The sequence below is a fragment of the Achromobacter sp. ES-001 genome, assembly GCF_019448355.1.
GTDB classification, from domain to species: domain Bacteria; phylum Pseudomonadota; class Gammaproteobacteria; order Burkholderiales; family Burkholderiaceae_B; genus Achromobacter; species Achromobacter spanius_B.
Map to the genome: position 1 here is coordinate 1,662,050 of NZ_CP079940.1, position 56,395 is coordinate 1,718,444.

Below are 56,395 nucleotides of genomic sequence, written 5' to 3' on the forward strand. Positions count from 1 at the left end.
CGGTATTGCGCCGTGCCGCGCGCTTCCTCGACCAGGTCCACCACCCCCAGCGGTTGGGTGCCCCAGCCATTGCTGCTGGCGCCCGGCTGCAAGCGCGCGCCGGCTGCCGACAGGGTGCCCCAGGTTTGTTTGGGTTCAAGACCGCCGTCGACCAAAGCGGTGGGGTCCGCCGGCAACACCACCGGTGCAAACACGGGCAAGCCGCGCTGCCAGCCGTGCTGCGCCAGGAAGCTGCCCACGGACATGATCGCGTCCTGCGTGTTATTGGTCAGGTCGATATGGCCGTTGTCGTCGCCGTCCACCGCGTAATGCATGATGCTGGTGGGCATGAACTGCGGCATGCCGATTGCGCCCGCGTACGAGCCCTGCGTTTCAAGATCCAGCTTGTCTTTCATGACCAGCGTCAGGAAGTCGGCCAGTTGGCCCCGGAACATCGCGGCGCGCTCGGGCTTGTTGGCATCGGGATAGTCAAAGGCCAGCGTCGCCAGCGCGTCCAGCACCCGGAAGTTGCCCATGTTGCGGCCGTACAGGGTTTCGACGCCGATGATGGACGCGATGATGGGGGCCGGCACGCCAAAGCGCTGGGCGGCCTGATTGAGCAGGTCGCGGTTTTCGTTATAGAACTCGACACCCCAGCCGATGCGCTTGGGTTCCACGAAGCGCGAGCGATACGTCAGCCAGCTGCGCCAGATTTTCTTGCCCGGCGGCGCCGGCGCGATCAGCCTGGATACCGTGGCGTTGTAGCGCGAGCTTTCCAACGCCTTGACCATCGGGTCCAGCGGCAATTGGCGTTCGGCCGCCAGATCCTGCACGAAGCTGCGCACTTCCGGACGCAGCGCGCCGGTGGCGGTCAGCGTGGCAGGGGCGTCATCCGGCAACTCGGAGCCGGGTGTCGGCGTGGCGGGTCCGATGCGGATAGCGGCGTTTGCGGAAGCGGCCGCGGGCTGGGCCGAAAGGGTATTTGGAGCAGAGGGGGCGGTGGTGGAGCAGCCCGCCAGCAGGGCGGAAAGCGTTCCGAGTTGCAGTAATCGCCGACAGATGAACATAATCTTCCTTATGGAGACCATGTATCTTACCCACCCGGCTTGCCGCTTGCATGAAATGGGCAGTTGGCACCCCGAAAGCCCGCAGAGGCTGGATGCCATTTCCGACCAGCTATTGGCCAGCGGCCTGATGCCCTATCTGGACGACCGGCAAGCGCCGCAGGCGTCGCGCCACGACATTTTGCGCGTGCACACCGTCCAGTATCTGGACAGTTTGCGCGAACATACGCCGGACCAAGGGTATTACCCAATCGATCCCGATACGCTGATGAATCCCCACACCTACGAAGCGGCCCTGTACGCGGCGGGCGCGGGGGTCGCGGCGGTGGATGCCGTCATGGGTGGCGAAGCCCGCACGGCGTTCTGCGCGGTGCGTCCGCCCGGGCATCACGCCTGCCGTTCGCAGGCCATGGGTTTCTGCTTTTTGAACAACGTCGCGATCGCAGCGCGCCATGCGTTGGACTTTCATGGCCTGTCGCGCGTGGCCATCGTTGATTTCGACGTGCACCACGGCAACGGCACCGAGGACGTCTTCGCGGGCGACGAGCGCGTGCTGATGTGCAGCTTTTTTCAGCATCCGCTCTTTCCCAACAGCGGCGCCGACCAGCCCGCGGACAACATGCTGAACGTGCCCGTGCCGGCGTATACCGTGGGGCCGGCGGTCAGGACGATCGTCACCGACCAGTGGCTGCCCCGGCTTGAAGCTTTCCGCCCGGAACTGATTCTGGTGTCGGCCGGATTCGATGCGCATCGGGAAGACGACATGGGCCAGATGGGCCTGGTCGAGGCCGACTACGCCTGGATCACCGAGCAGCTGGTCGAGGTGGCTGAACGGCACAGTCAGGGCCGGATCGTCAGCACGCTTGAAGGTGGTTACAACTTATCTGCACTGGGACGCAGTGTCGTTGCGCATATACGAGCGCTGGCGAAGCTGTAGAATCAGGAAAAAATTGTGCAATGCGATCCCGGCGCATGCCGGGTATTTATTTCCATTTGGAGGCAGCGGGATGAAGGTGTTGGTACCTGTCAAGCGCGTCGTTGACTACAACGTCAAGGTGCGCGTCAAGTCGGATCAGACTGGCGTGGATATCGCCAATGTGAAGATGTCCATGAACCCCTTTGACGAAATCGCCGTCGAAGAAGCGACCCGGCTCAAAGAGAAGGGTGCCGTCGCTGAAGTCGTGGCGGTTTCTTGCGGCGTTGCGCAATGCCAGGAGACGCTGCGCACCGCCATGGCCATTGGCGCCGATCGTGGCGTGCTGGTTCAGACCGATGCCGAACTCCAGCCGCTGGCCGTCGCCAAGCTGTTGAAGGCCTTGGTCGATAAAGAGCAGCCGCAACTGGTGATCCTTGGCAAGCAAGCCATCGATGATGACGCCAACCAAACCGGCCAGATGCTGGCCGCGCTGCTGGACTGGCCGCAAGCTACGTTCGCCAGCAAGGTTGAACTGGCCGACGGCAAGGTCACGGTCACGCGTGAAGTGGACGGCGGGCTGGAAACGCTGACGCTGACGCTGCCGGCCATCGTCACCACCGACCTGCGCCTGAACGAGCCGCGTTACGTCACGCTGCCCAACATCATGAAGGCCAAGAAGAAGCAGTTGGACACCGTCACGCCCGAAGAACTGGGTGTTGATCCCGCGCCGCGCCTGAAGACGCTGAAGGTCAGCGAGCCGCCCGCCCGCAAGGCCGGCATCAAGGTGGCCGACGTTGCGGCCCTGGTGGACAAACTCAAGAACGAAGCGAAGGTGGTCTGAACATGACGACGCTGGTTATTGCCGAACACGATAACGCCCAGCTCAAGGGCGCAACCCTGAACGCCGTCGCCGCCGCCGCCAAGATCGGAGGCGACGTGCACGTGCTGGTCGCCGGCGCCAATGCGCGTGCGGTGGCCGACCAAGCCGCTGCCGCCGCAGGCGTCGCCAAGGTCCTGTTGGCCGACGCGCCGCAACTGGCTGACGGCCTGGCGGAAAACGTCGCGGCGCAAGTGCTGGCCGTGGCCTCCAACTACAGCCACATCTTGTTCCCGGCCACCGCGTCGGGCAAGAACGTGGCGCCGCGCGTGGCTGCCAAGCTCGACGTCGCGCAGATTTCCGACATCATCGGCGTGGAATCGGCCGACACGTTCCAGCGCCCCATCTACGCGGGTAACGCCATTGCCACCGTGCAATCGGCCGACGCCGTCAAGGTCATCACCGTGCGCACGACGGGCTTTGACGCCGTTGCCGCGCAGGGCGGTTCGGCCGCTGTGGAAGACGTGGCTGCCGTGGCGGATTCGGGCAAGTCCACCTTCGTGGGCCGTGAAGTCGCCAAGAGCGATCGCCCCGAACTGGCCGGCGCTCGCGTCGTGGTTTCGGGCGGCCGTGGTTTGGGCAGCGCCGAGAACTTCAAGATCCTGGACCCGTTGGCGGACAAGCTGGGCGCCGCCCTGGGTGCCTCGCGCGCCGCCGTCGACGCCGGCTATGCGCCGAACGACTGGCAAGTGGGCCAGACCGGCAAGATCGTTGCGCCGCAGCTGTACGTGGCCGTTGGTATTTCCGGCGCCATCCAGCATTTGGCCGGCATGAAGGATTCGAAGGTCATCGTGGCCATCAACAAGGATCCCGAAGCCCCGATTTTCGGCGTGGCCGATTATGGCTTGGTGGGCGACCTGTTCCAGGTCGTACCTGAACTGACCGGCGCCCTGTAAAACTCAGCGCCGTCGTCAGTATGAAAACCCCGCGGACGCATCGTCCGCGGGGTTTTTTTTGGTCTGCGATGATCCGCGATAGTTTGATATCTATGTAGTATTTCTTTTGAATTTCTGAAAGATTCTGATAATGTGTTCCGCGCGCAGCAGGATTTTTCGCGTACGTGCTCGACCTGTACAGAACGAAGGAGATTCGGGATGGAATGGTTCTTTGACACATTGCGGAAGTACCCAGAGTTGGCGGTCTTTCTAACCCTTGGTTTGGGCTACTGGATCGGAGCTAAAAAACTTTTTGGCTTTAATCTGGGCGCGGTAACAGGCACGTTGCTGGTAGGTGTGTTGGTCGGCCAACTTGATATCACCATTGCCCCGATTCTCAAGCAGGTGTTCTTCCTGCTTTTTCTTTTTGGTCTTGGCTACGGCGTCGGGCCACAATTCTTCCGCGGCATGAAAAGCGATGGCCTTCCCCAGGTCATCTTCGCGGTCATCATCTGCGTCATCTGCTTGCTGGTCACCTGGGCCACCGCCGTCGGATTTGGCTTTGACGCCGGTACCGGCGCCGGGCTGCTGGCCGGCGCACAAACCATTTCGGCGGTAATGGGCGTGGCCACGGACACGATCAACGGGCTGGGCGTGGACGCCGCGACGAAGAAGAAGTGGATCGACAGCATCCCGGTGGCCTACGCCGTCTGCTACATCTTCGGCACGGTCGGCAGCGCCTGGTTGCTGGCCTCGCTGGGCCCCAAGCTGATGCGCGTGGACATCGTCAAAGAGTGCAAGGAATACGAAGCCAAGATGTCCGGTGGCGCCGATTCCATGGAACTGTCCGGCTACCGCAAGTTCACGGCCCGCGCCTACAAGCTGGGTCACACCGATCTGGTGGGCAAGACGGTGGGCGATCTGGAAGCGCGCTTTGTCGACGCGCGCGTGTTCGTGGAACGCATCCGCCGCGGCGACCAGATCATCGATAACGATTCCAGCACCGTGCTGCAGGCGGGCGATGTGCTGGGCGTGACGGGGCGCCACGACGCGCTGGTGTTGCAGGCCGGCGGCATCATCGGCAACGAAGTCGAGGACAGGGACGTCATCAACCTGCCCGCCGAGATTGTCGAGGTCGTGCTGACCAACAAGAATGTGGCCGGCAAGACGCTTAAGGAATTGGCCGAAAACGAAACCGTGCGTCAGCTGGGCCGGGGCGTGTTCCTGCGCAAGGTTGTGCGCGGCGGTCACGACATGCCGGTCAATTGGGGGCTGAAACTGGACCGCGGCGATCGCCTGTTTGTGCTGGGCGCCAAGCGTGACGTCGAGCGCGTCGTGGCCAAGCTGGGCTATGTGGACCGGGCCACCGAGCAGACCGACATGGTGTTCGTCGGCTTCGGCATCTTGCTGGGCGGGTTGTTCGGCTCGCTGGTGCTGACGGTCAGCGGCATTCCCATTACCTTGTCGACGTCCGGCGGTGCGCTGATATCGGGCCTGGTCTTCGGTTACCTGCGATCCGTGCATCCCACCTTCGGCCGCGTGCCGGAACCGGTGCATTGGTTCTTGACGTCTGTCGGGTTGACGGCGTTTGTGGCGGTGGTCGGCATCACCTCCGGGCCGGGCTTCGTGCAGGGCTTCCAACAATTGGGCGCCAAGCTTTTCGTGGCCGGCATCATCGCCACCAGCGTGCCGATGATCCTGGGCGTGTTCATCGCCCGATATGTCTTCAAATTCCATCCCGCCATCGTGCTGGGCGTCTGCGCTGGCGCCCGCACCACGACGGCGGCGATCGGCCAAATCACCGAGACGGCGAAAAGCCAGGTGCCCGCCCTGGGCTACACGGTGCCCTATGCAATCGGCAATACCCTGCTCATTATCTGGGGCATTGTCATTGTCATGCTGATGACTTAGTGGGACGCCCCGCAAGCCTGTTCAGGGCTTGCGGGCAGCACATCGTGGCGGCGGGCGTACCCGCCCGCGCCGCTCCGCCAGCGCTTGTCAAAACGCAAACCAGGAGTACCTAAAAATGGCTTCCACCGCGCCTCTCACTGTCAGTCTGGCTTCCGCCTTGAACACAACCCGCTCGCGTCAACGCGACCTTGAACAGCTGTCGCCCTTCGAATTGAAGGATTATCTGATTACCTTGGCCAAGGAGAATCAGCACACGGCCGCCTTGACCATGTTGAACGCCGGTCGCGGCAACCCGAATTGGATCGCCACCGAGCCGCGCGACGCCTTCTTCCTGATGGGCCAGTTCGCCATGAAAGAGGCGCGTCGGGTGCGTGACGACGCCATCTTGGCGGGCATGCCCGCCAAGAAGGGCTGCGCCGACCGCCTGCGAAAGTTCTTGTCCAAGCACAAGGGCGAGGACGGCTACGACTTCCTGGTTGGCGTGCTCGAATACGGCGTCAAGGTCAAGAGTTTTGACCCCGACGAATGGATCCATGAACTGACCGACAGCATCATCGGGGACAACTACCCCGTGCCGCCGCGCGCGCTGGTGCACACCGAACAGATCGTGCACGACTACCTGATCAAGGAAATGTGCGACGGCCGGCCGCCCAAGGGCAAGTTCGACCTGTTCCCGGTTGAAGGTGGCACGGCCGCCATGTGCTACATCTTCGACTCGATGATGCAGAACGGCCTGTTGAAGCAGGGCGACACTATCGCGCTGTTCCTGCCGACTTTCACGCCCTATATCGAAATCGCGCACCTTGAGCGTTTCCAATTCAAGATCGTTGCCATCAACGCCAGCAGCCTGCGGGCCGACGGCACGCACGATTGGCACTATCCCGCCTCTGAAATCGCCAAGCTGGAAAATCCCAAGATCAAGCTGGCCGTGACGGTGAACCCCAGCAATCCGCCGTCGGTGGCGTTCAGCCCGGTCGAAATGAAGCAGATCGTGCGCCTGATCCGCAAGAATCCTGATCTGGTGCTGGTCACGGACGATGTGTACGGCACGTTCGTGCCGAACTTCCGTTCGCTGATGGCCGAAGTGCCGCACAACACCATCTGCGTCTATTCCTTTTCCAAGAACTTCGGTTGCACGGGTTGGCGCCTGGGCGTGATTGCCACGCACGAGAAAAACACCATGGATCGGCGCATCGCCGAACTGCCCGCGGCGTGGAAGCAGCGTCTGAACAAGCGCTACGGCGCCATGACGATGGAGCCGGAAAAGCTCAAGTTCATCGACCGCATGGTGGCCGACAGCCGCAACGTGGCGCTGAACCACACGGCGGGCCTGTCCCTGCCGCAGCAGGTGCAGATGTGCTTTTTTGCGCTGTCCCACTTGCTGGACCTGAAGGACGCCTACAAGCACCTGACGATGGAGATCGTGCGTGCGCGCCGCGACTCGCTGTGGAGCGGGCTGGGTATCCCGGTGCCCCCGGAAGATCCCATGCGCGCCTGGTATTACGTGGAACTGGACTTCATGGTCTGGGCCAAGGTCATGTATGGCGATGCCTTCTGCAAGTACATGACGTCGAACTACGAGCCCGTGGACTTCCTGTTCCGGCTGGCCGAGAAGACGGGCGTTGTGCTGATGGATGGCGGCGGCTTCGGCGGGCCGCCCTGGTCGATCCGTATCTCGCTGGCCAACCTGGATGATGCCGATTACGCCAAGATCGGCAAGTACATGGTCGAGTGCGCGACCGAGTACGTCGAGGCATGGAAGGCGTCCGAACTGGTGCGTTCGGGTCCGACTGCCGGCAAGGGCCAGACGGTGAAAGCCGGCGCGGCCAAGCGCGCGGCAAAGACGGCCACGAAGAAGGTCGCCAAGAAGGCGGTGAAGAAAGCCGTCAAGCAAGCGGACACGGCGGCCAAATCCGCCAAGAAGGCGACCGCCCGTAAGTAGGCAACCACAGGCGACATGAGCTATGACGTGCTCGATCGGGTTTTTCAATAGCGTCCCCATCGCGGTGTTGTTCGTCACGGTGGGTTTGGGATACCTGATCGGCAAGCTCAAGGTCGGGCCGATTCAGCTGGGCGGCGTGTGCGGCACGCTGATCGTCGCCCTGCTGATCGGCCAGACGGGCTGCCAGATGCGCGGGGACCTGAAAGAGGTGGCCTTCGCGCTGTTCATCTTCGCCATGGGCTATTCGGGCGGCCCGCAGTTCTTTGCCAACCTGAATCGTTCCAGCCTGCGCTATATCGCGCTGCCCATCATTGAAGCGTTGCTGGTGCTGACCATCGTGTTGTCGGCCGTGCCGCTGTTTGGCCTGGATGCCGGTACGGCGGCGGGGCTGGCGGCAGGCGCCGCAACCGAATCGGCGGTGGTCGGCACCGCTGCCGAAGCGCTCAAGCACCTGGGCTTGCCGGATGCAGAGGTGCAGCGCATGGAGGCCAACATCGCCACGGCCTACACGCTGACCTACCTGGTGGGCTTGATCAGCATTGTGTTTTTTACCAGCCAGCTGGCCCCGGCGTTGTTGCGCATCAACTTGCGCCAGGCGTCCAAGGCGCTGGAGGCCAAGCTGGGCGTCGCGTCCGGTGAAGACGAAGACATCAACCTGCCCACCTTGCCGCGCCTGGTGGGGCGCGCCCACGTGGTCAAGGACGCCGACGGCATGAAGGTGGGTGACGTCGAGGCTCAGTTGGGTGGCCGTACCGTGATCAGCCGCATCCTGCGCAACGGCGCGGCGCTGGACGTTACTCCCGAGGACACGCTTGCCACGGGCGACATCGTGGTAGTGCTGGGCTTGCGCCGTTTTGCGCTGCGGGCGGGCGCGGTGGTCGGGCCAGAAATTCAGTTGCCGGAAGCGCACGCCGATGATCTGCAAATGCGCGAGCTTGCGGTCATCGTCAACAAAAAGAACGTCAATGGAATCACCATGGGCGAGCTGGGCAAGCGCCCGGGCGCCAAGCGGGCGCGCGGCGTCTTCGTGCAGTCGATCATGCGGTCTGGGCACGCCTTGCCGCTGACGCCGGCGACCATCGTGCAATACGGTGACCTGGTCACGCTGGTGGGCGCCGAACCCGAACTGGCGCAGGCGGGCGCAGCCCTGGGCAGCGAGCTGCGCCGCAGCGGTGTCACCGATCTGGTGTTCCTGGCCTTCGGCATTCTGGCGGGCTTGATGATCGGCAGCCTCAGTGCGCGCATGTGGGGCATCCCGGTGTCGCTGGGTAGCGGCGGCGGGGCGCTCGTCAGCGGGTTGGTGTGTGGCTGGATCAATGCCAAGCGGCCGTCGCTGGGCCACATTCCGGACCACGCCGTGCAGCTGTTGAAGGACCTGGGGCTGGCGGTGTTTGTGGCCTGCGTGGGCTTGTCGGCCGGACCAGAAGCCGTATCGCTGATCCGCGAACACGGCGCCGTGCTGCCATTGATCGGCTTGCTGGTTTCGCTGGGGCCGGCCTGCCTGTCATTGTGGGTGGGCCACAAGATACTGAAGATTGAAGGCCCGCTGCTGGTGGGCGCCATTGCCGGGCAGCACGTCAGCACGCCCGCCATCAGCGCCATCTTGAACTCCAGCGGAAGTTCCGTGCCGCTGCTGGGTTACACCGTGACCTATGCCATCGCCAACGTGCTGCTGCCGGTGCTGGGACCCATCATTGTGTCGTTGGCGTACCATCTGAGTTAAGACGCGTATCTGAAAGACGCAGCAGAGGCGAGGCGCTTGGCGCCTCGCTGTCGTTTTGCACACGGAGACATCATGCCCTACGTAACCCCGCTACAGGAGTTCCGCTTTACGCTGAACGAACTGGCCGGCCTGGACGACATCCTTGCATTGCCCGGCTTCGGTGACGTCACGCCCGATCTGGTTGACGCCATTCTGCAAGAGAACGGCCGGTTTGTGGAGCAGGCCGTCGCGCCCTTGAATGTGCCCGGTGACACGCAGCCGCCTGTGTGGAAAGACGGCCATGTCACGACCACGCCCGGTTATGCGCAGGGCTTCAAGGACTACGCCGCCGGCGGCTGGCAGGGCTTGCAGCATCCGCAAGAGTGGGGCGGGCAAGGCCTGCCCAAGCTGGTCGCCGCCGCGCCGGGCGAAAACATCCAGGCCGCCAGCCTGGCATTTTCCTTGTGCCCCATGCTGACGGACGGGGTGATCGAAGCGCTGCTGACCGTGGGCTCGGACGCGCAACGCCGCGAGTACGTGCCGAACCTGATCGCGGGCAAATGGACGGGCACCATGAACCTGACCGAGCCGCAAGCGGGTTCGGATCTGGCGCAGGTCGCCACACGCGCCGTGCGCCAGGACGACGGCACGTTCCGCCTGTTCGGCCAGAAGATCTTCATTACCTTCGGCGAACATGATCTGGCTGAAAACATCATCCACCTGGTGCTGGCCCGCACGCCGGACGCGCCCGCCGGCGTAAAGGGTATTTCGCTGTTCATCGTGCCCAAGTTCCTGGTCGACGCCAACGGCGCCGTTGGCAAGCGCAACGATGTCTGGTGCGCATCGCTGGAGCACAAGCTGGGCATCCATGGCAGCCCCACCGCCGTGTTGTTGTATGGCTCGGGCCAGGGCGATGTCGGCGAGGGCGCCGTCGGTTATCAGGTCGGCGAATTGAATCGCGGCCTGGAATACATGTTCATCATGATGAACGCGGCGCGCTATTCGGTGGGGCAGCAGGGTATCGGCGTATCCGAACGTGCCTACCAGCATGCGCTGGCCTATGCGCGTGAACGCGTGCAGGGCCGCGCGGTGGAAGGCTCGGCCGGGCCTGTGGCCATCGTGCGCCATCCAGACGTGCAGCGCATGCTGCTGACCATGAAGGCCCTGACCGAGGCGGCGCGTGCCGTGTCCTATGTGACGGCCGCCGCCCACGACAAGGGCACGCATCACCCCGACCCCGAACAGCGCTCGCGCAACCGCGCGTTCTATGAATACATGGTGCCCGTGGTGAAGGGCTACTCGACCGAAATCGCCGTTGAGGTCGCGTCGCTGGGCATCCAGGTGCATGGCGGCATGGGCTTCATCGAGGAAACGGGGGCGGCGCAGTTTTACCGGGATGCCCGCATTCTGCCGATCTACGAAGGCACCACCGCCATCCAGGCCAACGACCTGGTGGGTCGAAAGACGCAGCGCGACGGCGGCGCCACCGCCTACGCGGCCATCGCCGCCATGCGCGAGACCTTGCGCGCCGTCGAGGCCGAGTCCACGCGCGCGGCAGCGCCGGAACGCGATGCGCTGCGCCTGTTGCGCGACAACCTGGATGGCGCCATCCAGGCCTATGAGGCCGGCGTGGGTTTCATTCTTGAGCAATCCGCCGCCAACGTGCGCGCGGTGTTTTCCAGCAGCGTGCCATACCTGATGCTGGCCGGCGTGGTGCATGGCGGCTGGCAGATGGCACGCGCCGTATTGGCGTGCCGTCGGCATATCGCTGCCGGTTCGTCAGACCCGTTTTACAAAACCAAGATCGCGACCGGGCTGTTCTATGCCGCCCACATCCTTCCGCGCGCCCTGGCGCTGTCGGCGGCGGTGCGCGCGGGCGTGGTCGCGGACGCCTGCGGGGCGGCCGCGGATATTGCATAAGGTTATATGGCTTGCGTATTTCCTCGACCGAAGGTTTGATGGAAGAATCGTTTCGCAAGCAGTAAGCTCGGCTTTGAAACGCCATCCTGCGCTGCCCCCTGCAAGGCGGGCGGCCAGTTCCTCCCCACTGAATCCTCAAATAGGAGACACCATGAGTCATCTACGTCTGGGCGATACCGCCCCCGATTTCGAACAGGATTCCTCGGCCGGTCCCATTCGCTTCCACGAATACCTGGGCAATAGCTGGGGGGTGCTTTTTTCGCATCCGGCCGACTTCACGCCGGTGTGCACGACCGAGCTGGGTTACACGGCCAAGCTCGCTGACGAATTCGCCAAGCGCAATGTGAAGGTGCTGGCCCTGTCGGTGGACGGCGCCGATTCGCATTCGAAGTGGATCGAAGACATCAACGACACGCAGTCCACCAAGGTCAACTTTCCGATCCTGGCCGACAAGGATCGCAAGGTCTCCGAGCTTTACGACATGATCCACCCGAACGCCAACGCCACCTTGACGGTGCGTTCGGTGTTCATCATCGACCCGAACAAGAAGGTGCGGCTGATCATCACGTATCCGGCCAGCACGGGCCGTAACTTCAATGAAATCCTGCGCGTCATTGACTCGCTGCAATTGACCGACAGCCACAGCGTGGCCACGCCGGTCAACTGGGAAGATGGCGACGACGTGATCATTGTTCCGTCCCTGCAGGACGAGGCCGTCATCAAAGAGAAGTTCCCCAAAGGCTACAAGGCCGTGCGTCCTTACCTGCGCATCACGCCCCAACCGAATAAGTAAATTCGAATTCCGGGGGGTAGCCTCCCGGTAAAAAACGCGGCGTTGAGCCGCCCGAACCGCCGCCTTCTCCATAGGAGAACGCGGCGGTTTTTTCATGGCTGGGACGGCGGTCCTATATGCCTGCGAGCGATGAGCAATCAAATAATGATTCGTTCCGTTCAGAATGCGCAGCCAGCACACTTGCTTCCATATTGAAAATACAGGGAGCAAGGGATGTCTTTCGGAAAAGCGGGTTGGTTGGCCGCGCTGGCAGCGGTGGCGGTATCTCTGACGGCCGTGGCGCCGGCGCAAGCGCAGCAAAAGCAAACGCTGTTGAACGTGTCCTATGACCCCACGCGCGAGCTGTATCGCGCCATCGACGATGCCTTCATCAAGCAGTACAAGGACAAGGCCGGCGTCGACCTGACCATACGCCAGTCGCACGGCGGATCGGGTCGCCAGGCGCGCTCGGTCATCGATGGGCTGGAAGCCGACGTGGTGACGCTGGCGCTGGCCTATGACATCGACGCCATTGCCGACCGGGGGCTCATTCCCGAAAACTGGCAGTCTCGCCTGCCGCAGAACAGTTCGCCCTATACGTCCACCATTGTGTTCCTGGTGCGCAAGGGTAACCCCAAGGGCATCAAGGACTGGGACGACCTGATCAAGGACGGCGTGCAGGTCATCACGCCCAACCCGAAGACTTCCGGTGGCGCGCGCTGGAACTATCTGGCTGCCTGGGCCTACGCGTTGGAAAAGAACGGCGGCAGCGAAGAGAAGGCTCGCGCCTATGTCGGCGACCTGCTCAAGCACGTGCCAGTGCTGGACACCGGTGCACGCGGCGCCACGACCACGTTCGTGGAACGCGGCGTGGGCGACGTGCTGCTGGCCTGGGAAAACGAAGCCTTCCTGGCGCTTGAAGAACTGGGTCCCGACAAGTTCGACATCGTGGTGCCGTCCCTGTCCATCCTGGCCGAACCACCGGTGGCCGTCGTGGACAAGATCGTGGACAAGAAGGGAACGCGCGCCGCCGCCCAGGCGTATCTGGAATTCCTGTACACGCCCGCCGCGCAGGAAATCATCGCCAAGAACTATTACCGGCCCATCGACAAGACGGTGGCCGCCAAGTACGAAAGCAAGTTCCCCAAGGTCAAGCTCGTCACCATCGACGACAAGATCTTTGGCGGCTGGCGCAAGGCGCAGAAAGATCACTTCAGTGATGGCGGCACCTTCGACCAGATCTACCTGCCGCAAAAGAAATAACGACACGACCTTCGGACGACGGCTATGACAACTGCCTCCCCCCCGACGGCAATCGGCGCGCAAGCGCCTTTTGCCGTTCGGCGCAACAGCCCGGGCGTGCTGCCCGGATTCGGTATTTCCATGGGCTACGCCGTGCTGTACCTGAGCGTGCTTGTGCTGATTCCCCTGGCTGCGCTGCCCATCAAAAGCGCCGAACTCGGGTGGCAAGGGTTTTGGGACACGGTGACGGCGCCGCGCGTGATGGCGTCGTATCAACTGACCTTTGGCGCCTCGCTGATCGCTGCCCTGGTCAACCTGGTGTTCGGGTCCGTGGTGGCCTGGGTGCTGGTGCGCTATCGCTTTCCCGGCAAGAAGATCCTGGACGCTCTGGTGGACCTGCCCTTCGCATTGCCCACAGCGGTGGCGGGCATTGCGCTGACCGCGCTGTATTCGCAAAAAGGCTGGCTGGGCGCGCCGCTGTCCGAGTGGTTTGGATGGAAGGTGGCGTTCACGCCGCTGGGCATCGTGATTGCGCTGATCTTCATCGGCGTGCCCTTCGTGGTGCGCACGGTGCAGCCGGTGCTGGAAGACGTAGAACGCGAAATCGAAGAGGCGGCGGCCAGCCTGGGTGCCAGCCGCTGGCAGACCATCCGCCGCGTGCTGCTGCCCACCGTGGTGCCGGCGTTGACGACGGGCTTTGCGCTGGCGTTCGCGCGGGCAGTCGGCGAGTACGGGTCGGTGGTTTTCATTGCCGGCAACATGCCGATGGTGTCCGAGATCACGCCGCTGCTGATCATTTCCAAGTTGGAACAATTCGACTACGCCGGCGCCGCCGCCATCGCGACCGTGATGCTGGTGCTGTCCTTCGTCATGCTGTTGGTCATCAATCTGCTGCAAGGCTGGCAAGCCCGCCGCAACCTTGGGAGGCTGGCATGAGCGCAGCGGATCGTCCCGCCCATTTGACCGAACCGCGCTGGGTGCGCGGCGTCTTGCTGTTTATTGCGCTGGCATTTCTGACCCTGTTCCTGCTGGTGCCGCTGGCGGCAGTGTTCGCCGAGGCCTTCAAGAAAGGCTGGCAGCTGTACCTGGATGCCATCGTGGAACCCGACGCGCTGTCCGCCATCCGGCTGACCTTGCTGGTGGCGGCCATCGCGTTGCCGGTGAACCTGGTGTTTGGCGTGGCGGCGGCATGGGCCATCACCAAGTTCCAGTTTCGCGGCAAGCAGTTCCTGATCACGTTGATCGACCTGCCGTTCTCGGTATCGCCCGTGGTGGCCGGCCTGGTTTTCATTCTGTTGTTCGGCACGCAAGGATGGCTGGGCGGCTGGTTGCAGGACCACGACTGGAAGATCGTCTACGCCGTGCCCGGCATCATCCTGGCCACGCTGTTCGTGACCTTTCCGTTTGTGGCGCGTGAGCTGATCCCGTTGATGCAGGCGCAAGGCAGCGAAGAAGAACAGGCGGCGCTGACGCTGGGCGCCAGCGGCTGGCAGATCTTCTGGCGCGTGACGCTGCCCAATATCAAGTGGGGCCTGCTGTACGGCGCCATCTTGTGCAACGCGCGGGCAATGGGTGAATTTGGCGCGGTGTCGGTGGTGTCCGGCCAGGTGCGCGGGCTGACCAACACCATGACCCTGCACGTGGAAATTCTCTACAACGAATACCAGTACTCGGCCGCGTTCGCCGTGGCCTCGTTGCTGGCTCTGCTGGCGCTGGTGACCCTGGTGGCGAAAAACCTGGTCGAGTGGCGCAACGCGCGCATGCTGCGCGCCGCCGACCTGCCGGTCGAGTATCCCGGTGCAGCGGCCGCAACGATCAAGCCGGCCATCGCGTAACGCGCGACGGCCCAGACGGAGACAGGCATGAGTATCGAAGTACGTAATCTATCCAAGCGCTTCGGCCAGTTCCAAGCGCTGAACGACGTGTCGCTGCATATCGAAACCGGCGAACTGGTGGCGTTGCTGGGGCCGTCCGGCTGCGGTAAGACGTCGCTGTTGCGCATCATCGCCGGGCTGGAATTGCCGGATTCGGGCAGCGTCCTGTTCGGGGGCGAAGACGCCACGGACGTGGACGTGCGCCAGCGCCAGGTGGGATTCGTATTCCAGCATTACGCGCTGTTCAAGCACATGACGGTGTTCGAGAACGTGGCGTTCGGCCTGCGCGTGAAGCACCGGTCGCAGCGCCCGTCCGAAGACCAGATCCAGCGCAAGGTGCATGACCTGCTGACGCTGGTGCAGCTGGATTGGCTGGCGGATCGTTATCCGGCGCAGCTGTCCGGCGGCCAGCGTCAGCGTATCGCCCTGGCACGCGCGCTGGCCGTGGAGCCGCGCGTGTTGCTGCTTGACGAACCGTTTGGCGCGCTGGACGCCAAGGTACGCAAGGAACTGCGTCGTTGGTTGCGCCGGCTGCATGACGAGCTGAACGTGGCCAGTGTGTTTGTGACGCACGACCAGGAAGAGGCGCTTGAGGTCGCCGACCGCGTGGTGCTGATGAACGCCGGCCGTATCGAGCAGGTGGGCACGCCGCGTGAAGTCTGGGAACAGCCCGCGACGCCGTTTGTGTACGGCTTCCTGGGCGATGTGAACCAGCTGCAAGGCGTGGCCACGGGCGGAGTCTGGGAAGGCGCCGGCTTGTCGCTGCCGGCGCCTGACCTGGCGCAAGCCCATGCGCAGCGCGCCACCGCTTACGTTCGTCCGCACGAGTTCGAGATCGAGCGTTATCGCGCGGGCGGGCAGGGCATTGCGGTGCGCCTGTCGCACGCCTATCTGGCCGGCCCCAGCGCCTATCTGGAACTGGCGCGCCAGGATTCCGACGCCATCATCGAAGCGGAAGTGCCCGAGCACCTGTATCGGGAACTGGACCTGCGCGATGGCGATACGTTGTTGGCGCGTCCCCGGCGCGCCCGGATCTTTGCGGTGCAACCATGACCATGACGACCTCTGTTGATTTTCCTTCCATCCAGGACGCCGCGCTGGCGCAGCGTTGGCAGGCGCTGGTGCGGCGTCTGGCCGATATTCAGCAGCGTCACCCGGACGCCGCGCTGGCGTCGTCGCTGGCCGCTGAAGACATGTTGTTGACGCATGCCCTCTACGACTCGGGCCTGGACCTGGAAGTGTTCACCCTGGATACGGGCCGCTTGCATGCGGAAACGCTGGGCGTGCTGGACGCCGTTCGCGCGCGCTATGGGCGCGATGTCACGGTGTACCGGCCCGTGGCGGCGGCGGTGGAGCAGCACGTTGCCCAGCATGGCGCCTATGCGTTCTATGAAAGCGTGGATCTGCGCAAAGCCTGTTGCCAGATTCGCAAGGTCGAGCCGCTGCGACGCGCGCTGGCCGGGCGCAGCGCCTGGATCACCGGGCAGCGGCGCCAGCAATCCACCACGCGCGGCGAACTGCCCTTGCAAGAGCAAGACCCCGTGTTCGGCCTGACCAAGTTCAACCCGCTGGCCGAATGGAGCGAGGACGACGTGTGGGCAGTGATCCGTGCGCTGGATGTGCCCTACAACCCCCTGCACGACCAGGGCTACCCGTCCATCGGCTGCGAGCCCTGTACGCGCGCCATCCGGCCGGGCGAGGACGTGCGAGCTGGAAGATGGTGGTGGGAATCGTCGGATTCCAAGGAATGCGGTCTGCACGCGGGCAACCGCGTCATCAGTGTCGTGACGCGCGGCGAATGACGCCGTCCATGAATTCAAATTCTGTCTTAGGGGAATAACCTATGTCTGCTGTGATCCAACGCAGCCACCTGGATTGGCTGGAATCGGAAGCGATATTCATCATGCGCGAGGTGGCCGCCGAAAGCGAAAAGCCCGTGCTGCTGTTCTCGGGCGGCAAAGACTCCGTGGTGCTGCTGCGCCTGGCGGAAAAGGCGTTTCGCCCCGGCCGCTTTCCCTTCCCGCTGATGCACATCGACACGGGCCACAACTTCGATGAAGTCATCGCCTTTCGTGATCAGCGCGCAGCCGAATTGGGCGAGACCCTGATCGTGCGCAGCGTCGAGGACTCCATCAAGCGTGGCAGCGTGGTGCTGCGGCGCGAAACCGACTCGCGCAATGCGGCGCAGGCGGTGACGCTGCTGGAAGCCATCGAGGAATTCGGCTTTGACGCCTGCATCGGCGGGGCGCGCCGCGACGAGGAAAAGGCCCGCGCCAAGGAGCGCATCTTTTCGTTCCGCGATGAATTCGGCCAATGGGACCCCAAGGCACAGCGCCCTGAACTGTGGAACCTGTTCAACACGCGCGTGCATCGCGGCGAGAACATGCGTGTCTTCCCGATTTCGAACTGGACCGAACTGGACGTTTGGCAATACATCCAGCGCGAGAAGCTGGCGTTGCCGTCGATCTACTTTAGCCACCAGCGAGAGGTCGTCCGGCGCAAGGGCCTGCTGGTGCCGGTGACCCGCCTGACGCCGCCGCAAGACGGCGAGCAGGTCGAGCGGATGCCGGTGCGCTTTCGCACGGTGGGCGATATTTCTTGCACCTGCCCGGTGGCTTCCGACGCCGCCGACACCTACGCCATCATCGCCGAGACGGCGGTGACCGACATCACCGAGCGCGGCGCAACGCGCATGGACGACCAGACTTCCGAGGCCTCGATGGAGCGCCGCAAGAAGGAAGGCTATTTCTGAATGCACAACGCCGGCTGCGGCCGGCGGCAGGGGACGCACCATGAACGCACTGAACGATTCTTTCCTTTCCGGCGCCGGCACGGGCGTGCTGCGCTTGATCACGGCGGGCTCCGTCGACGATGGCAAATCCACGCTGATCGGCCGCCTGCTGTACGACAGCAAGGGCGTATTCGCCGACCAGCTGGATGCGATCTCGCGCGCCAAGCACAAGCGCGTGGCGGGCGACGGCATCGACTTTTCCCTCTTGACCGACGGGCTCGAAGCCGAGCGCGAGCAGGGCATCACGATTGACGTGGCCTACCGGTACTTTTCTACACCCGCGCGCAAATTCATCATTGCCGATGCGCCCGGCCACGAGCAATACACGCGCAATATGGTCACGGGCGCGTCCACGGCGGACGTGGCCGTGATCCTCATCGACGCCACGCGCGCGGCCGACGGCAAGCTGCTGCCGCAGACCAAGCGGCACAGCACCATTGCGCGGCTGCTGGGTATCCGCCACATCGTGGTGGCCGTGAACAAGATGGACCTGGTCGATTGGGATCGCGCCGTGTTCGAGCGCATTCGCGATGCGTATGCCGAACTCGCCGCCAAGCTCGGCATCGCACATTTCGATGCGCTGCCGCTGTCGGCGCTGAATGGCGACAACGTCGTGACGCTGTCGCCCAAGACGCCCTGGTACGAAGGCCAGCCTTTGCTGGCGCTGCTGGAATCGTTGGACCTTGCCAGCGACGGCCGTGCCTTGCCGCTGCGCTTTCCCGTGCAGTGGGTGGCGCGGCACGGGGGTGATCAGAAAGAAGACTTTCGCGGTTATGCCGGCCGGTTGGCCAGCGGCGTGCTGCGCGCGGGCGACGCCATCACCGTGCAACCGTCGGGCGTCAGTGCGGTGGTGCGCGAAGTCCGCGTCTTTGACCGCGTGCTGGACGAGGCGGTGGCGGGCGACTCGGTCACGGTGGTGCTGGATCGCGATGTCGACGTGTCGCGCGGTGATGTCATCGTGCACACGGCGGCGCCGGCGCAAGTCACCCGCGAGTTCGAAGCCGAGCTGTGCTGGCTGGATGCGCAAGCATTGAACCCGGCGCGCAAGTATCTGTTGAAGTCGGGCACGCGGCTTACGTCGGCAAAGATTCGCGCGGTGCTCTCGCATCGCGACATCCACGAATTGCAGGAAGTCGAGAACACCGAAGGCACCTTGCAGATGAACGACATCGGTCGCGTGACGTTCACCACGCGCGAGGCGTTGGCGGTGGATCGGTACGCTGATGTGCCGACGACCGGCGCCTTCATTCTGATCGATGAAGCCACGCATCAGACGGCTGCGGCGGGCATGTTGCGCTAGGGTGGAATCGGGCCGGAAAACAACGGACTTTCGGCCCGCTTTTTGATGTTGTATTTCTTCCAAACCTAATGCTGGTGCGGGTTTCCGGGCGATATCGCCTGATGAAATCGATTTGTTCAGACGCGCCTCGCGTCTTGCGGTAAAGTGGGGCTGTCTTACGGAAAGGCTTTTGGTGCTTGTCAAAACCACTGTGTTTTTGTACAGTAGTTTTTATGGCACGCACCGATCATTCTTTTCCCGCCGGTTCTGGGTCCCCGGCTGCCGCCCCCGCCGCCTTGCGCGGTCGGGGTGCGGTTACTAATGTTCGGCATCGCTTTCAGCGCGATGACCGTGTGCAGGTCGACGACGGTTGGTCCGGTTCAGGCCTGCCGGCGGATTTCGTGGAATCCGTCCCCGACTCTTTCTCCGACTCCTTTTCCGATACATTCACGGATTCCGCTTCGGGCGATTCTTCTGAAGCCGGGTCCGGCTCCGCGCACGCGCCGGTGGCTGGCGCGCGCCCTGGCGCCACGGTCATCCCCATCGTTCCTGATACGCGGCTGGCTCCGCCCGCACCCAAGACAACCGTCACGGCCGAAGAAGCGCGCAAGATGCTGTCGCGCAATGACTCGCCCGATATCCCCTTCGACGTTGCGGTAAACCCGTATCGCGGTTGCGAGCACGGCTGCGTGTACTGCTATGCGCGGCCCACGCATTCGTATTTGGGCATGTCGCCCGGGCTGGACTTCGAAACCCGCCTGGTGGCCAAGGCAAACGCCGTGGATGCGCTGCGCGCCGAACTGGGGCGCCCCGGCTACAAGCCGTCGCCCATCAATATCGGTTCCGCCACTGACGCTTACCAGCCCATCGAACGCGATTGGCGGCTGACGCGCGGCATGCTGGAACTGATGCTGGAAACCCGGCATCCCGTCACCATCGTCACGAAAAACGCGCTGGTCGCCCGGGATCTCGATCTGCTTGCAGCGCTGGCTGAGCAGAATCTGGTGGTCGTCTATATCAGCATCACCACGCTGGACGCCGGCATGGCGCGCACGCTGGAGCCGCGTGCCGCAGCGCCGTGGCGGCGGCTGGAAGCCGTGCGCAGCCTTACGGATGCCGGCGTGCCGGTCGGCGTGCTGGTGGCGCCCGTCATCCCGTTCATCAATGATGAATCCATGGAACACATCCTCCAGGAATCCAAGGCGGCCGGCGCGCATTACGCCAGCTACACCGTCTTGCGCCTGCCCTGGGAGGTCAAAACCCTGTTCGAGGATTGGCTTAACGCCCATTACCCCGACCGCGCCCAGCGCGTGCTGCATCGCATAGAAGACCTGCGCAACGGTCGCCGCAATGACCCTAATTTTGGCTCGCGCATGCGTGGCACCGGCATCTGGGCAGACTTGCTGCGCCAGCGCTTCGCCGTCGCGACCCGCAAGCTGGGGCTGAACCGCCACAGGCTCGCGCTGGACTGCGATCGCTTCCAGCCGCCGCTGGCGGCGGGCGCCACGCCGTCTCTGTTTTCGGCGGGCCCGCTTGCAGGGCAGGGCACGGCCTCTTCGGCTGTGTCCGCAGCAGTGGCGTCGTCGGCCGGCTCTGCGGTGACTGTGCCCGCTACCCCTTCCTCTACCGCTTTCCTATCCCCGGTTGGCGCGCAAGCGTCTTCAGGGGTCCCCCTTTCTGACGGCCTGCCGGCAGTTTCCGGCGGCTATGGCCGCGGGGCGCGCCAGTTGCAGGCGCTGGCGGCCGGCCAGTTGTCGCTGTTCGATTGATCACGGCCGCTCGCCGTGTCGGCCGCTGCGGCGGCGTGGAATCGTTTCTTCAAGGAGTTCTCATGAACACCGCTGATTTTTCCGTTTTGTCAGATGAGCTCATCGTCTCGTTGAACCCGCTGCGCCGTGGCGCGTATCGAGCCCGCGCCGCTTGCGCCAAGCTGGCGGGCCTGGCCATGCCGTGGAATACCGCGTCCGCCGGTGACGAACCGCGCCAGCGCAGCCGCTCGGGCACGTCTCCCGCGCGCTGGCCGTTCCCGCCCACGCCGGCCCAAGAGGGCGGCTTGGTCGAGCGCGCGGCAACGCGCGGGATCCCATCGGGCGTGACACCGTTGCCGGTGCCTGCCGTCACCCCCACGATGGCGCCCGCCGTGTCACCTGCCATGGCCCCCGCTTTGGCGGTGTCGGCGGTACGCGAGCGCAGTCTGGGCAACGCCACCGTTGAACCCGTAACGTCGCAAGTCACCATGAAGGCCATGGTGCTGGATGTGGTGATGGTGTTGGCGTGGGGCGCAATCATCCCCGGCCTGATGTGGCTTGGAGCCGCCGCTGGGTTCTGAATCGCCCGGGCTCGATTTTGAATCAATCGCGACCGATACATTGAACGGCCACGGCAGGCTTAGCTGGAGCCCAGCAGCACCACGCCCACCAGAATGGATACGCAACCGGCCAACCGGCCCGGCCCGACCTTTTCGCGCAGCAGGAACATGCCGGCCAGGGTGCCCAGCATCATCGACATTTCGCGGGCAGGCGCCACCAGGCTTAACGGCGCGCCGTTGCGCAGCGCATATAGCACCAGGATGTACCCCAACGGAGACAGCAGGCCCACGGCCAGCGCCAGGTGCCAGTGCCCGCGCATGGACTGCCAGGCTTGCGCGCGCCGGCTCATCATGTGGGGCGTCATCATGGCGGTGCGCGTTACGCATGTGAACCAATCGAACAGCACGGGGCTGATCAACAGGACCTTCACGCCATAGGCGTCCACCACGGTGTAGGCGGCGATGAACAGGCCGATCACCACGCCCCAGCGCACGCCGATCCACGCTTGGGCCTGCTTGAAGATGGTCAGACGCCCTTGGGTGGCGATCATCAGCACGCCGATCACCACGCACAGCATGCCGACAATGCCGGTGCCGGTGGCGGGTTCGCCCAGCAGCAGGAATGCCCCCGTCGTGGAAAGCAGCGGGCCGGTGCCTCGCGCAATGGGATACACCACGGACAGGTCGGCAACCTGATAGCCGCGTTGCAGGCAAAGGCTGTAGCCCAGATGCAACAGGCTGGATGTCAGGATGGCGCCGACGACGGGCCACGTCCACGTCATGCCGTCGTGGATCAGCACCCAGATGACCCAGGGGGCGTACAGCAACGAGGCGCACAGCCCGTAGGCAAACACAAAAGGCGCGCCCACCATGGCCGCGCGCTTGGCAAGCAGGTTCCACGTAGCGTGGGCCATCGCCGCCAAGACGACCAATATCAGGGACGTATACGACATGAGGGAACAGCGCCGAATGACGTGTTTGTTACAGAAGCCGCTAGGGTACAGCAAGCTGCCGGAAGGGCGCCATTCTACCCGACGGCCTAGCCAACTTTTGGTGTAGAATCATTGGTTTGCCAAATCTCATCCTCTGCTTGCGGCACCAGTAACAACATCGGTAAAAAACGAACGGCAAAAGTTTTAGCCCGCAAAGACATGATGATCTAGGAGTTCTCATGAACCTTATCGCTATCCTGGAACAGGAAGAAATTGCCCGTCTGACCGGCGGCCAAGCCAAGCCTGAATTTGCTCCTGGTGACACCGTCATCGTGAGCGTGAACGTCGTTGAAGGCACCCGCAAGCGCGTGCAGGCTTTCGAAGGCGTTGTTATCGCCAAGCGCAATCGCGGCCTGAACTCCGCGTTCACCGTGCGCAAGATTTCGTCGGGTGAAGCCGTGGAACGTACGTTCCAGCTGTACTCGCCGCAAATCGCCGGCATCGAAGTCAAGCGCCGCGGCGACGTGCGCCGCGCCAAGCTGTACTACCTGCGCAACCGCTCGGGCAAGTCGGCACGTATCAAGGAAAAGCTGGTCAGCAAGCAAGCCTCGGCGGCTTGATCGCTTATCGGCACACGGCCCTACCAGTGTCGGACGTTCGCGCCATTCAGCGTTTCCGTCCGGCACAGGTTTCCGGGTTAAAAAGGCACCTGCGAGGGTGCCTTTTTCTTTTAGCAAAGCCGTATGTCTGATTCCTCGTATTCTGCGCGGCCTCGACGGCCGCTTGTGCGCCCGGGCTTCGATCCGGCAACGCAACCGTGGGTAGTGGCCAATGATTCTCTGCCGGCCGTACCTGCCAGCCTGTTGACCCCGGATCGCCTGCGGGGCACGCTGAACCAGCCATCCACCTGGACGCTGGAGCTTTCGCGCGACAACGATCTGCGATACCCCGGCCGCGAGGGCACACCGGTGCCCGCAGCCGTGTTGATTCCGCTGGTCACGCGCGACGACGGCGTACACATCATGCTGACCCAGCGCGCCGCGCATCTGCATGACCACGCGGGGCAGATCAGCTTTCCGGGTGGCCGCATCGAAACCAGCGACCCCACGCCCGTGGCCGCTGCCTTGCGCGAAGCGCAGGAAGAAACCGGACTGCCGGAAGACCATGTGGAAGTGTTGGGCAGCATGCCGCCCTACCTGACGGCGACGGGTTTTTCGATCATTCCGGTGGTGTCGTTGGTGCGGCCCGGTTTTGAACTGGCGCCCGACGCGTTCGAGGTAGCTGAAGTGTTTGAAGTGCCGCTGTCGTTCCTGATGGACCCGGCCAATCATCGGCTGTACGAGGCCAGGCTGGACGACGGACGCGTGCGCAATTACTACGGGATGCCCTACGGCAAGCATTTCATCTGGGGGGCAACGGCGGGCATGTTGCGCAACCTCTATCACCTGCTGCGCCACGGATTGCAGCCGCGCTGACGGTATGGCCGAAAGCGGGCCAGACCATCGCGCTATTTATCCGTGCAATAGAAAACGGCCCTTGCGGGCCGTTTTTGTTGCCGTCGCCTTTATGGCCATCGCGGCGTTCGCGAGCACCCCAAAATCAATAGCGCTGCTGACCCGCCAGATTCTCTTCAAGGATGCGCTCGTATAGCGCGTAGCGCAGCGGGTTGATCTTGCCTGCCTGCAAGGCGGCCACTACGCCGCAGCCCGGTTCACGGCGGTGCGTGCAATTGTAGAAGCGGCATTCCTCGATAGGCTGCGCAAATTCAGGGAAGCCGCGGATGATGTCGTCGCGCGTCAGGTGTTGCAAGCCGAACGCCTGGAACCCGGGCGAATCGATCAGGTCACCGCCGGGATCGGGCAGGTGATAAAGCCGCGTGCTGGTCGTGGTGTGCTTGCCCATGTCCAACGCCGTGGAGTGTTCGCGCGTGGCCGCGCGCGCGTCCGGGATCAATGCGTTAAGCAGCGTGGACTTGCCCATGCCGCTTTGACCCAGCAGCAGATTGGTGCGGCCGGCCAGACGAGGCGCCAGCAGCGTGTGCACTTTTTCAGGTTCCAGCGCGCTGAGCTCGACCACGGGCACGCCCAACGCCGCAATCGGCGCCAGGCGGGCGCGGGCGGCGGGCAATTCTTCCGTCAGGTCGGTCTTGTTCAAGACGATCAGCGGCGAGATGCCCGCGCTCCAGGCGCCGGCCAGGGCTCGCCCGGTCAGGTCGTCGGAGAAGGTCGGCTGCACCGCGATCACGATCAACAACTGGTCGACGTTGGAGGCGAACTGCTTGGACCGCATCTCGTCGGACCGGTACAGCAGGTTGGTGCGCGGCAGGATCGCGTCGATCGCGCCTTCGTCCTTGCCTTGCGGGGCAATGCGCACGCGGTCGCCGACGGCGGCGCCGGCCTTTTTGCCGCGGGGGAAGCACTTGCGCAGCGATCCGTCGGCAAGCTCAACGGTGTAGTGGCGTCCGTGCGCGGCGATGATGCGGCCGTCCAGCTGGCCGCCCACGGCGTCGGTCATGGGCGCTGCGACGCCGTTTCTGGCATTGCGCGGGGCGCTCATGCGGTGGGCGCCATCAGGTGGCGGATGCGCTCGGCGGCGGGGGGATGGCTATCGTAGAAGGCGGAATGCACAGGGTCGGGAGTCAGCGTAGCGGCGTTGTCGTCGTAGAGTTTGACCAGCGCGGACACCAGATGTTGCGGCGAACTCTGCTCGGCCGCATAGCGGTCCGCTTCGAATTCGTCGCGACGCGAGTACCAGCTGGCCAACGGCGTGAACATGAAAGTAAAAACGGGAATGACCAGGAAGAACAGCAGCAACGCCATCGCGTCGTTGCGTCCGCCCAGTTGGGGCACCACACCCAGGTCCATGTAGAACCAGGGTTGTTGCGATACCCAGCCCAGGATGGCAAAAAAGGCCAGCGCGGCGCCAAAGCTGAAGGCGACGCGCTTAATGATATGACGCTTGGCGAAATGACCCAGTTCGTGGGCCAACACCGCTTCAATTTCATCGCCGTTCAGGCGCGCCAGCAGCGTGTCGAAAAACACGATGCGGCGCGACCTTCCAAAGCCGGTGAAATAGGCATTGCCGTGCGCGGACCGGCGCGAGCCGTCCATGACGAACAGTCCGTTCAGCGCGAAGCCGCAGCGCTGCGCCAGCCGTTGAATGCGGCCGGCCAGGTCCGGGTCGGACAGTGGCGTGAATTTATTGAAAAGCGGGGCAATGAACATCGGGTAGACGATCAGCAGCGCCAGGTTGAACACCGTCCACAGCGCCCACGCCCAGACCCACCAGTAGGCGCCCGCGCTGCCCATCAACCACAGCACGGCGGCGGCCAGCGGCAGGCCCAGCACGGCGGCAACCAACAGGCCCTTGGCCGTGTCGGCAATGAATAGCTCGGGCGTCATCCGGTTGAAGCCAAAACGCGCCTCAAGCTTGAACTGCCGCCACAGCGTGAAAGGCAGGCCCAGCACGCCAAGCACCAGCGCCACTACGAGCAGCAAAAGCATCTGGCGCAAAAAATCATTGCTGGTAAGCTGCCCAACCATCAGGTCGATGAATTGCAAGCCGCCCATCAACGTCAGGCAGACCAGCAAAATGGCGTCGTAGGTGCGTTCAAGCATGCCCAGTTTGACGCGGGCGATGGTGTAATCGGCCGCGCGCTGATGGCTGGTCAGGCCGATGCGAGGCGAAAATTCATCCGGCACGCGATCGCGGTTACGCGCCACGTGGCGGATCTGGCGACCGGCCAGCCACAGGCGCACGGCAATATCGGCCAGCAGGAAAGCAACGAACAGCAGTGTGAACATGGGCGAAGCGTTTTGCTCAGTAGGGATGTGCGAAAATCGCGTGTTTTATAGGCAAATTATATGGCTGTGAACGAAAATCGCCTGGTCTGGCTCGACATGGAAATGACCGGGCTGGATCCCGAGAAAGAACGCATCATCGAGGTGGCCGTCGTGGTGACGGAACCCGACCTGACGGTCGTGGCCGAAGGCCCGGTGCTGGTCGTCCACCAGCCTGACAGCCTGCTTGACGCCATGGACAACTGGAATAAATCCACCCACGGCAAAAGCGGCCTGATCGACAAGGTGCGCGCGTCCACGGTGTCCGAAGCGCAGGCAGAGGATACGCTCTTGGCGTTTTTGGCGCAGCATGTGCCGGCGGGTAAATCGCCGCTGTGCGGCAACACCATCAGCCAGGATCGCCGCTTCATGTTTGCGTACATGCCGCGCCTGGAGCAGTTTTTCCACTACCGCAACCTGGATGTCAGCACGCTGAAGGAATTGGCGCGCCGCTGGGCGCCGGCCGTGTACAAGGGCTTTGAGAAAAAGAGCCGCCACGAAGCGCTGGCCGACATCTACGAGTCCATCGACGAACTCAAGTACTACCGCGAGCACCTGCTGAAGGTGTAGGCAGGGCGGTTTTCAGGGGGCGCATGTATCGGGCGGGATGCAGCGGGGCGCATTCATCGGCCTGCATCCACCCGGCCTGCATTCAGCCGGCCTGCATTCAGCCGGCCTGCATTCAGCCGGCCGCCTGCACCGGGCAGAGGGTCCTTGACCCGCCCGCCGCCACGCCTGTCAGGCCGGCCGACCACCGAAACGGGATTCCACCTCGGCCGTCAGCGGCGTATAGCGCGCATTATCTTGCCCGGCGCGCGCGTTCAGATGCGTCTCCGACGCGTCGAAAACCTTCCAGTAGATTCTTCCGCACAGCGCGCGGGCGGCGTGGCCCGGCCAGTTGTCGGGCAGCATCGGGCCGGGCAGCTGCGGGTCGTGTAGAACGATCCGGCGCCAATTGTGCAGCAGCATGACCCGCACGACGAACGCGTCGGCGGGCGGCGGCGCGTCATCCAGCAATTTTTCCAGCGGGCCAAAGTTGCGGGAAAACTGGCGGTACTGCTCGGCCACGTCATCCAGGTTCCAGCATTGCGACGCCAGGCTGGCGATCGGCAGGCCGCCCGCGCCGGCCAGATCCCGGGCGGACAGCACCAGCGCCCGATCCGGGATGCCCAGCTTTTCAAGAATGTCGTGCGCGGCCCGCGCCTCGGTGTGCGGGTGGGCGAACAGGCCCGGCGCGATCATGCCGAACCCTTCCCAGACCAATTCCCGACGCAACTCGGCGCGCTCGGCCAGCCCGTTGCCCGTGCGCGGTAGCGCCACCAGCGTCCATTCCCCGTTCCAGTCCTGCGTTGCACCTTCGTAGATGCGCTGCGAGGCATGTGCGGTATGTCGCAGCCCCTGTTCCGAAATCAGGTACAGACTGCGCCGGCCATGTCGTTCCGATTGCAGCCAGTTTTGCGCCACCAGCCGGAAAACGCTGGTGCGCAACAGGCGTTCATTGATACCAAGCGGGGCCAGCAATTCGATCAGGTCGCCCAGCCAGATGGCGCCGCCGTGAGGGGCCAACGCGTCCCCCAGCAAGCTGACGCACAGCGATTTGGCGCGAGGCGGGTCGCTTTTCAACAAGCGGGACAGGAAACGGTCCAAAGGCGACGTAGGGTTTGCCATAAGGGGGGCCGCATGCGGCCGATATCAGGATCCGCAATATGATACATAAATCCAATGTGATACAGCTTTGCGTTTGACAATGGTTTTTTTGTATTAAATAATCCGCCTATGACATGACGGCGCTGCGGAACGTTTGCCTTGCGATTTCGCAAACCGTCTCAAGGAGACAAACATGTACGCTCAACTCGTCGAAACCGGCGTCAAGCAGGTCAAAACCGCCGACCAGCTTGAAGGCCCCGAACAGACGTTCCAGCGCCGCATAGACGATGGCGTGCGCATCGAGGCCAAGGACTGGATGCCCGATGCCTACCGCAAGACGCTGGTGCGCCAGATCTCTCAGCACGCGCACTCGGAAATCGTCGGCATGCTGCCCGAAGGCAACTGGATCACGCGGGCCCCGTCGCTCAAGCGCAAGGCGATCCTGCTGGCCAAGGTGCAGGACGAGGCCGGCCACGGGCTGTATCTGTACAGCGCTGCCGAGACGCTGGGCGTCTCGCGCGATGACCTGATTGATGACCTGCACGCGGGCCGCGCCAAGTACTCCAGCATCTTCAATTACCCGACCCTTAGCTGGGCGGACATCGGCATGATCGGTTGGCTGGTCGATGGCTCGGCCATCATCAACCAGATTCCGCTGTGCCGCTGTTCCTACGGCCCCTACGCGCGCGCCATGGTGCGCGTCTGTAAGGAAGAGTCCTTCCACCAGCGCCAGGGCTATGACCTGTTGATGCAGATGTGCCTGCATGGCACGCCCGAGCAAAAGGCGATGGTGCAGGATTCGCTGAACCGCTGGTGGTGGCCGGCGCTGATGATGTTCGGCCCGTCGGACGCCGATTCGCCCAACAGCGCGCAATCGATGGCCTGGAAGATCAAGCTTTTCTCCAATGACGAGCTGCGCCAGAAGATGGTGGACCAGACCGTGCCGCAGGCCGAATACCTGGGCCTGACCGTGCCGGACCCCGACCTGAAGTGGAACGCGGAACGCGGCCACTACGACTTCGGCGAGATCGACTGGAGCGAGTTCTACGCCGTGCTCAAGGGCAATGGGCCGTGCAACCGCGAACGCCTGGCCGCGCGCGTCAAGGCACACGAAGCCGGCGCCTGGGTGCGCGACGCACTGGTCGCCTACGCGGACAAAAAGGCGCAACGCAAGGCCGCTTGAGGCGGTCTGCAACGCCTGCCCGCCTGCAACCCGCGCCTGCAACCCGCGTCCGCATCCCGCGCCGCAACCCTTGCTGCAACCCATACCGCAACCTTCACTGCATACCGGTGCGCGCCGCGCGCGCCCGGCATTTCAAGGATATCCATCATGAGCAAAGACTGGCCTTTGTGGGAAGTGTTCATCCGCAGCCAGCACGGCCTGGCCCACAAGCACGTCGGCAGCCTGCATGCCCCGGACGCCGAAATGGCGATCAATCACGCGCGTGACGTCTACACGCGCCGCAACGAAGGTCTGAGCATCTGGGTCGTGCGCGCCTCGGACATCTCGGCCAGCAGCCCCGGCGACAAGGAACCCTTGTTCGAGCCGGCCAACAGCAAGGTCTACCGGCATCCCACGTTTTTCCCGATGCCCGAAGAAATCAAGCACATGTAAGGCGGCAGGCGGACATGGACAAGACTTTGTTTGAATACCTGCTGCGCCTGGGCGATTCGTCGCTCATCCTGTCGCAGCGGCTGGGCGCGTGGACCGGGCACGGCCCCATCCTGGAAGAGGACCTGGCGCTGACCAATACCGCGCTGGACCTGCTGGGGCAGGCGCGCATGTGGCTGACGCTGGCGGGTGAAGTCGAAGGCGCGGGCCGCGATGAAGACGCGCTGGCCTATCACCGCGACGCTCACCAGTTCCATAACGTGTTGCTGGTCGAACGCGCCAATGGCAACTATGCCGACACCATGGCGCGCCAGTTCCTGTTCGACGTCTGGCACTACTTCCTGCTGCAACGCCTGGAACAATCTTCCGACGAACGCGTGGCCGCCATCGCCGCCAAGTCCATCAAGGAAGTCACTTACCACGTGCGCCGCTCGTCGGACCTGGTCGTGCGCCTGGGCGACGGCACCGACGAAAGCCACGCCAAGATGCAGGCCGCCATCGACGACGCCTGGCGCTTTACCGGCGAACTGTTCGCCGACGACGCCGTGGACCAGGACGTGGCCGCGCGCGGCATCGGCTGCGAACTGGCCGCGCTGCGCGAACCGTGGCTGGCGCACGTGCGCGAAGTGCTGGAAGAAGCCACGCTGACTGTTCCCGATGAAACCGCGGCCAACCATCTGGCCTACCGGGGCGGTCGCCAGGGCAAGCACACCGAAGAGCTGGGCTACGTGCTGGCCGAAATGCAGTACCTGCCGCGCGCCTACCCGGGAGCCACCTGGTGAACGCGCTGGCGCCCGTTTCCGCCGACCAGGTCTATGCCTGGCTGCACGAGGTCCCCGACCCGGAGATCCCCGTGCTGTCCGTGGTGGACCTGGGCGTGGTGCGTGAGGTGAATTGGGAAGGCGACACCTGTGTCGTCGTCATCACCCCCACGTATTCCGGCTGCCCGGCCATGCGCGAAATCACGCAGGACATCCAACAGACGCTGGCCCGCCATGGCGTGGCCGACGTCCGTGTCGACACCCGCCTGGCGCCCGCCTGGACGACCGACTGGATGAGCGAAAAGGGCCGCGAAGCGCTCAAGGGTTACGGCATCGCCGCGCCCGCCGAGCGCGCCATCGACATTTCGGGCATCAGCCGCCGCGCTGTCGCGCCCGCCATCGCGTGCCCGCGCTGCGGCTCGCGCGATACGCGGATGGTCAGCAACTTCGGGTCCACGTCGTGCAAGGCGCTGTATCGCTGCGTGTCTTGCCGCGAACCCTTCGATTATTTCAAGACTCACTGAGAGCGGTTTCAAGATGAGCAACCAATTTCATTCCTTGAAGGTGGCCTCGGTGGCGCGCAACACGCGTGATGCCGTGGTCGTGACCTTTGACCTGCCCGACACGCTGACCGACGAGTTCGCCTTCCTGCCGGGGCAGTACCTGACCCTGCGCACGCAGCTGAACGGCGAAGAGCTGCGCCGCTCGTACTCGATCTGTTCCGCGCCGCACGACAAGCTGCTGCGCGTGGCCATCAAGAAGGTCGACGAAGGCGCGTTCTCCAGCTGGGCCAACCATGAACTGCAACCCGGCCAGACGCTGGAAGTGATGGCGCCCGCCGGCAATTTCACGGTGGATTTCTCGCCCGAGAACCAGCGCCATTACGTGGCCTTCGCGGTGGGCAGCGGCATCACGCCGGTGTTCTCGCTGGTGAAAACCGCGCTGTCGATCGAGCCGCGCAGCAAGTTCACGCTGTTCTTTGGCAACCGTGCGTCGTCGGCCGTGCTGTTCCGCGAAGAAATCGAAGACCTGAAAAACCTGTACATGGAGCGCTTCTCGCTGGTCTACGTCATGAGCCGCGAGACGCAAGACATTGAACTGTTCAACGGCCGCCTGGACGGCGATAAGGTAGACCAGCTGATGTCGGCCTGGATGAGCCCCGAAGACATCGATTACGCTTTTGTCTGTGGTCCGCAAACCATGACAGAAAGCGTGGTCGAGCGGCTGCAAGCGCGCGGCATTCCCAAGGCGAACATCAAGTTTGAACTGTTCGGCGCGCCCAAGGGGCCCCGCGCACTGCGTACCGGCCACGACGCCCCGCAGGCGCCAGGCAAGGGCCAGTGCGAAGTGACCGTGGTGCAAGACGGCCACAGCCGCATGTTCGTGATTGATAAGAATAAAGACAGCGTGCTGGACTCGGCGCTGGCGCAGGGAATCGAGCTGCCCTATTCGTGCAAGGGCGGCGTGTGTTCCACCTGCCGCTGCAAGGTCATCGAAGGCGAAGTGGACATGGATGCCAACTTCGCCCTGGAAGATTACGAAGTGGCGCGCGGTTTCGTACTGAGCTGCCAGAGCTTTCCGGTCAGCGACCGCCTGGTCATCGACTTCGACCAGGAAACCTGACGCGGCCCGTGCCGGTCAGACACCCCTAATTCATTGGAGAGACAAGCGTGTCCCAAAAATTCTTCGAGCGTCACCAGCCCGTGCTGGAACAATCCCTGGCGGCTGCCGCGCTGCGCGGCTACTGGAGCCCGTTTGCCGAATCGCCCAGCCCGCGCAACTATGGCGAAACCGCCAACGACGACGGCCGCGCCGCCTTCGAAGCCCTCAAGGGCAAGCCGTTTCCCCTGAACCTGCACGACGCCGACGGCACGGTGGGCGGCGAGAAATCGCCCTACGGTTTCGACCTTGGCATTACGTACCCGCATGTGCCGGTCGACAAGCTGATCGGCGCGTCCAAGCGCGCGCTGGAAGATTGGCGCCGTGCCGGTCCGCAAGCCTGGGTGGGCGTGTCGCTGGAAATCCTGGCGCGCTTGAACAAGCTGAGTTTTGAAATTGCCTACGCCGTGCAGCACACCACCGGCCAGGGCTTCATGATGGCCTTTCAGGCCGGCGGCCCGCACGCGCAAGACCGCGGCTTTGAAGCCGTGACCTACGCCTGGCAGGAAATGTCGCGCATTCCGGGCGTGGCGATGTGGGAAAAGCCGCAAGGCAAAAATGACCCCATCCGCATGGAAAAGCAGTTCACCGTGGTGCCGCGTGGCGTGGCGCTGGTGATCGGCTGCTCGACCTTCCCAACGTGGAACGGCTACCCCGGCATGTTCGCCAGCCTGGCCACCGGCAACACCGTTATCGTCAAGCCGCACCCGGGCGCGATCCTGCCGCTGGCCCTCACCGTGAAGGTCGCGCGCGAAGTGCTGCAAGAAGCCGGCTTTGATCCCGATGTGGTGTTGTTGGCCGCGCACGAAGCCGGCGACGACACGGCGCAGAAGCTGGCGCTGGACCCGGCCGTCAAGATCGTGGACTTTACCGGCAGCACCGCCAACGGCAACTGGCTGGAAGACAACGCCCGCCAGGCGCTGGTCTACACCGAGAAGGCCGGCGTCAACCAGGTCATCATCGATTCCACCGACGACCTGAAGGGCGTGGCGCGCAACCTGGCGTTCTCGTTGGCGTTGTACTCGGGCCAGATGTGCACGGCGCCGCAAAACATCTACGTGCCGCGCGACGGCATCAACACGCCGGAAGGCCGCGTCAGTTTTGACGACGTCGCGGCTGCCCTGGGCGTGGCGCTGGAGAAGCTGGGCGCCGACGCCGCCCGCGCCGTGGAATTGACGGGCGCCATCCAGAACGACGGCATCGTCGAACGCATCGAAAAGGCCCGCGCGCTGGGCCTGCCGGTGGTGGCCGACAGCAAGGCGCTGACGCACCCGCAGTTTGAAAATGCCCGCGTGCGCACGCCGCTGCTGCTGCGTACGGAAGCCGGCAACGCCGCCATCAGCCAGGAATGGTTTGGCCCGATCGCCTTCGTGGTGGCTACGGATTCCACCGCCCACAGCGTCGAGCTGGCGCGTGACAGCGTCATTCAGCACGGTGCGCTGTCGCTGTCCGCCTACACCACCGACCCGCAAGTGGCCGACCAGGTGCAGGACGCGGCCGAAGTGTCCGGCGTGTCGCTGTCGCTGAACCTGACGGGCGCGGTGTTCGTCAACCAGACCGCGGCCTTCAGCGACTTCCACGGCACCGGCGCCAACCCGGCCGCCAACGCCGCGCTGTCCGACACCGCCTTCGTGTCCAACCGCTTCCGCGTGGTGCAAACCCGCCGTCACGTCTAAGCAGGGCGACGCTTATGAGCTATCAGGATATTCAATTTGATTTGTCGGGCGGCATCGCCCGACTGACGCTGAACCGCCCGGACAAGCTGAACAGCTTCACCGCGAACATGCACGCCGAAGTGGCCGACGCGTTGACGCGCGTGGAAACCGAAGGCGCGCGCGTGTTGGTGCTGACCGGCGCAGGCCGGGGCTTTTGCGCAGGGCAAGACTTAAGCGAGCGCAAGCCCGCCGAAGACGGTACGCCGCCCGACCTGGGCGAAACCGTCGACAAGTTCTACGCGCCGCTGGTGCGCCGCTTGAACGCCTTGCCGTTGCCGGTTGTGGTCGGCGTGAACGGCGTGGCGGCGGGGGCGGGCGCCAACCTGGCGTTCGCGGGCGACATCGTTATCGCCAAGGCGTCGGCCAATTTCATTCAGTCGTTCTGCCGCCTGGGCTTGATCCCCGACACCGGCGGCACGTTCGCGCTGCCGCGACTGGTGGGCCGCGCGCGCGCCATGGGCCTGGCGATGCTGGGCGACAAGCTCAGCGCCAAGCAGGCCGAGGAATGGGGCCTGATCTGGCAGTGCGTGGCGGACGAGGAATTCGACGCCACCCTGGAACGCTTGGCGCAGCACTTTTCCACGGCACCTACCAAGGGTCTGGCATACACCAAGCGGGCCATGCAGGCCAGCCTGGGCAATGATCTGTCGACGCAGCTGGATCTGGAACGCGACATGATGCGCGAACTGGGCCGTAGCGCCGACTACGCCGAAGGCGTGGCCGCGTTCCTGGGCAAGCGCGAACCGCAATTCAAGGGGCAATGATGACCGTGCACGTTCCCCCCATTGAAGCGCCCAGCGATCCGCAGGAATTGGCGCAGGCCGTTGGCACCGTCATGTACGCGGGCGATGCGGCCTCGCAAGGCCTGGACATGAAGGTCGAGGAAATGGCGCCCGGCTATGCGCGGCTGACGATGCGCGTGCGCGGCGACATGCTGAACGGCCACAAGACCTGCCACGGCGGCTTTATCTTTGCGCTGGCCGACAGCGCGTTCGCGTTCTCGTGCAATTCCCGCAATGTCAGCACCGTGGCGTCGGGCTGCACCATTGATTACCTGGCGCCGGGTTTCGAAGGCGACTTGCTGACGGCAGTGGCGCAAGAGCGCTCGCTGGCCGGCCGCACGGGCGTGTACGACGTTACCGTTACCAACCAGGACGGCCGCAATGTCGCCCTGTTTCGCGGGCGGTCCTATCGCATCAAGGGCCAGATCGTGGGGGTTCCCGCCGAAGGCTGAGGATGACGGTCCAACGCCACTAGAACATTCGTCATCCAACAAAGATAGAACCCGCGCGCCGAGCGGACCGGCGTAAAGAGAAATTCAGGAGAGAGATAACCATGTCCAACACCATGAGCAAGCCGGGGCTGGACCCCATCGAGCATGCCAGCCAGGACGAGCTGCGCGCGCTGCAGCTCGAGCGCCTCAAGTGGTCGCTCAAGCATGCGTACGACAATGTTGCGCATTACAAGAAAGCGTTCGACGAAGCGGGCGTGCATCCCGACGACCTGAAGCAGCTGTCCGATATTTCGAAGTTTCCTTTCACGACCAAGAAGGAACTGCGCGACAACTATCCGTTCGGCATGTTTGCCGTGCCGCGCGAGCGTATTTCGCGCGTTCACGCGTCCAGCGGCACCACGGGCAAACCGACGGTGGTGGGCTACACCAAGGGCGACCTGGACAACTGGGCGAACCTGGTGGCGCGCTCGATCCGCGCGGCCGGCGGCAAGCCGGGTGACACGGTGCACATCGCCTATGGCTATGGCCTGTTCACTGGCGGGCTGGGCGCGCATTACGGCGCCGAGCGCCTGGGTTGCACGGTCATCCCGATGTCGGGCGGGCAAACCGAAAAGCAGGTGCAGTTGATCAACGATTTCCGTCCGGACATCATCATGGTCACGCCCTCCTATTTCTGCAATATTCTCGAAGAACAGCGCCGCCAGGGCATTGATCCGCGTCAAAGCTCGCTGCGTATCGGCATCTTCGGCGCCGAGCCGTGGACGGGCCAGATGCGTGCCGATATCGAGGCCGAAGCCGGTATCGATGCGGTGGATATCTACGGCTTGTCGGAAGTGATGGGTCCGGGCGTGGCCAGCGAGTGCGTGGAAACCAAAGACGGCCCGGTCGTCTGGGAAGACCACTTCTACGCCGAGATCATCAATCCGGACACCGGCGAACCGGTGGCCGATGGCGAGGCCGGCGAATTGGTGTTCACGTCGCTGACCAAAGAGGCGATGCCGATCATCCGCTACCGCACTCGCGACCTGACCCGCCTGTTGCCGCCCACGGCGCGCAGCATGCGCCGCATCGGCAAGATCACCGGCCGCAGCGACGACATGTTGATCGTGCGGGGCGTGAACATGTTCCCGACGCAAGTGGAAGAACTGGTGCTGAAGATCGCCCAGCTGGCGCCGCATTATCAGCTGGTCCTGTCGCGTACCGGCAATATGGACGAGCTTGAAATCCTGACCGAAGTGCGCGCCGAGTTCTCGGGGCTGTCGGAGGCCGAACGCAATAACTTGGGCAAGCAATTGCAGCATGCCGTGAAGACGCACATCGGCGTCAGCGCGCGCATCCAGGTGTCGGACGCCGGCCATGTGGAACGCACGCTGACCGGCAAGGCGCGCCGCGTGATCGACAAGCGACCGAAGGTGGTTTGATCGAGGCTGTCTGATCCGGTTGTTTCCGGTTTCAGCCGTCAATCACAAAAAAAGCAGCCGTCTGGCTGCTTTTTTTATTTCCGTAACCCCCGCGAAAAGGCGCCAGGGGAGGGCGCCAGGCAAGGGCCGCGTTGGCTACCGCCCCACGGCCAACGTGCGAACGATGCGGCGGTACCAGATGTGCAGCAGGATGGCGGACAGCGCCAAGCCCACCATTGCCATCAACCACATGCTGCCCGCGCCTTCGGGCGAGCCGGGCAGCAACGCGTTGCGGACGCCGTCCAGGCCACCCCGGCCGGGGCCAAAGCCGAACCACCAGCCGCCGACCAGCCCCACGCCCGCCAGCGCCACCACCTGCAACAGCAGCGGCACCACCGCAACCTTGTAGGCGCGCAGCAGGTAAGAGTTGATGCATTGCATGGAATCGAACAGGTGAAACAGCGGCAACACCGCCAGCAGCGTCGTTGCCACGGCAGCCACGCCGATGTCGTCCGTGTATGCGGCAAGGATCAGGGGCCGGCCCACCAACAGCACGGCGGCGGTCAACAATGCGCCGATCAGGCCCAGCGCCAGCCCGGCCATGCCGGTGCGATGCGCGTGCGCAAGATTGCCCGCGCCGATGGCCTGCGCGGTCAGCGCCGCGGTGGCCACGCCCAGCGCCATGGGCATCATGTAGCACAGGGCCGCCAGGTTCGACATGATCTGGTGTCCGCCCGTGACGTACGTGCCTTCGCGCGCCACCAGCAGGGCCATGAAAGTAAAGGCCGACACCTCGACCAGGTACGAGCCGCCCATGGGGATGCCCAGGCGCAGCAGTTCCTTCAACGTCTTCCAGTCGGGCTTGCCCACGCGTAGATTGAAGCGGCGATAGAAGCGATCGTGCGTGATGACCCAGAGGCCCAGGCCCAGGCTCATCCACGACACCACGGCGGTTGCCAGCCCCGCGCCGGTGGCGCCCATGGCGGGCAGGCCCAGGTTGCCGTAGATGAACAGCCAGTTGAAAAACGCCTTGAATGCAATGGCGGACAGGTTGATTGCCATGACCAGCTTTGGCCGTGACACCGAGGTGCCCAGCGCGTAGATGGTACGAAACACCAGCGCGGCCGGCAGGGCCAGCACCAAAGCCTGCAAGTAGGACCCGATCCGTTCGCGCACGCCCGGCGCGACGTCGCCCGACATCGACAACCACACGTCCGGGAACAGCATCAGCACCGCGCCCACCACGGACAAGCCCAGCGCCAGCCAGACGCCTTGGCCCCAGCTGCGGCCGACTTCGTCGTTGTTGCCGGCGCCGAAATGCTGCGCAAGGATGGGGATGAGCGCATGTACCACGCCCATGAGGCCAACGAAAACGGTGATGTAGATAGAGGCGGACAAGGCCATCGCGGCCAGGTCGCTGGCGCTGGAGTGGCCTGTCATGGCGGTGTCCAGCACGCCGAACGAAATGCCGGCCCACTGGCTGATCAGCACCGGCCATGCTTGTTTGGCGATGCCGCGCACAGTGGCGCCGAAGGATATCGGCGCCGCGTTGACGGAAGTCATCGGTTCGGGCCGACTCGCAGCAGTCGGAACACTTCCTGGCGATCGGCGCGGCGGCCGCCCTGCCACAACACGTCGGCCCCGTCGCTATAAGCGGCAGTGTTGTCGCGCAGGCTCTGGTTGTTGGTCTGTTGCAGGATCAGCGTGCACTTCGCGTCGAACGTGAAGGTCAGATTGTCGAAGATCAGGAACGATGCGCGCTGGCCGCTGCCCAGGCTCAGGCCACGTACACATTCGCCGGGCCGCGCATGTTGCGCCAGTGCCTGCGCCAGTTGGCCCGATACCGTGCGATAGCTGCGCGCGTAGTCCACGGCGGGTTGCCACAGCAGCACAAGCAGAATCCACGTTACGGTCAGGCCGCCGGCGGACAGCACCGTGCCGCGCCACAGCGCTTGCGGGCGTACGCGCAGGCGCCACACCACCAGCGCAATCCAGGCCACGGTAAAGATCACCGCCAGCGTGAAGGCGCCCCACGAAATGACGGGCTCGTAGCCGGTGGTCTGGCGGGCAATGTTGCGGGAAATCTGCGCCGGCCAATTGAAGTGCAGGGCCACCCAGCCGAGCCACGCGGTGGCGGCCGTCAGCGAAAAACACATGACGGCAAACCAGTCCAGCGTATTGACCACGCCACGGCGCAGCGTGGGTAACGAGAACGCGCCCAGCACGGCGCAGGGTACGGCCAGCATCACGTATTCGGAGTCGGACGCCTCTTCCAGTACGAACAGCACCAGTGCCGCGCAGACCAGCAGCATCAACGGCAGCCAGATGTGCGGGGCGTAGATCCATTCGCGCCAGCGCCAGACCGCCAGCAAGGCCAGCGGCCATGTCGGCCACAAGTACCAGGGCAAGTCGCGCAGCGTGCGGCCCATGTCATGCCAGGTCGGCAAGGCGAATGACGTCAGGTTCCAGGTCTTCCAGTTGCGGATCCAATACTGGCTGCTTTCGCTGGCCGGGATCCACCACGCCAGGATCAGCGCTACCGTCACCAGCACCGCCCACGGCAGCCAGCGCTTGCACTTCCACAATTGGCTGCGCGGATAGAACGCCAGCAGTGCGCCGATCATGATGGGAATCGCGCCCACCCAACCGCGCGTAAGGAAGCTTGCGGCCAGCGCGATGCCCAGCGTGGTGGTGCCGGTAACCGGCCGGTCGACGCTGCGCGCCAACGAATAAAAGGCCAGCGCCTGGCAGGCCATGATGGCGGGTACGACAGTGGTTTCGTGCGTGCGCTGAAGGATGCCCACAGTGGCCAGCAGCAGCAGCAGCGCGGCGTCGGCCAGCATGCGTCCGTAGTCGCGCGGTTCGGGTTCGCCGCCAAAGGGCAGCGCCAGGGGTTGTGCTTCGCTACGGCGGCCCAGCAGGTAGGTGCCGTACCAGACACTGGCGGCCGTGATGCCGAACCACAGCAGGTTCGGCAGGCGGCCGGCGGTGATGTCGCCGATAAACGGGCCGAACAGCCAGATGCAGATGGCGCCCACCCAGGTAATCAGCGGGCCTTCTTCGGCATGGGCCAGCAGCCCGACCTGGGGCAGCAGCCACGTGATGCCGCCTTCCCGGATGGCGGTGATCATCGTCGCCAAGCCAACCGCATCGTCCGTTTTCCACGGGTCGCGCATGAACAGGCCGGCCACGATATAGGCCAGCGCCAGGCCCAGCAGGATCAACCTGGGAAGCTTCGCGGTTGCCACGGACGTGAGCCGGGCAGGAGTGGAAAAAGAAAGTGGGGACACGGGCGTTAATGTAACCGAGGGATCAGGTTGCGCCAGCCCCTGGCTTGCAAAAAGCAGGCAAGGGAGGAAAAAAAAGCAGCCCGGAGGCTGCCTTTTTGCTGTGACTCCCGTAGGAGCAACAGGATCAGGAAGCGGACTTGACCGTGCCGGCGGTACGGGCGAAGCGGGCGCGGAACTTTTCCACACGGCCGGTTTCGACGATACGCGTTTGGGCGCCCGTATAGAACGGGTGCGATTCGGAGGTCACGTCGCACTTGAAGAGCGGGTACGTCTTGCCGTCGATTTCGACGGTTTCGCGCGTGTGCACGGTCGAACGGGTGATGAACTTGTTACCCGTTTGCAGGTCGGCGAAGACGACTTCGCGGTATTCGGGGTGAATGCCTTCTTTCATGGTGCTTATCCTAGGACCCGCCAAGGGGTCTTTCAAGTTGTAGGGTCGCCAGCCAGGACGCGTTATGCCGTTCACAGTAGAACGCCCACGCAAGGATTCCAGCCACGTATCCAAAAAGTAACCCCAAATTCTAGCACGGGTTTTTCCCGGTAGACCAGGGCGGGCAGGCCAGAATCGGCAGCCCTCCACCGGGCGCAAAAGGGGACGGGCCCTTACAGTTCCGTGCGCAGTTTCCAGATCTCGGGGAACAGGACGACATCCAGCATCCGCCGCAGGTAATCCACGCCCGACGTGCCGCCGGTGCCGCGCTTGAAGCCGATGACGCGCTCAACGGTTGTGACGTGGCGGAATCGCCACAGTCGGAACGCGTCTTCCAGATCGGTCAGTTTTTCGCCCAGCTGATACAGGTCCCAATAGCGATCGGTGTCGCGGTACACCGTCAACCATGCGGCTTCCACGCCTTCCGACGATTCATAGGGCTGGGTCCAGTCACGTTCCAGGCGGTCCGCCGGCACGGCGATGCCATGGCGCGCCAAGAGCCGCAGGGACTCGTCATACAGCGAGGGCGCGTCGTACGCGCTGCGCACCTGGGCCAGCAGGTCTTCGCGGTGCGCATGCGGTTTCAGCATGGCCGCATTCTTGTTGCCCAGCAGGAATTCGATCTGGCGGTACTGGTAGCTCTGGAATCCGCTGGAACGCGCCAGGTACGGCCGTAGCGCCGAATATTCGGGCGGCGTCATCGTGGCCAGCACATCCCAGGCATGAACCAGCTGCTCCATGATCTTGCTGACTCGCGCCAGCATCTTGAAGGCCGGTTGCAGCCGGTCGGCCGCCACGTTGGCGATGGCTGCGCGCAACTCATGCAGCATCAGCTTCATCCAGAGTTCGCTGGTTTGGTGCTGGATGATAAAGAGCATCTCGTTGTGCTCGGGCGACAGCGGATGCTGCGCGCCCAGCACCTGATCCAGATGCAGGTAGTCGCCGTAGGTCATGTCGCGCGTGAAATCCAGCTGCGCTTTTTCCTGGTGGACGATGTCTTCGGGGCGGTGCGGGCAGCTCATGCTTGGCCTCCGTGGCAGGGCGGGGCAGCGCGGCGGGCCGAGGCGGGCAATGCGCGCCAGCCCGGCGCGCAGGAACGGGCGCGCGCAAGCGCGACGGCGTGATCTGGGGAAAGGTTCATGGTCGTGCGTCTTTCAAGGCGGGCGGCCCGTATAAGGTGGCCGCCCGAAAGCCAGCGGACCAGCCTACAGTTCGCGCAATACGGCGCGTACCGGGCTGGCATCGGCCTGGACCAGCGCCAACGGCAGGGCGATCAATTCGTAATCGCCTTCGGGCACATCATCGAGAACCAGGTTTTCCAGTACCCGCATGTCGTGCCGCAAGATCGTATGGTGGCTGTCCAGGGTCTTGCTGGACGCGGGGTCGATGCTGGCGGTGTCCAACCCGATCAGCATGACGCCGCGTTCGGCCAGCCATTCGATGGTTTGGGGGGCATAGGCCGAAAAATCGTCCGTCCACCAATCTTGCGCCGCATGCTTGGCAGTGCGCACGAGCACGCGCGGCGGCAGGTTCAGCGCTGCGTGCGCCAGGTGGTCCGTGGTGATCAACGGGCCGCAATCAATGGCGTGGATGACGCGGCAAGGACCCAGAAATGGTTCCAGCGAGACCGCGCCGATGGCGGCAGCGCCGTTCTGATAGTGCAGGGGGGCGTCGGCATGGGCGCCGATGTGCGGCGACAGCGTGATTTCACTGACGTTGACCGGACAGCCGGGCGTCAGCGACCACTTCCATTGCTGGCGGTACGGCGTGTCGCCGGGGAAAACCGGTGACGCCGTGGAGACGGGCGGGGAAATGTCCCACAAGCGTTTCATCAGAAGCGTTTTCGTGTCGGCCGGAATGTTCCGGCGAATGGTCCAGCGGATGTTCTAGCGAATGGTCCAGCAAATGTTCCAGCAAATGTTCCAGCGCGAATAGGTTAAAGCCTAAAGCAATTCCGCCCGGCAGTCTAACGAAATCCGGCGGCTTGGGGCGTGCCGACAAGCACCCTGCCGCCCGCTACAGCCCGCCCAGTTCCGCCATGGATATGACCGACGCGCCGGCCACGATCAGGTGGTCGACCAGTTTAACGTCCACGAGCGCCAGCGCCTGTTTCAGCTGTTGCGTGAAGCCCCGATCCGCCGCGCTGGGCTCGGCCATGCCCGAAGGGTGGTTATGCGCCACGATCAGGGCCGCCGCGTGGTGGCGCAGGGCCTCGCGCACGACCTCGCGGGGGTAAACCGATGCCTGCGACAGCGTTCCGCGCGCCAGTTCGCCCGTGGCGATCACCCGTAGCTGGTTGTCCAGGTAGAGGGCAATGCAGTGTTCCACCCGCCGATGGCCCAGCGCCGTCAGGCAATACTGCTTTACCTGGGCGGGATGGCGCACGGAATGGGGCCGGGTCAGGTCTTCTTCGACGGCGCGGCGCGCCAGCTCCAGCAGGGCGGCCAGGGTGCAGGCCTTGGCGGCGCCCAGCCCCGGAACGGCCATGAGTTCCTCGGGTGTGGCCCCCAAAAGGCCGCGCAGGCCGGAAAAACGCTCAAGCAGCCGGTTGGACAGATCCACCACATTGGTGCCCGGAATCCCCGTGCGCAGCCCCAGCGCCAGCAGCTCAGCGTCCTGGAGCGCTGCTGCGCCGTGGCGTAGCAGCCGCTCTCGGGGACGCTCGTGTTTTGCCAGCCGGACAGACAATTTCATATAAGGCTCTAAAATCAGGGTTTATCCAATATCCATACGGTGGCAGATCTTGAGCATCGCCTCTAACGAAGTGAACGTTTTTGTCCGTCCGGATTCCTACCTGACGCTGCATTACCGAATCACGCTTGCGTCCGGTCCTGGCAAGGACTCTGTGTTCACGAATACTTTCGACGGCCGTCCCGGCACGCTGCAAATGGGCAGCGGCCAGTGGGCGCCTGGCCTGGAAGCCGCGCTGATCGGCCATGCCGAAGGCGAGAAATTCAGCGTCACCCTGGAACCCGCCGACGCCTACGGCGACCGCAACCCCGAACTGATCCAACGCGTCACGCGGGCGATGCTTGCCGAGCACGCGGGCGCCGACGCCACGTTCGAGCCGGGCGACCTGGTCGAGTTCACCGCCCCCAACGGCGGCCGCTACTCGGGCGTGCTGAAAGAAATCAACGATGAGTCGGCGCTGTTCGACTTCAACCATCCGCTTGCGGGCGTCCGCTTGCAACTGGACGTGGCGCTGCTGGGAGTTCTCTGATGAGCAAGGCCGTTACCGCCTCCGACGCCGAAGTCCTGCTGGCGCAGCCGCGAGGCTTCTGTGCCGGTGTGGACCGCGCCATCGACATCGTCGAACGCGCGATTGAACTGCATGGCGCACCGATCTACGTGCGCCATGAAATCGTCCACAACCGCTATGTCGTGGAAGACCTGCGCGCCAAGGGCGCCGTCTTCATCGACGAACTGGACGATGCGCCCCCGGGCGCCATCGTCGTGTTCTCGGCCCATGGCGTGTCCAAGGCGGTGCGGGCCGAAGCCGAGGCTCGCGGCTTGCAGGTGTTTGACGCCACCTGCCCGCTGGTCACCAAGGTGCACATTGAAGTGGCCCGCATGCGCGCGGCCGGCCGCGAGATCATCATGATCGGCCACAAGGGGCATCCTGAAGTCGAAGGCACCCTGGGCCAGGCGCAAGGCGGCATGTACCTGGTCGAAACCGTGGAAGACGTGGCGGGCCTGCAAGTCAGCGACCCGGAAAACCTGGCTTTCGTGACGCAGACGACGCTGTCCGTGGATGACGCGGCGGCGGTGTCGCAAGCGCTGAAGGCGCGTTTTCCCAGCATTGTCGAGCCCAAGAAAAGCGACATCTGCTACGCCACCCAGAACCGCCAGGATGCGGTCAAGGTGCTGGCGCCCGAGTGCGACCTGGTGCTGGTCGTGGGCAGCCCGAATAGTTCCAATTCCAACCGGCTGCGCGAAGTGGCCGAACGCAAGGGCGTGGCGTCCTACCTGATCGACGGCGCGCAATCCATTGACCCGGCCTGGTTGGTTGACCGCAAGCGCATCGGCGTGACGGCGGGAGCTTCGGCGCCTGAAATCCTGGTGCAGCAGGTCATCGACCGCGTCAAGGAATTGGGCGCCGTGTCTGTGCGCACCATGCCGGGCCTGGAAGAAAATGTGGCCTTTCCGTTGCCCAAGGGCTTGTCGCGCAAGTCCGCGCAGACGGAATCGCTGGAATAAGCAAGCGCCGCCCGCACGGCGGCACAGCGCCCAAAAAAACAAGGAGAAGACTTCATGCAGTTGTACAGCTACTTCCGCAGCTCGGCCGCGTATCGCGTGCGTATCGCCCTGAATCTGAAGGGCCTGACTTACGAATATTTGCCCGTACACCTGCTGAAGGACGGCGGCCAGCAACTGTCGGACGGCTATCGCAAGCTGAACCCGACGGCGCTGGTGCCGACCTTGATTGATGGCGATGCGGTGATCGGCCAGTCCCTGGCCATCATCGAATACCTGGAAGAAACGCATCCGCAGTCGCCGCTGTTGCCGGCCGATCCGATTGGACGCGCGCGCGTGCGCGATCTGGCACTGGGTATTGCCTGCGACACGCATCCGCTGAACAACCTGCGCGTGCTGAAATACCTGAAGCACACGCTGGGCGTGGACGAAGCGGCAAAAACCGCTTGGTACAAGCATTGGGTGCATCAAGGCCTGGAAGCGCTGGAAGCCCAGCTGGCACGCTCAAGCGCCACGGGCCGTTTTTGTCATGGCGACACGCCCACCATCGCGGACCTGTGCCTGGTGCCGCAGGTGGCCAATGCGCAGCGCTTCGAGTGTGACCTTTCCGCGATGCCCAACGTGACGCGCATCGATGCCGCCTGCCGCGAGTTGCCGGCTTTCGCAAACGCCGCGCCGGGCAAGCAGCCCGACGCGGAATAAGGGTAGCCGGCCGGCCGGATGGCCGGCAGGCCGTCAGCCGATCTGCACCGGCACGAAGATCTTGTCTTCGCCGCGCTGAACCAGCAGGGCCACGGTCTTGCCGGCCTTGGACAGCGCTTCCTTGACCTGGCCGATATTGTGCACCGGCACGCCGTTCAGCGACAGCAGCACGTCGCCCGGTTCGATGCCAGCCTTGGCGGCCGGGCCGGCAGAGCGCTCGATCAGCAACCCTTCGGTGCCCGAGGCCTGCTGCTCCTGCGGGCTCAGGGGGCGCAGGGCAAGGCCCAGTTGACCGCGCTGCACGTCTTGATCGCCGGACGCCGACTGCGTCTTGTCCTTCGGAACGCCGCCCAAGGTAGCGACCAGTTCCTTCGGAGCACCGGCGCGCCAGACGTCCAGCTTGATCTTTTCGCCGGGCGAAGCCAGGGTAATCATCGACGCCAGGTCGCCCGACGACACGATGGTCTTGCCATTGATCTGGCGCACCACGTCACCCGGTTGCAAGCCCGCCTTGTCGGCGGCACTGCCCTTTTCGACGCTGGACACCAGCGCGCCGGACGGCGAATCCAACTTGAACGAATTGGCCAGGTCCTGATTCACTTCCTGCACCGTCACGCCCAGGCGCGCATGCTGCACCTTGCCGTGTTCCAGGATCTGGTCCTTGATCTTATAGGCCACGTCGATGGGAATCGAGAACGACAGGCCCTGGAAACCGCCGGTGCGGCTGTAGATCTGCGAGTTGATGCCCACGACTTCGCCGCGATCATTGAACAGCGGGCCACCCGAATTTCCCGGGTTGACCGCCACGTCCGTCTGGATGAAAGGCACCGACGTGTCATCGGGCAGCGAGCGGCCCTTGGCGCTGACGATGCCGGCCGTGGCCGTATTTTCCAGACCGTAGGGCGAGCCGATGGCCAGCACCCATTCGCCCACTTGCAGCTGGTTCACGTCACCCACCTTGACCACCGGCAGGTTCTTGGCGTCGATCTTGAGCACGGCCACATCGGTCTGCGGGTCCGCGCCCAGCACTTTCGCCTTGTACTCGCGGCGGTCGGTCAGTTTGACGGTGACTTCCTTGGCATCCTGCACGACGTGTGCGTTGGTCAGGATGATGCCGTCGGCGCTGATGATGAAGCCCGAACCTTCGCCGCGCATCGGAACTTCACGCGACGGCATGCGACCGCGCGAGCCCGGTATCTGGCCGAAAAATTGGGCAAAGGGGTCATCGTCGTCGGCGGATACCTTGCGCGTGCCGCTGACGCTGATGTTGACGACGGCCGGGCCAAAGTCGCGCGTGATCTGCGCGAAGTTGGGCGGGCTGGAAGCGTTGATGGATGGCGTTGCGGCGATGGCGGTCGGGGCGTTTGCCGCCATCGACACGCCGCCCGTCACGGCGGTTGCGCCGGCGCCGCCAATGGCGCCAGCGGCCAGCAGCGCCAGCACAAGGCGCGAGGGTTTCATTTGCGAGGTCTTCATGTCGGCTCCTGCGTTCATGTTTGAGGACATGGCGCTATCTTCGGGCCTGACACTTAGGCGAATCTTAAATCGGCGTAATCAACGCAAAATGGGAAATCGCACGCGCGCGCGCAGCCCTTGGCCACCGGGCGCGTCCTCAAGAATGATGTCGGCGCCATGGCGATCCGCGATGGCTCGCGCGATTGACAGGCCCAGTCCGCTGCCGTGCTGCGTGTTGCCTTCGGCGCGATAGAAGCGGTCGAAGACGCGCTCGCGTTCGGCGGGGGGTATGCCGGGGCCCTCGTCGTCGATGGTGAAAGACGCCTGGTCCGCTTCGGATTGCAGATGTAGCCGGATGCGGCCGCCTTCCGGGCTGTGCTTGATGGCGTTGTCCAGCAGGTTGCGAGCCAGCAAGGTGAGGGCGTCCCGATGGCCTTGTACGCGCGCTTCGCTGACCCCTTCCATGTCGATGGCGATCGCCTTGGCATTGGCCTGTGCCAGCGTCTCGGACAGCGCCTGGCGCAGCACGTCGGCCAAGTCCACGGGGGCCGCGGGCGTGGGCTCCGACGCGCTTTCGTGGCGTGCCATGGACAACATCTGCTCCACCAGCCGGGTGGCGCGGTCAATGCCCGAGGCCAGGCGCTGTTCCGCGATTTTGCGGCTGTCGGCGTCGCCGGCCCGTTGCAGAGCCTGTAGCTGCAAGCGCAGTGCGGCCAGTGGCGAGCGCAGCTCGTGCGCCGCGTCGCCAACGAATTGTTTTTGCTGGGCGAAGGCGGTTCGCATGCGTTCCAGCAGCAGGTTCAATTCAAGAATCAACGGGCGGATCTCGTCGGGCAAGCCTTGCACGTTGACGGGCGACAGATCTTCGGGCTGCCGCGCCGCCACCTGGGCGCGGGCACGCTTGACGGGTCGCAGCGACCAACTGACGACGCACCACACCACCAGCATCAACAGGGGCGCCGCCGCCGCGATGGGTGCGATGGTTCGCAGCGCCAGCTCGCGCGCCATGTGCTTGCGCACGTTCATGTCCTGCGCCACCTGTATCACCTGAAACGGGGTGGCCAGCGCATACACGCGGTACGTGGTGCCTTCCATTTTGGCATCGGAAAAACCCAGGACGATCTGATCCGGCAGGGGGCGGCGCGAACGGGAATTGAAAACGCGCAGGCCGTCGGGTGTCCAGATTTGAATGATCAGATCGTCTGCCATGGGCGTTGCGGCGCCCAGGCTTTGCGTGGGGCCGGTGCTGAGCAGCCCATCGCCCGTGCCCAGCGACAGCGCAGTGCGTTGCAGCAGCGAATCAAAGATGTCGTCGGCCTGGGCCAGCGTGCTGCGATACGCGATAACGCCTTGCGCCAACGCGCCGACTACGATGGCGGCCAGCAGAAAAAACAGCAGGCGGGCTCTCAGTGAGTAGCTAAGCCTGATGCTCATGTTTTGGGGATGACATAGCCGACGCCTCTGACATTCTGGATCAGGTTCGGACCCAGTTTCTTGCGCAGGCCATGAATATAAACCTCAACCGCGTTGCTGCTGACGCTGTCTTTCCAGCTGTAGAGTTTTTCTTCTAGTTGAGCGCGCGAAAAGATCATGCCAGGGCGGGCGATCAGCGGTTCCAGAACGGCCCATTCGCGGGCGGTCAGCGCCACCGGCGTGCCGTCCACCATGGCGGCGTGCGATTGCGGGTCGATCGTGATGCCCTCATGTTCAAACACCGGTTCGGCGCGGCCGGCACTGCGGCGTATCAATGCCCGCATGCGCGCCAGCAGTTCGTCCACGTCGTATGGCTTGACGATGTAGTCGTCCGCGCCTGCGTCCAGGCCGGCAATGCGGTCGCTGACGGCGTCGCGGGCGGTGGCGATAAGGACAGGCGTGCGGTCCTTGCGGGCGCGTAGCTCGCGCAGCAAGGCCAAGCCGTCGCGCTTGGGCAGGCCCAGGTCCAGCAGGATGAGGTCGTAGGGGTCGGTACGCAGTGCCGATTCGGCAGCGCTGCCGTCCCGGACCCAGTCCACGGCGTAGTGTTCGGCGCGCAGGCAATCCAGCACGCTTTCACCAATCATGATGTCGTCTTCGACAAGGAGGATGCGCATGGTGGTCTTCGCTTGGCTGAATGAAAATCCAGCAAGTTGGACGCGCGGCGGGCGGGTGGAGTTCCCGTTGGGGGAAGCGGCTTGCCGACGTGGCGGGGCGCGGAAATGAAAAAAGCAGCCCGAGAGGGCTGCTTTTAGAATTTGGTGCCGGCAATAGGAGTCGAACCTACGACCTTCGCATTACGAATGCGCTGCTCTACCAACTGAGCTATGCCGGCAAGACCATTTGCTTGGGATTTGATCGCCTTTCCGGGTTGCGGAGCAACGAACAAAAGATCAGCAAAACATCTTTGTTCTTTCCAGTTCGCCGCCCTGTTTATGGGGCCTGATCTGGAAAGACCGAAATCATATCAGAGTTTTTTGGGGATGGGAAACGGTCGGCCCAAAAAGAACTAAAAAAATCGCAATTTGCGCGCGCCAAAAATTTAGTTCATAATTGCGTTCTTGGCAGATCCCCGATAGCTCAGTCGGTAGAGCGACGGACTGTTAATCCGCAGGTCGCTGGTTCGAGCCCAGCTCGGGGAGCCAAAAGAATTCAAGGTCACAAGCCGCTACGCGCAAGCATGGCAATGGCACGGGACCCAAGCCGAACTGAAGGGCCACTCGCGAAAGCGAGTGGCCCTTTTAGTTTTTGCCGTGCACCCGGCTCCCGCGCGGATACGGTTGTTGTGCGGGTTGTTGTACGCTTCGCCAGATCCAATACAACCGAGCGGGACCAGCTGCGATGGCAGGGCAGATTGAAGACGACAAGCGCATTGGCGTAACCGTGATTTCAGGCTTCCTGGGCAGCGGCAAGACCACGCTGCTGAACCGCCTGCTTCACGAGCCCGCCTATGCCGACACCGTGGTCGTGGTCAATGAATACGGCGATATCGGGGTCGATCACCATCTGGTCCGCTTGGCGCCTGCCAATGTCGTCCTGATCGAGGGCGGCTGCCTGTGTTGCGTCGTCAGCGGGGCGGTGGTCGATACGCTGCGTGAGCTTTTCATGTTGGCGGTCAGTCGGCGGATCAAGCCGTTTCGCCGGGTGATTATCGAAACCAGCGGGTTGGTCGATCCCGCTTCGACGCTGTTCATGCTCAAGCACGACCGGTTCCTGGCGGAGCGCTACGCGTATCGCGGCGCAATCGTGTTGGTGGATGTGCGTCATGGTGAATCGCAATTGGCCAACCAGCCCGAAGCCGCGCGGCAGTTGGCCTTGGCAGACACCGTCGTGCTCAGCAAGTCCGACTTGGCCGACGCGGCGCAGTTGCGGCGCGCGGAGCAGGCAGTCATTGCCATTAATCCGGGGGCACGGCGCTGTGTGCAGCGCCAGGATGCGCCGCTGGCCGGCATCTTGCGCGAAGGGCCCGATGTGGCAGCGCGCCGCGATGGTGCTGCCTTGTCGAATTGGCTTCAGGCGTTTATCCGGCCGCCCGCCGACCGGCATGGCCAGGTCGCGAGCTTTTCTTTGTTCTTGTCGTCGCCCCTCGGGCGTGCCGCGTTCCTTGCTGGCGTGTCCCGCATTCAAGAACGCTATGGGCCGGGAATTTTGCGGATGAAGGGGCTGGTGTGCTTCGAAGGGGGGGCGCTGCCTTGCGAGGTGCATGGAGTTCATGGCGAGCTGTACCCCTTGCGCGCACTGGCGCAATGGCCAACCGACGACCGCGCATCGCACCTGGTCTATATCGTGCGTGGCCTGGATGTTGCCGAGGTTCGCGCGGCCGTTGCCGAGGCGTTGTTGCAGTCGCCGGCTTGAGCCTGCCGTGCTGGCGTGAGTGCTCAAAATGTCGCCATTTAGGCGCAGATGTTGCACTGAAATACGGTATAACCGGTACGGTCTGATGCAAGAATCGAGACAATCATGGATCGTTTGAAGGCGATGCAGGTGTTTGTAGAGGTTGCTGACCGGGGAAGCCTGTCGGCGGCGGCGGTTCATCTCGACATGTCGCGCGCCATGGTTTCGCGCTATCTGGCTGAAATGGAGCAGTGGGTCGGGGTGCGCTTGCTGCACCGTACGACGCGCCGCCTGAGCCTGACCCCCGCGGGCGCCGAGACGCTACCCCGTTGCCGCCAGATGCTTGATATGGTGGGTGACCTGCGAAGCGCGGTATCCACGCCTGAAGATACCCCTAGGGGGTTGTTGCGAATCACCACCAGCATGTCGTTCGGTTCAAGGCATCTGGCCAGCGCTGTGACGGATTACGTGAAGCTGCACCCGGGCACGTCGGTCGACTTGATGTTGGTCGAGCGCGCCGTCAACCTCGTGGAAGAGCGGGTCGACCTCGCGGTGCGCATCACCAATGACCTGGATCCGAACCTGATCGCTCGCAAGCTGGCGGTTTGCCGGTCGGTGGTGTGTGCATCCCCCGAATATTTGGCCCGAGAGGGGGTGCCGGCTCGAATCGAAGACCTGTCACTGCGAAACTGCCTGACGCATTCTTATTTCGGCAAAAGCCTGTGGCGTTTCGAGCGGGAAGGCTTGCCCGTGGATGTGCCGGTCAGCGGCAATATCAGCGCCAACGAAGTGTCCGTGCTGCTGCATGCCGCGTTGGAGGGGGCGGGTATTGCGATGTTGCCCACTTACTACGCCAATGAATATATTGCGGCGGGGCGTTTGAAAGCGATCTTGCCTCAATGCAAACCCCAGGAATTGGGTATTTATGGCGTTTATGCGTCGCGCAGGCAAATGCCCTTGATACTGCGTTCCATGTTGGACTTTCTGGTTGAGCGCTTGGGTTCGGCTCCTTGGGACAAGCCAGGTGCCTGATCCAGGCCACCCGCGCACGCGTTTCAGGCTTGAGGCACAACGTTATGGCGGTATAATTCGCCAATTGCGCGGACGGCTGGCTATGGGCGTTGATGTCAGTCCTGGCAAATCGGTGTCCGCTGGCATGTACCTTCAAAATATCCAAGAATCGTAAGGCTGGCCAGCGTCCGGCCAGGGCGCGACGAAGCAGGTCTTCGCTTGCGCAGGGGTGATTGATTGTCGGGCGTGTGGCCGGTCGCCATATTGCCAAGATCATTGGCCGCGGATTCGGGCCATTGATACTGACCGCCGTGAAATGCAGGCGTCGGGTTCCGGCGCTTCCCTCGGGCTTGCTGGCCGTTGATGCCGGCTTTTCCAGAATTTGCTTAAAGCGTCTGCCGCGATATCCGATGCGCAGACACTACGCCTTTATCTTGACCCGCTCGCCTTTCGTGGCGCCAGCCTGTCATTGGCAGTCAACCCAGGAATCTTGTGAACAATACGCCGATCAACGCCGTCGATTGCAGCCCCGTCTTGATGGCGGCTCGGCGTGCCGAGAAAGCCGGCGCGGTGCCGTTCGCTTCCGTGCAAGCCGTGTCCGCACAAGCTGGTTTTAGCTATATCCGTGAAGCACAAATGAAAAAGGCCCGGCGCATTCGCCAGGCCTTTATCAAATTTGGTTGCGGGGGCAGGATTTGAACCTACGACCTTCGGGTTATGAGCCCGACGAGCTGCCAGACTGCTCCACCCCGCGTCTGAGAAAAGAATATTAACCTTATTTTCAACCTAGCGCAAGTTAGCCCTTTGTGAATTTGAATGTCGATGAACGATAGCGAGGCAATACTCGTGCTGGAAACCGCGTTGTTATGCGCGGTGCAGCCGATGCAACTGTCCGATATGCGCAAGCTATTCGGGGACGATGAACAATTCGATAACAGCAAGCTACGCGGGCTGTTGGAGACGCTGCAAGCCAATTGGGCCGATGGCGGCCTCGAACTGGTGCAGCTGGCAAGCGGCTGGCGATTCCAGAGTCGCCCGCATATGCAGCGGTACCTTGAGCGCCTGAGTCCTGAAAAGCCGCCCAAGTATTCGCGCGCGGTCATGGAAACGTTGGCGATTGTTGCCTGGCGCCAGCCCGTTACGCGCGGCGATATCGAAGATATACGTGGCGTGACGGTGTCTTCGCAAATTGTGAAGGCCTTGGAAGATCGTGGCTGGATCGAGGTGATCGGGCATCGCGATGCGCCGGGTCGTCCTGCGCTGTTTGGCACCACGCGACAGTTCCTGGATGATCTGGGGCTGCGCGCGCTGGACGAGTTGCCGCCTCTGGAATCTGCCCACGCGGCCGCCGCGCTCGCGGGGCTGGACCTGGGTGAAGTCCAGCAACTGACGGGCGAGGGCGCTGAGGCGCCGGCAGAAGGGGCGGCGGAAGGGGCAGCGGCAGTTGGGGGTGCGGACGCCGCTGCCGACGGGCAAGTCAGCATTGCCGAGGCGGGCGAGGGCGGTGAACATGCCCAAGGCGAGCTTGCCGTAGAAAATATGGCCGACCCCGAAGAAAATGACCCTGTTCCAGTTGCGGAATTGTCAGTTTCGGAACAGGATGCACCCATAGACCCGGTCGATAGCGTAGAATCCGTCGTTTCGCGCACAGAAGAAGGCGCGAATCCCGACGACGAACCCACCGTCCGGGAGCAAGCCGCAGGCTTGTCCAATATGCCGACCCCGTCCGGTTTTCCCGACGACAGGTTCGGTAACGACATTTCCGATATGGCCGCCGACCCCTCTACGGCCGGTGCTGCAAAGGAAAGTGTCGCGAACGCAAAACACGCGGAACCGACCGACCCGATTGACGAGACCGATCACGCAGCGCCTGGCGCCGCCGGGCATGAGCCCGCTTTCGGCCTTGATGATCCTGTTCGGCCCGAACCCGATGCCGTTTCCACGGCCTCGGACGAAGCGGATCCGGCGCAACCTGGCGCCGGTCGCGATTCGGCGTCCCCTGATGATGACGAGCCCGCCCCTGGCAGGCCTACCCAAGTTTGAAATTCGGAGCTGTCCCAGTGACAACGAATACAGCAATGCAGGACGACAATCCCCGTTCGGATGACGCCGTTTCCAACGGTCAGCCGGACGCCTCCGCCGCGCGCGAACCCTCTGCTGAAGGCGATGCCGGCGCGCGTGGGCGCGGTCGCAAGCTGAGGACGCCGTTCCGCCGTCGCCGTGGCGACGCCGCCGCAGAGCAGGCACCCGCTGAGGGCCAGTCCGTTGCGGCCGCGGCACCGGTTGAGTCGGCTGACTCCCGGGGTGGTGAGCAGGAAGCGGAGCAAGCGTTGTCGTATCTCGACAACACCGATCGCATGGAACAGCGCCTGGGCAAGTACCTGAACAGCGATTCGGTCATGCCCAAGCTGCACAAGGTGCTGGCGGACGCCGGCATCGGCTCGCGCCGCGAGATGGAAGAGTTGATCGTTGCCGGTCGCGTGTCCGTCAATGGCGAGCCGGCCCATATCGGCCAACGCGTTGCGCCCAACGATCAGGTCCGTGTGAACGGCAAGCCGATCATGCGCACGAATACGAAAAAGCCGCCGCGCGTAATTCTGTATCACAAGCCGGCTGGCGAAATCGTCAGCCATGACGATCCGGCCGGTCGCGCCAGCGTGTTTGCACGCTTGCCGAAGCTGCGCACGGGTAAGTGGCTGTCGGTGGGGCGTCTTGACCTGAACACGGAAGGTCTGCTGATCTTCACGACGTCGGGCGACATGGCCAACCGCATCATGCATCCGCGCTATGGCACGGAACGCGAGTACGCGGTCCGCGTGCTGGGCGAGATGGACGAAGCGCAGCGCCAGTCGCTGGTGGACGGCATCGAACTTGAAGATGGCGTGGCCGCGTTCGGCGCGCTGGATTACCTGGGTGGCGACGGCAGCAACCGCTGGTATCGCGTGACCTTGCAGGAAGGGCGCAACCGCGAAGTGCGCCGCATGTTCGAAGCGGTAGGTGTGACGGTCAGCCGCCTGATCCGCACTCGCTTCGGTGACGTGGTCCTGCCGCGCACGTTGCGTCGTGGTCGCTGGGAAGAATTGGATGGTTCGCTGGTTACCGCGCTGATGGTTCAACTGGGCTTGTTGCGCGATGACGACGAGTCCGGCGGCAACCGTCGCCGTTCGAAGCAGCCCGTGTCGCATGACAGCGCGCTGCCTCCCGGCTTCGGCACGATGGATCGCAATGGCATGAACGGCGCCCGAATCGGTCGTCGCGGCAAACTGCAAGGCGGCCGGCTGGGTAGCGCGGGTCAAACCGCCGCATGTCCGTCCGATCCCTTTGGCACCGGATTGATGATTGCCGGTGGCTATGCCAACGGTCATCCGCTGGCCTCGGAAGGGCCGGGCGGCAACCGCAAGGGCGGCAAACCCGGCGGTGAGCGTTCGGCCGCAGCTGGTGGCGGCCGTCCTGGTGGCAAGCAAGGCGGCAAGCCGGGCGGAAAACCGGGCGGCAAGCCGCGAGGCCCGCGCGGTCCGCGCGCGGCGGCGGCAGATGGTCAACGCGGCAACGTGGCTTCGGCTGATGTCGGGGCCGGCAACGTGGCCGAAGCGCCCGTGGGCGGTGGCCGCAAACCTTCGGGCGGCAAGCCCGGTGGCAAGCCGGCGGGTGCGCGTGGCGCCAATGGTGGTCGTAGCGGTAACGGCAAGCCTGCCGGCGCCGGCGGCCGTGGCGGCAATAAGGCGGAAGGTTCGCGCAATGCCGGCGGCTCGGCTGCGAACAAGGGTCCGGGGGCGGGCGGCAAGCCGCGCGCTCCACGCAGTGCTTCCTCTGCCTCGTCGGGCCCGCGCGGCGACGATTGGCAGCCGCGAGGCGCCTCGGCGCATGAATCGCGGTTGGGTGTGATGGGCGGACGAGGCCGTCAGGGCCGCTGATCCGCTTGCTGGCGGCGCGTTTGGCGCGCCGCCGACCCCGATATGTCCCGTATAAGCGTAAGCCCGTGACGAATCAGGCGTTTTTCCAGTTTATCTGGTAAAATCAATGGTTTTCATGGCTTCGCGTCATTGCCCTTTGCCGGGCGATGGGGTCGAGATGCCGCTTTGGCAGGCTTGGTTGTTGCCAATGCTGGGGTCAAAGCCGGGGTCGCGGCTGGTATGAATGCGGGTATGAGTACCGGTTCGAATGCTGGTATGACTGCCAGGTGTTATAGCCGGCAGCCGACAGCAGTTTGCATTAGCAATTGAAGCGCAGCGGGTTTGCAATAGCTGCGGTTCTCAGCGGTTGTTGAATACGAAGTTGTTCAATAGCAGTTTGGCATCGGATATGCGCCAAGTGCCGCCGGACCCGAGGTTTCAATATCGGGTTGTGGGGCAGGCAGGGTCGGAATGACCCGTGGTGCATCAATTTAGGTCGCAATATAGGGCGCTGCCCAGCATTGCTCCTTACGTGCAGTAGGGAAGCGGCTGGGCTCTGCGCAATATCGGTGGGCTGGGCGTGCAGCCCATTTTTTTTGAGTATATGGCTGATTTATTCGCATTGACCGAAGAGGCTCTGGCCGGCATGGACGTCGAACTCGTGGACGTCGAGCGTGCCGCCCTGGGCCTTTTGCGCGTAACGATCGATCGGGTCGGCGGTGTGCGCATCGAAGACTGTGAACAGGTTTCCCGCCAGTTGTCGCGGGTGTTCGAAGTCGAAAACGTCGACTACAAACGACTGGAAGTCGGTTCGCCGGGCATTGACCGCCCGTTGCGCAACGAAGCCGAATTCCGCCGGTTTGCAGGCGAGCGCATCGAAATCAAGCTGCGTGAGGCATTAGACGGACGTAAGGTTTTCTCCGGCACGTTGACCGTGCCCGAAGACGACGCCGCCGCCTCGGAAGCCGACGCTGGGATGCACAAGACCGTCTTCGGTCTCGAATTTGAGGCAAAAAAGAACGAAATCCAGGTGTTGAATTTCACGGTCGAAGATATCGAACGTGCAAAACTGGATCCCGTTCTGGATTTCAAGGGCAAAAAGCGATGAGTCGCGAAATTCTTCTGTTGGTCGATGCCTTGGCGCGTGAAAAGAACGTCACGCGTGACGTCGTGTTCGGTGCGCTGGAAAGCGCGCTGGCCTCGGCCATGAAAAAGCGCTTCAAGGATGATGCGGACATTCGTGTCGCCATCGATAGGGAAACCGGCGATCACGAGGGCTTCCGCCGCTGGCTGGTGGTGCCCGACGAAGCGGGCCTGCAAGAGCCCGACAAGCAGGAAATGCTGTCGGACGCGCAAGAAATC

Annotated in this window: 53 protein-coding genes and 3 tRNA genes (2 of these 56 cut by a window edge); 40 read left to right on the forward strand and 16 right to left on the reverse strand. The window is 63.6% G+C overall.

All coding sequences use genetic code 11. From position 1 onward, the window contains the following. Positions 1-1,046, reverse strand: partial view of a lytic murein transglycosylase B gene (gene mltB / locus KYT87_RS07380; RefSeq protein WP_219991937.1) — the 5' portion only. The gene continues 109 nt to the left of window position 1, outside the view; 1,046 of the gene's 1,155 nt are visible here — the first part of the coding sequence; it begins with the start codon at positions 1,044-1,046; its stop codon lies beyond the left edge, outside the window. Positions 1,047-1,056: 10 nt separating this feature from the next. Between mltB and KYT87_RS07385 the strand changes: the two genes are divergently transcribed. The 17 genes from KYT87_RS07385 to KYT87_RS07465 all read left to right on the forward strand — a co-directional run bounded on the left by KYT87_RS07385 (position 1,057) and on the right by KYT87_RS07465 (position 21,473). After that, a complete protein-coding gene (locus tag KYT87_RS07385; protein ID WP_082134324.1) occupies positions 1,057-1,980 on the forward strand; it encodes a histone deacetylase family protein in 924 nt (307 codons plus the stop codon). A gap of 70 nt (positions 1,981-2,050) precedes the next feature. After that, positions 2,051-2,800 (forward strand): electron transfer flavoprotein subunit beta/FixA family protein, encoded by a 750-nt coding sequence (locus tag KYT87_RS07390; protein WP_046802734.1) that lies wholly within the window; start codon positions 2,051-2,053, stop codon positions 2,798-2,800. A gap of 2 nt (positions 2,801-2,802) precedes the next feature. Next, positions 2,803-3,732, forward strand: a complete 930-nt coding sequence (locus KYT87_RS07395) for an electron transfer flavoprotein subunit alpha/FixB family protein (protein WP_046802735.1) — start codon at positions 2,803-2,805, stop codon at positions 3,730-3,732. A 198-nt stretch (positions 3,733-3,930) separates the two neighbouring features. Beyond that, complete coding sequence (aspT, locus tag KYT87_RS07400; RefSeq protein ID WP_219991938.1) at positions 3,931-5,622, forward strand: aspartate-alanine antiporter; 1,692 nt, start codon at positions 3,931-3,933, stop codon at positions 5,620-5,622. Positions 5,623-5,737: 115 nt separating this feature from the next. Continuing rightward, on the forward strand, positions 5,738-7,564 hold the full coding sequence (locus KYT87_RS07405; protein ID WP_219991939.1) for a bifunctional aspartate transaminase/aspartate 4-decarboxylase: 1,827 nt from the start codon (positions 5,738-5,740) through the stop codon (positions 7,562-7,564). A gap of 22 nt (positions 7,565-7,586) precedes the next feature. After that, positions 7,587-9,287 carry an aspartate-alanine antiporter gene (gene aspT, locus KYT87_RS07410; protein WP_219991940.1) on the forward strand — a complete coding sequence of 567 codons (1,701 nt, stop codon included), beginning with the start codon at positions 7,587-7,589 and terminating at the stop codon, positions 9,285-9,287. Positions 9,288-9,359: 72 nt separating this feature from the next. Beyond that, complete coding sequence (locus KYT87_RS07415) at positions 9,360-11,186, forward strand: acyl-CoA dehydrogenase (RefSeq protein ID WP_046802739.1); 1,827 nt, start codon at positions 9,360-9,362, stop codon at positions 11,184-11,186. Between the two features lie 151 nt (positions 11,187-11,337). Further along, the gene (locus KYT87_RS07420) at positions 11,338-11,979 is read left to right on the forward strand and encodes a peroxiredoxin (protein ID WP_046802740.1); all 642 of its coding nucleotides are present in this window, start codon (positions 11,338-11,340) and stop codon (positions 11,977-11,979) included. Between the two features lie 213 nt (positions 11,980-12,192). Further along, entirely contained in the window at positions 12,193-13,221 is a 1,029-nt protein-coding gene (locus tag KYT87_RS07425; RefSeq protein WP_104143150.1) for a sulfate ABC transporter substrate-binding protein, read from the forward strand. A 24-nt stretch (positions 13,222-13,245) separates the two neighbouring features. Next, a complete protein-coding gene (gene cysT, locus KYT87_RS07430; RefSeq protein ID WP_370638753.1) occupies positions 13,246-14,136 on the forward strand; it encodes a sulfate ABC transporter permease subunit CysT in 891 nt (296 codons plus the stop codon). Beyond that, entirely contained in the window at positions 14,133-15,035 is a 903-nt protein-coding gene (gene cysW, locus KYT87_RS07435) for a sulfate ABC transporter permease subunit CysW (protein WP_219991941.1), read from the forward strand. Before cysT ends, cysW begins: the two co-directional genes overlap by 4 nt. Before the next feature lie 27 nt (positions 15,036-15,062). Then, a complete protein-coding gene (locus KYT87_RS07440) occupies positions 15,063-16,127 on the forward strand; it encodes a sulfate/molybdate ABC transporter ATP-binding protein (protein ID WP_046802744.1) in 1,065 nt (354 codons plus the stop codon). Between the two features lie 2 nt (positions 16,128-16,129). Continuing rightward, complete coding sequence (locus KYT87_RS07445) at positions 16,130-16,876, forward strand: phosphoadenylyl-sulfate reductase (protein ID WP_219991942.1); 747 nt, start codon at positions 16,130-16,132, stop codon at positions 16,874-16,876. A 41-nt stretch (positions 16,877-16,917) separates the two neighbouring features. Then, a complete protein-coding gene (gene cysD, locus KYT87_RS07450; RefSeq protein WP_104143154.1) occupies positions 16,918-17,826 on the forward strand; it encodes a sulfate adenylyltransferase subunit CysD in 909 nt (302 codons plus the stop codon). A 40-nt stretch (positions 17,827-17,866) separates the two neighbouring features. After that, a complete protein-coding gene (locus KYT87_RS07455; protein ID WP_120154439.1) occupies positions 17,867-19,165 on the forward strand; it encodes a sulfate adenylyltransferase subunit 1 in 1,299 nt (432 codons plus the stop codon). 212 nt (positions 19,166-19,377) lie between these two features. Continuing rightward, positions 19,378-20,913 (forward strand): PA0069 family radical SAM protein, encoded by a 1,536-nt coding sequence (locus KYT87_RS07460; RefSeq protein WP_255593993.1) that lies wholly within the window; start codon positions 19,378-19,380, stop codon positions 20,911-20,913. Positions 20,914-20,975: 62 nt separating this feature from the next. Beyond that, positions 20,976-21,473, forward strand: coding sequence for a hypothetical protein (locus KYT87_RS07465; protein WP_219991943.1), 498 nt, complete (start codon positions 20,976-20,978; stop codon positions 21,471-21,473). Positions 21,474-21,532: 59 nt separating this feature from the next. Here the strand turns inward: KYT87_RS07465 and KYT87_RS07470 are convergent, their stop codons facing one another. Then, positions 21,533-22,405, reverse strand: a complete 873-nt coding sequence (locus tag KYT87_RS07470; protein ID WP_219991944.1) for a DMT family transporter — start codon at positions 22,403-22,405, stop codon at positions 21,533-21,535. Positions 22,406-22,623: 218 nt separating this feature from the next. Here KYT87_RS07470 and rplS point away from each other — a divergent pair, with 218 nt between their 5' ends. Together rplS and KYT87_RS07480 are read left to right on the forward strand one after the other, a co-directional pair. Beyond that, positions 22,624-23,004 (forward strand): 50S ribosomal protein L19, encoded by a 381-nt coding sequence (rplS, locus tag KYT87_RS07475; RefSeq protein WP_006218237.1) that lies wholly within the window; start codon positions 22,624-22,626, stop codon positions 23,002-23,004. A gap of 123 nt (positions 23,005-23,127) precedes the next feature. Next, a complete protein-coding gene (locus KYT87_RS07480) occupies positions 23,128-23,859 on the forward strand; it encodes a CoA pyrophosphatase (RefSeq protein ID WP_046802751.1) in 732 nt (243 codons plus the stop codon). A gap of 124 nt (positions 23,860-23,983) precedes the next feature. On the opposite strand, the gene rsgA is transcribed toward KYT87_RS07480, so the two are convergent. Continuing rightward, positions 23,984-24,898 (reverse strand): ribosome small subunit-dependent GTPase A, encoded by a 915-nt coding sequence (rsgA, locus tag KYT87_RS07485; RefSeq protein ID WP_046802880.1) that lies wholly within the window; start codon positions 24,896-24,898, stop codon positions 23,984-23,986. Positions 24,899-24,936: 38 nt separating this feature from the next. Then, positions 24,937-26,187, reverse strand: a complete 1,251-nt coding sequence (locus tag KYT87_RS07490; protein WP_219991945.1) for a M48 family metallopeptidase — start codon at positions 26,185-26,187, stop codon at positions 24,937-24,939. A gap of 60 nt (positions 26,188-26,247) precedes the next feature. Here KYT87_RS07490 and orn point away from each other — a divergent pair, with 60 nt between their 5' ends. Beyond that, positions 26,248-26,793, forward strand: coding sequence for an oligoribonuclease (orn, locus tag KYT87_RS07495; RefSeq protein WP_046802753.1), 546 nt, complete (start codon positions 26,248-26,250; stop codon positions 26,791-26,793). A 168-nt stretch (positions 26,794-26,961) separates the two neighbouring features. Here orn and paaX read toward each other — a convergent pair whose 3' ends face one another. After that, positions 26,962-27,891 carry a phenylacetic acid degradation operon negative regulatory protein PaaX gene (paaX, locus tag KYT87_RS07500; protein ID WP_104143160.1) on the reverse strand — a complete coding sequence of 310 codons (930 nt, stop codon included), beginning with the start codon at positions 27,889-27,891 and terminating at the stop codon, positions 26,962-26,964. A 172-nt stretch (positions 27,892-28,063) separates the two neighbouring features. On the opposite strand from paaX, the gene paaA reads away from it, so the two are divergent. The 9 genes from paaA (at position 28,064) to paaK (ending at position 36,272) form a co-directional block, all read left to right on the forward strand. Continuing rightward, positions 28,064-29,053, forward strand: a complete 990-nt coding sequence (paaA, locus tag KYT87_RS07505; protein WP_219991946.1) for a 1,2-phenylacetyl-CoA epoxidase subunit PaaA — start codon at positions 28,064-28,066, stop codon at positions 29,051-29,053. Between the two features lie 147 nt (positions 29,054-29,200). Then, positions 29,201-29,485 (forward strand): 1,2-phenylacetyl-CoA epoxidase subunit PaaB, encoded by a 285-nt coding sequence (gene paaB / locus KYT87_RS07510; protein ID WP_006218245.1) that lies wholly within the window; start codon positions 29,201-29,203, stop codon positions 29,483-29,485. 14 nt (positions 29,486-29,499) lie between these two features. Then, on the forward strand, positions 29,500-30,264 hold the full coding sequence (paaC, locus tag KYT87_RS07515; protein ID WP_120154447.1) for a 1,2-phenylacetyl-CoA epoxidase subunit PaaC: 765 nt from the start codon (positions 29,500-29,502) through the stop codon (positions 30,262-30,264). Further along, entirely contained in the window at positions 30,261-30,767 is a 507-nt protein-coding gene (gene paaD, locus KYT87_RS07520; RefSeq protein ID WP_046802757.1) for a 1,2-phenylacetyl-CoA epoxidase subunit PaaD, read from the forward strand. The genes paaC and paaD overlap by 4 nt, the downstream gene beginning before the upstream one ends. 13 nt (positions 30,768-30,780) lie before the next feature. Then, positions 30,781-31,866 (forward strand): 1,2-phenylacetyl-CoA epoxidase subunit PaaE, encoded by a 1,086-nt coding sequence (gene paaE / locus KYT87_RS07525; protein WP_046802758.1) that lies wholly within the window; start codon positions 30,781-30,783, stop codon positions 31,864-31,866. Between the two features lie 47 nt (positions 31,867-31,913). Then, positions 31,914-33,578 (forward strand): phenylacetic acid degradation protein PaaN, encoded by a 1,665-nt coding sequence (gene paaN, locus KYT87_RS07530; RefSeq protein ID WP_219991947.1) that lies wholly within the window; start codon positions 31,914-31,916, stop codon positions 33,576-33,578. A 14-nt stretch (positions 33,579-33,592) separates the two neighbouring features. Further along, on the forward strand, positions 33,593-34,381 hold the full coding sequence (gene paaG / locus KYT87_RS07535; RefSeq protein ID WP_219991948.1) for a 2-(1,2-epoxy-1,2-dihydrophenyl)acetyl-CoA isomerase PaaG: 789 nt from the start codon (positions 33,593-33,595) through the stop codon (positions 34,379-34,381). Next, on the forward strand, positions 34,381-34,851 hold the full coding sequence (gene paaI / locus KYT87_RS07540; RefSeq protein WP_046802881.1) for a hydroxyphenylacetyl-CoA thioesterase PaaI: 471 nt from the start codon (positions 34,381-34,383) through the stop codon (positions 34,849-34,851). Before paaG ends, paaI begins: the two co-directional genes overlap by 1 nt. Positions 34,852-34,952: 101 nt before the next feature. Further along, on the forward strand, positions 34,953-36,272 hold the full coding sequence (gene paaK, locus KYT87_RS07545; protein WP_104143165.1) for a phenylacetate--CoA ligase PaaK: 1,320 nt from the start codon (positions 34,953-34,955) through the stop codon (positions 36,270-36,272). A 135-nt stretch (positions 36,273-36,407) separates the two neighbouring features. Here paaK and KYT87_RS07550 read toward each other — a convergent pair whose 3' ends face one another. The 6 genes from KYT87_RS07550 to radC all read right to left on the reverse strand — a co-directional run bounded on the left by KYT87_RS07550 (position 36,408) and on the right by radC (position 42,665). Next, a complete protein-coding gene (locus KYT87_RS07550) occupies positions 36,408-37,814 on the reverse strand; it encodes an MATE family efflux transporter (protein ID WP_219991949.1) in 1,407 nt (468 codons plus the stop codon). Continuing rightward, positions 37,811-39,541 carry a glycosyltransferase family 39 protein gene (locus KYT87_RS07555; RefSeq protein ID WP_219991950.1) on the reverse strand — a complete coding sequence of 577 codons (1,731 nt, stop codon included), beginning with the start codon at positions 39,539-39,541 and terminating at the stop codon, positions 37,811-37,813. Before KYT87_RS07555 ends, KYT87_RS07550 begins: the two co-directional genes overlap by 4 nt. A 124-nt stretch (positions 39,542-39,665) precedes the next feature. Beyond that, the gene (locus KYT87_RS07560) at positions 39,666-39,932 is read right to left on the reverse strand and encodes a type B 50S ribosomal protein L31 (RefSeq protein ID WP_006218255.1); all 267 of its coding nucleotides are present in this window, start codon (positions 39,930-39,932) and stop codon (positions 39,666-39,668) included. A gap of 212 nt (positions 39,933-40,144) precedes the next feature. Then, entirely contained in the window at positions 40,145-40,993 is an 849-nt protein-coding gene (gene kynA, locus KYT87_RS07565) for a tryptophan 2,3-dioxygenase (RefSeq protein ID WP_219991951.1), read from the reverse strand. Between the two features lie 183 nt (positions 40,994-41,176). After that, the gene (kynB, locus tag KYT87_RS07570) at positions 41,177-41,803 is read right to left on the reverse strand and encodes an arylformamidase (protein WP_006218257.1); all 627 of its coding nucleotides are present in this window, start codon (positions 41,801-41,803) and stop codon (positions 41,177-41,179) included. A gap of 184 nt (positions 41,804-41,987) precedes the next feature. After that, positions 41,988-42,665 (reverse strand): DNA repair protein RadC, encoded by a 678-nt coding sequence (gene radC / locus KYT87_RS07575; protein WP_219991952.1) that lies wholly within the window; start codon positions 42,663-42,665, stop codon positions 41,988-41,990. 49 nt (positions 42,666-42,714) lie between these two features. Here radC and KYT87_RS07580 point away from each other — a divergent pair, with 49 nt between their 5' ends. The 3 genes from KYT87_RS07580 to maiA are packed head-to-tail and all read left to right on the forward strand — an operon-like array spanning position 42,715 to position 44,867. After that, on the forward strand, positions 42,715-43,191 hold the full coding sequence (locus tag KYT87_RS07580) for a peptidylprolyl isomerase (protein WP_006218259.1): 477 nt from the start codon (positions 42,715-42,717) through the stop codon (positions 43,189-43,191). After that, positions 43,191-44,168, forward strand: coding sequence for a 4-hydroxy-3-methylbut-2-enyl diphosphate reductase (gene ispH, locus KYT87_RS07585; protein ID WP_046802766.1), 978 nt, complete (start codon positions 43,191-43,193; stop codon positions 44,166-44,168). The genes KYT87_RS07580 and ispH overlap by 1 nt, the downstream gene beginning before the upstream one ends. Positions 44,169-44,222: 54 nt before the next feature. Further along, positions 44,223-44,867 (forward strand): maleylacetoacetate isomerase, encoded by a 645-nt coding sequence (maiA, locus tag KYT87_RS07590; protein WP_120154450.1) that lies wholly within the window; start codon positions 44,223-44,225, stop codon positions 44,865-44,867. A gap of 33 nt (positions 44,868-44,900) precedes the next feature. Here maiA and KYT87_RS07595 read toward each other — a convergent pair whose 3' ends face one another. The 4 genes from KYT87_RS07595 to KYT87_RS07610 all read right to left on the reverse strand — a co-directional run bounded on the left by KYT87_RS07595 (position 44,901) and on the right by KYT87_RS07610 (position 48,630). Continuing rightward, the gene (locus tag KYT87_RS07595) at positions 44,901-46,343 is read right to left on the reverse strand and encodes a DegQ family serine endoprotease (protein ID WP_104143172.1); all 1,443 of its coding nucleotides are present in this window, start codon (positions 46,341-46,343) and stop codon (positions 44,901-44,903) included. 78 nt (positions 46,344-46,421) lie between these two features. Continuing rightward, complete coding sequence (locus tag KYT87_RS07600; protein WP_219991953.1) at positions 46,422-47,756, reverse strand: ATP-binding protein; 1,335 nt, start codon at positions 47,754-47,756, stop codon at positions 46,422-46,424. Beyond that, positions 47,753-48,412 (reverse strand): response regulator, encoded by a 660-nt coding sequence (locus KYT87_RS07605; protein WP_046802770.1) that lies wholly within the window; start codon positions 48,410-48,412, stop codon positions 47,753-47,755. Before KYT87_RS07605 ends, KYT87_RS07600 begins: the two co-directional genes overlap by 4 nt. A 142-nt stretch (positions 48,413-48,554) precedes the next feature. Next, a tRNA-Thr gene (locus tag KYT87_RS07610) sits at positions 48,555-48,630 on the reverse strand. 234 nt (positions 48,631-48,864) lie between these two features. Here KYT87_RS07610 and KYT87_RS07615 point away from each other — a divergent pair. The 4 genes from KYT87_RS07615 (at position 48,865) to KYT87_RS07630 (ending at position 51,839) form a co-directional block, all read left to right on the forward strand. Then, positions 48,865-48,940: transfer RNA gene (locus tag KYT87_RS07615), tRNA-Asn, on the forward strand. A gap of 196 nt (positions 48,941-49,136) precedes the next feature. Next, a complete protein-coding gene (locus KYT87_RS07620) occupies positions 49,137-50,150 on the forward strand; it encodes a GTP-binding protein (RefSeq protein WP_219991954.1) in 1,014 nt (337 codons plus the stop codon). Positions 50,151-50,255: 105 nt separating this feature from the next. Continuing rightward, positions 50,256-51,161 (forward strand): LysR family transcriptional regulator, encoded by a 906-nt coding sequence (locus KYT87_RS07625; protein WP_104143175.1) that lies wholly within the window; start codon positions 50,256-50,258, stop codon positions 51,159-51,161. Between the two features lie 471 nt (positions 51,162-51,632). After that, complete coding sequence (locus KYT87_RS07630; protein ID WP_104143176.1) at positions 51,633-51,839, forward strand: hypothetical protein; 207 nt, start codon at positions 51,633-51,635, stop codon at positions 51,837-51,839. On the opposite strand, the gene KYT87_RS07635 is transcribed toward KYT87_RS07630, so the two are convergent. Continuing rightward, a tRNA-Met gene (locus tag KYT87_RS07635) sits at positions 51,818-51,894 on the reverse strand. The genes KYT87_RS07630 and KYT87_RS07635 overlap by 22 nt on opposite strands. A gap of 62 nt (positions 51,895-51,956) precedes the next feature. Between KYT87_RS07635 and scpB the strand changes: the two genes are divergently transcribed. The 4 genes from scpB to nusA all read left to right on the forward strand — a co-directional run. Next, positions 51,957-53,183: an SMC-Scp complex subunit ScpB gene (gene scpB, locus KYT87_RS07640; protein ID WP_219991955.1), complete on the forward strand. Its 1,227-nt coding sequence runs from the start codon at positions 51,957-51,959 to the stop codon at positions 53,181-53,183. A 35-nt stretch (positions 53,184-53,218) separates the two neighbouring features. Beyond that, positions 53,219-55,054 (forward strand): 23S rRNA pseudouridine(2605) synthase RluB, encoded by a 1,836-nt coding sequence (gene rluB / locus KYT87_RS07645; RefSeq protein ID WP_162941170.1) that lies wholly within the window; start codon positions 53,219-53,221, stop codon positions 55,052-55,054. Positions 55,055-55,637: 583 nt separating this feature from the next. Then, positions 55,638-56,141, forward strand: a complete 504-nt coding sequence (rimP, locus tag KYT87_RS07650; RefSeq protein ID WP_104143179.1) for a ribosome maturation factor RimP — start codon at positions 55,638-55,640, stop codon at positions 56,139-56,141. Continuing rightward, positions 56,138-56,395, forward strand: partial view of a transcription termination factor NusA gene (gene nusA, locus KYT87_RS07655; RefSeq protein ID WP_006218270.1) — the 5' portion only. The gene runs 1,221 nt beyond the window's last position; only the first 258 of its 1,479 coding nucleotides appear in the window; its start codon is at positions 56,138-56,140; its stop codon lies beyond the right edge, outside the window. Before rimP ends, nusA begins: the two co-directional genes overlap by 4 nt.

What these genes read in the sequence shown, in the direction of transcription:
- paaG (WP_219991948.1), top strand. Translation starts at nt 33,593, where the DNA reads ATGAGCTATCAGGATATTCAATTTGATTTGTCGGGCGGCATCGCCCGA.
- KYT87_RS07415 (WP_046802739.1), top strand. Translation starts at nt 9,360, where the DNA reads ATGCCCTACGTAACCCCGCTACAGGAGTTCCGCTTTACGCTGAACGAA.
- KYT87_RS07385 (WP_082134324.1), top strand. Translation starts at nt 1,057, where the DNA reads ATGGAGACCATGTATCTTACCCACCCGGCTTGCCGCTTGCATGAAATG.
- aspT (WP_219991938.1), top strand. Translation starts at nt 3,931, where the DNA reads ATGGAATGGTTCTTTGACACATTGCGGAAGTACCCAGAGTTGGCGGTC.
- KYT87_RS07470 (WP_219991944.1), bottom strand. Translation starts at nt 22,405, where the DNA reads ATGTCGTATACGTCCCTGATATTGGTCGTCTTGGCGGCGATGGCCCAC.
- KYT87_RS07455 (WP_120154439.1), top strand. Translation starts at nt 17,867, where the DNA reads ATGAACGCACTGAACGATTCTTTCCTTTCCGGCGCCGGCACGGGCGTG.
- rplS (WP_006218237.1), top strand. Translation starts at nt 22,624, where the DNA reads ATGAACCTTATCGCTATCCTGGAACAGGAAGAAATTGCCCGTCTGACC.
- paaC (WP_120154447.1), top strand. Translation starts at nt 29,500, where the DNA reads ATGGACAAGACTTTGTTTGAATACCTGCTGCGCCTGGGCGATTCGTCG.
- paaA (WP_219991946.1), top strand. Translation starts at nt 28,064, where the DNA reads ATGTACGCTCAACTCGTCGAAACCGGCGTCAAGCAGGTCAAAACCGCC.
- rluB (WP_162941170.1), top strand. Translation starts at nt 53,219, where the DNA reads ATGCAGGACGACAATCCCCGTTCGGATGACGCCGTTTCCAACGGTCAG.
- KYT87_RS07605 (WP_046802770.1), bottom strand. Translation starts at nt 48,412, where the DNA reads ATGCGCATCCTCCTTGTCGAAGACGACATCATGATTGGTGAAAGCGTG.
- KYT87_RS07460 (WP_255593993.1), top strand. Translation starts at nt 19,378, where the DNA reads ATGGCACGCACCGATCATTCTTTTCCCGCCGGTTCTGGGTCCCCGGCT.
- KYT87_RS07560 (WP_006218255.1), bottom strand. Translation starts at nt 39,932, where the DNA reads ATGAAAGAAGGCATTCACCCCGAATACCGCGAAGTCGTCTTCGCCGAC.
- KYT87_RS07440 (WP_046802744.1), top strand. Translation starts at nt 15,063, where the DNA reads ATGAGTATCGAAGTACGTAATCTATCCAAGCGCTTCGGCCAGTTCCAA.
- paaI (WP_046802881.1), top strand. Translation starts at nt 34,381, where the DNA reads ATGACCGTGCACGTTCCCCCCATTGAAGCGCCCAGCGATCCGCAGGAA.
- cysT (WP_370638753.1), top strand. Translation starts at nt 13,246, where the DNA reads ATGACAACTGCCTCCCCCCCGACGGCAATCGGCGCGCAAGCGCCTTTT.
- KYT87_RS07620 (WP_219991954.1), top strand. Translation starts at nt 49,137, where the DNA reads ATGGCAGGGCAGATTGAAGACGACAAGCGCATTGGCGTAACCGTGATT.
- KYT87_RS07465 (WP_219991943.1), top strand. Translation starts at nt 20,976, where the DNA reads ATGAACACCGCTGATTTTTCCGTTTTGTCAGATGAGCTCATCGTCTCG.
- KYT87_RS07420 (WP_046802740.1), top strand. Translation starts at nt 11,338, where the DNA reads ATGAGTCATCTACGTCTGGGCGATACCGCCCCCGATTTCGAACAGGAT.
- KYT87_RS07425 (WP_104143150.1), top strand. Translation starts at nt 12,193, where the DNA reads ATGTCTTTCGGAAAAGCGGGTTGGTTGGCCGCGCTGGCAGCGGTGGCG.
- KYT87_RS07390 (WP_046802734.1), top strand. Translation starts at nt 2,051, where the DNA reads ATGAAGGTGTTGGTACCTGTCAAGCGCGTCGTTGACTACAACGTCAAG.
- paaK (WP_104143165.1), top strand. Translation starts at nt 34,953, where the DNA reads ATGTCCAACACCATGAGCAAGCCGGGGCTGGACCCCATCGAGCATGCC.
- rsgA (WP_046802880.1), bottom strand. Translation starts at nt 24,898, where the DNA reads ATGACCGACGCCGTGGGCGGCCAGCTGGACGGCCGCATCATCGCCGCG.
- radC (WP_219991952.1), bottom strand. Translation starts at nt 42,665, where the DNA reads ATGAAATTGTCTGTCCGGCTGGCAAAACACGAGCGTCCCCGAGAGCGG.
- rimP (WP_104143179.1), top strand. Translation starts at nt 55,638, where the DNA reads ATGGCTGATTTATTCGCATTGACCGAAGAGGCTCTGGCCGGCATGGAC.
- KYT87_RS07395 (WP_046802735.1), top strand. Translation starts at nt 2,803, where the DNA reads ATGACGACGCTGGTTATTGCCGAACACGATAACGCCCAGCTCAAGGGC.
- KYT87_RS07600 (WP_219991953.1), bottom strand. Translation starts at nt 47,756, where the DNA reads ATGAGCATCAGGCTTAGCTACTCACTGAGAGCCCGCCTGCTGTTTTTT.
- maiA (WP_120154450.1), top strand. Translation starts at nt 44,223, where the DNA reads ATGCAGTTGTACAGCTACTTCCGCAGCTCGGCCGCGTATCGCGTGCGT.
- KYT87_RS07480 (WP_046802751.1), top strand. Translation starts at nt 23,128, where the DNA reads ATGTCTGATTCCTCGTATTCTGCGCGGCCTCGACGGCCGCTTGTGCGC.
- KYT87_RS07595 (WP_104143172.1), bottom strand. Translation starts at nt 46,343, where the DNA reads ATGAAGACCTCGCAAATGAAACCCTCGCGCCTTGTGCTGGCGCTGCTG.
- KYT87_RS07625 (WP_104143175.1), top strand. Translation starts at nt 50,256, where the DNA reads ATGGATCGTTTGAAGGCGATGCAGGTGTTTGTAGAGGTTGCTGACCGG.
- kynA (WP_219991951.1), bottom strand. Translation starts at nt 40,993, where the DNA reads ATGAGCTGCCCGCACCGCCCCGAAGACATCGTCCACCAGGAAAAAGCG.
- orn (WP_046802753.1), top strand. Translation starts at nt 26,248, where the DNA reads ATGGCTGTGAACGAAAATCGCCTGGTCTGGCTCGACATGGAAATGACC.
- paaB (WP_006218245.1), top strand. Translation starts at nt 29,201, where the DNA reads ATGAGCAAAGACTGGCCTTTGTGGGAAGTGTTCATCCGCAGCCAGCAC.
- cysW (WP_219991941.1), top strand. Translation starts at nt 14,133, where the DNA reads ATGAGCGCAGCGGATCGTCCCGCCCATTTGACCGAACCGCGCTGGGTG.
- aspT (WP_219991940.1), top strand. Translation starts at nt 7,587, where the DNA reads ATGACGTGCTCGATCGGGTTTTTCAATAGCGTCCCCATCGCGGTGTTG.
- cysD (WP_104143154.1), top strand. Translation starts at nt 16,918, where the DNA reads ATGTCTGCTGTGATCCAACGCAGCCACCTGGATTGGCTGGAATCGGAA.
- KYT87_RS07490 (WP_219991945.1), bottom strand. Translation starts at nt 26,187, where the DNA reads ATGTTCACACTGCTGTTCGTTGCTTTCCTGCTGGCCGATATTGCCGTG.
- paaX (WP_104143160.1), bottom strand. Translation starts at nt 27,891, where the DNA reads ATGGCAAACCCTACGTCGCCTTTGGACCGTTTCCTGTCCCGCTTGTTG.
- KYT87_RS07550 (WP_219991949.1), bottom strand. Translation starts at nt 37,814, where the DNA reads ATGACTTCCGTCAACGCGGCGCCGATATCCTTCGGCGCCACTGTGCGC.
- ispH (WP_046802766.1), top strand. Translation starts at nt 43,191, where the DNA reads ATGAGCAAGGCCGTTACCGCCTCCGACGCCGAAGTCCTGCTGGCGCAG.
- scpB (WP_219991955.1), top strand. Translation starts at nt 51,957, where the DNA reads ATGTCGATGAACGATAGCGAGGCAATACTCGTGCTGGAAACCGCGTTG.
- kynB (WP_006218257.1), bottom strand. Translation starts at nt 41,803, where the DNA reads ATGAAACGCTTGTGGGACATTTCCCCGCCCGTCTCCACGGCGTCACCG.
- KYT87_RS07445 (WP_219991942.1), top strand. Translation starts at nt 16,130, where the DNA reads ATGACGACCTCTGTTGATTTTCCTTCCATCCAGGACGCCGCGCTGGCG.
- paaE (WP_046802758.1), top strand. Translation starts at nt 30,781, where the DNA reads ATGAGCAACCAATTTCATTCCTTGAAGGTGGCCTCGGTGGCGCGCAAC.
- KYT87_RS07405 (WP_219991939.1), top strand. Translation starts at nt 5,738, where the DNA reads ATGGCTTCCACCGCGCCTCTCACTGTCAGTCTGGCTTCCGCCTTGAAC.